Annotated in this window: 51 protein-coding genes (2 of these 51 cut by a window edge); 21 read left to right on the top strand and 30 right to left on the bottom strand. The window is 59.5% G+C overall.

Features of this window, described 5'->3' with window-relative positions:
* Positions 1-725, top strand: the 3' portion of a protein-coding gene (locus B3229_RS13985; RefSeq protein ID WP_286871600.1) for a cystathionine gamma-synthase family protein. Its footprint begins 559 nt before the window's first position; only the last 725 of its 1,284 coding nucleotides appear in the window; the start codon falls outside the window, past its left edge; its stop codon occupies positions 723-725.
* On the opposite strand, the gene cueO is transcribed toward B3229_RS13985, so the two are convergent.
* A complete protein-coding gene (gene cueO / locus B3229_RS13980) occupies positions 726-2,312 on the bottom strand; it encodes a multicopper oxidase CueO (RefSeq protein ID WP_286871598.1) in 1,587 nt (528 codons plus the stop codon).
* A gap of 181 nt (positions 2,313-2,493) precedes the next feature.
* Here cueO and B3229_RS13975 point away from each other — a divergent pair, with 181 nt between their 5' ends.
* From B3229_RS13975 to speD, 3 genes are all read left to right on the top strand, one after another.
* Positions 2,494-2,841 carry a YacC family pilotin-like protein gene (locus tag B3229_RS13975; protein WP_033749537.1) on the top strand — a complete coding sequence of 116 codons (348 nt, stop codon included), beginning with the start codon at positions 2,494-2,496 and terminating at the stop codon, positions 2,839-2,841.
* A 106-nt stretch (positions 2,842-2,947) separates the two neighbouring features.
* A complete protein-coding gene (gene speE, locus B3229_RS13970; RefSeq protein ID WP_048783844.1) occupies positions 2,948-3,829 on the top strand; it encodes a polyamine aminopropyltransferase in 882 nt (293 codons plus the stop codon).
* Positions 3,816-4,625, top strand: a complete 810-nt coding sequence (speD, locus tag B3229_RS13965) for an adenosylmethionine decarboxylase (protein WP_033749534.1) — start codon at positions 3,816-3,818, stop codon at positions 4,623-4,625. Before speE ends, speD begins: the two co-directional genes overlap by 14 nt.
* Before the next feature lie 500 nt (positions 4,626-5,125).
* Here the strand turns inward: speD and B3229_RS13960 are convergent, their stop codons facing one another.
* The 3 genes from B3229_RS13960 to dtnK are packed head-to-tail and all read right to left on the bottom strand — an operon-like array spanning position 5,126 to position 8,126.
* Positions 5,126-5,887: a DeoR/GlpR family DNA-binding transcription regulator gene (locus B3229_RS13960; protein ID WP_033749533.1), complete on the bottom strand. Its 762-nt coding sequence runs from the start codon at positions 5,885-5,887 to the stop codon at positions 5,126-5,128.
* 6 nt (positions 5,888-5,893) lie between these two features.
* Positions 5,894-6,874: a D-threonate 4-phosphate dehydrogenase gene (locus B3229_RS13955; RefSeq protein ID WP_286871593.1), complete on the bottom strand. Its 981-nt coding sequence runs from the start codon at positions 6,872-6,874 to the stop codon at positions 5,894-5,896.
* Complete coding sequence (gene dtnK, locus B3229_RS13950) at positions 6,867-8,126, bottom strand: D-threonate kinase (RefSeq protein WP_286871590.1); 1,260 nt, start codon at positions 8,124-8,126, stop codon at positions 6,867-6,869. The genes B3229_RS13955 and dtnK overlap by 8 nt, the downstream gene beginning before the upstream one ends.
* A 189-nt stretch (positions 8,127-8,315) precedes the next feature.
* On the opposite strand from dtnK, the gene B3229_RS13945 reads away from it, so the two are divergent.
* From B3229_RS13945 to B3229_RS13930, 4 genes are all read left to right on the top strand, one after another.
* Positions 8,316-9,464, top strand: a complete 1,149-nt coding sequence (locus B3229_RS13945; protein ID WP_033749529.1) for an iron-containing alcohol dehydrogenase — start codon at positions 8,316-8,318, stop codon at positions 9,462-9,464.
* A gap of 10 nt (positions 9,465-9,474) precedes the next feature.
* Positions 9,475-10,359, top strand: a complete 885-nt coding sequence (locus B3229_RS13940) for a dihydrodipicolinate synthase family protein (protein ID WP_286871586.1) — start codon at positions 9,475-9,477, stop codon at positions 10,357-10,359.
* A gap of 63 nt (positions 10,360-10,422) precedes the next feature.
* The gene (locus B3229_RS13935) at positions 10,423-11,376 is read left to right on the top strand and encodes a phosphoglycerate dehydrogenase (RefSeq protein ID WP_286871583.1); all 954 of its coding nucleotides are present in this window, start codon (positions 10,423-10,425) and stop codon (positions 11,374-11,376) included.
* A gap of 42 nt (positions 11,377-11,418) precedes the next feature.
* A complete protein-coding gene (locus tag B3229_RS13930) occupies positions 11,419-12,738 on the top strand; it encodes an MFS transporter (protein ID WP_286871639.1) in 1,320 nt (439 codons plus the stop codon).
* A gap of 47 nt (positions 12,739-12,785) precedes the next feature.
* Here B3229_RS13930 and bla read toward each other — a convergent pair whose 3' ends face one another.
* On the bottom strand, positions 12,786-13,661 hold the full coding sequence (gene bla / locus B3229_RS13925) for a class A beta-lactamase (RefSeq protein WP_286871636.1): 876 nt from the start codon (positions 13,659-13,661) through the stop codon (positions 12,786-12,788).
* 180 nt (positions 13,662-13,841) lie between these two features.
* On the opposite strand from bla, the gene B3229_RS13920 reads away from it, so the two are divergent.
* Together B3229_RS13920 and B3229_RS13915 are read left to right on the top strand one after the other, a co-directional pair.
* Positions 13,842-14,096: a type II toxin-antitoxin system Phd/YefM family antitoxin gene (locus B3229_RS13920; RefSeq protein ID WP_048783833.1), complete on the top strand. Its 255-nt coding sequence runs from the start codon at positions 13,842-13,844 to the stop codon at positions 14,094-14,096.
* Entirely contained in the window at positions 14,093-14,521 is a 429-nt protein-coding gene (locus B3229_RS13915) for a type II toxin-antitoxin system VapC family toxin (protein WP_286871580.1), read from the top strand. Before B3229_RS13920 ends, B3229_RS13915 begins: the two co-directional genes overlap by 4 nt.
* A 1-nt stretch (position 14,522) precedes the next feature.
* Here the strand turns inward: B3229_RS13915 and yacL are convergent, their stop codons facing one another.
* On the bottom strand, positions 14,523-14,885 hold the full coding sequence (yacL, locus tag B3229_RS13910; RefSeq protein ID WP_033749520.1) for a protein YacL: 363 nt from the start codon (positions 14,883-14,885) through the stop codon (positions 14,523-14,525).
* 153 nt (positions 14,886-15,038) lie between these two features.
* A complete protein-coding gene (gene acnB, locus B3229_RS13905) occupies positions 15,039-17,636 on the bottom strand; it encodes a bifunctional aconitate hydratase 2/2-methylisocitrate dehydratase (RefSeq protein ID WP_096073871.1) in 2,598 nt (865 codons plus the stop codon).
* Between the two features lie 908 nt (positions 17,637-18,544).
* On the opposite strand from acnB, the gene B3229_RS13900 reads away from it, so the two are divergent.
* Positions 18,545-19,000 (top strand): NUDIX hydrolase, encoded by a 456-nt coding sequence (locus tag B3229_RS13900; RefSeq protein WP_286871574.1) that lies wholly within the window; start codon positions 18,545-18,547, stop codon positions 18,998-19,000.
* A 42-nt stretch (positions 19,001-19,042) separates the two neighbouring features.
* Here the strand turns inward: B3229_RS13900 and lpdA are convergent, their stop codons facing one another.
* The 4 genes from lpdA to pdhR all read right to left on the bottom strand — a co-directional run bounded on the left by lpdA (position 19,043) and on the right by pdhR (position 26,239).
* Entirely contained in the window at positions 19,043-20,467 is a 1,425-nt protein-coding gene (gene lpdA, locus B3229_RS13895; RefSeq protein WP_033749657.1) for a dihydrolipoyl dehydrogenase, read from the bottom strand.
* Positions 20,468-20,765: 298 nt separating this feature from the next.
* Positions 20,766-22,661: a pyruvate dehydrogenase complex dihydrolipoyllysine-residue acetyltransferase gene (aceF, locus tag B3229_RS13890; protein ID WP_286871571.1), complete on the bottom strand. Its 1,896-nt coding sequence runs from the start codon at positions 22,659-22,661 to the stop codon at positions 20,766-20,768.
* Between the two features lie 14 nt (positions 22,662-22,675).
* Complete coding sequence (gene aceE, locus B3229_RS13885; RefSeq protein WP_048783825.1) at positions 22,676-25,342, bottom strand: pyruvate dehydrogenase (acetyl-transferring), homodimeric type; 2,667 nt, start codon at positions 25,340-25,342, stop codon at positions 22,676-22,678.
* A gap of 132 nt (positions 25,343-25,474) precedes the next feature.
* Positions 25,475-26,239, bottom strand: coding sequence for a pyruvate dehydrogenase complex transcriptional repressor PdhR (gene pdhR, locus B3229_RS13880; RefSeq protein ID WP_033749516.1), 765 nt, complete (start codon positions 26,237-26,239; stop codon positions 25,475-25,477).
* 515 nt (positions 26,240-26,754) lie between these two features.
* Between pdhR and aroP the strand changes: the two genes are divergently transcribed.
* From aroP to B3229_RS13865, 3 genes are all read left to right on the top strand, one after another.
* On the top strand, positions 26,755-28,110 hold the full coding sequence (gene aroP / locus B3229_RS13875; RefSeq protein WP_286871567.1) for an aromatic amino acid transporter AroP: 1,356 nt from the start codon (positions 26,755-26,757) through the stop codon (positions 28,108-28,110).
* 167 nt (positions 28,111-28,277) lie between these two features.
* A complete protein-coding gene (locus B3229_RS13870; protein ID WP_286871564.1) occupies positions 28,278-29,690 on the top strand; it encodes a glycoside-pentoside-hexuronide (GPH):cation symporter in 1,413 nt (470 codons plus the stop codon).
* Positions 29,687-30,646 carry a family 43 glycosylhydrolase gene (locus tag B3229_RS13865; RefSeq protein WP_286871562.1) on the top strand — a complete coding sequence of 320 codons (960 nt, stop codon included), beginning with the start codon at positions 29,687-29,689 and terminating at the stop codon, positions 30,644-30,646. Before B3229_RS13870 ends, B3229_RS13865 begins: the two co-directional genes overlap by 4 nt.
* On the opposite strand, the gene ampE is transcribed toward B3229_RS13865, so the two are convergent.
* Together ampE and ampD are read right to left on the bottom strand one after the other, a co-directional pair.
* Entirely contained in the window at positions 30,628-31,482 is an 855-nt protein-coding gene (ampE, locus tag B3229_RS13860) for a beta-lactamase regulator AmpE (RefSeq protein ID WP_033749511.1), read from the bottom strand. The genes B3229_RS13865 and ampE overlap by 19 nt on opposite strands.
* Positions 31,483-31,498: 16 nt before the next feature.
* Positions 31,499-32,050, bottom strand: a complete 552-nt coding sequence (gene ampD / locus B3229_RS13855) for a 1,6-anhydro-N-acetylmuramyl-L-alanine amidase AmpD (protein ID WP_048783817.1) — start codon at positions 32,048-32,050, stop codon at positions 31,499-31,501.
* Positions 32,051-32,245: 195 nt separating this feature from the next.
* Between ampD and nadC the strand changes: the two genes are divergently transcribed.
* The 4 genes from nadC to hofC all read left to right on the top strand — a co-directional run bounded on the left by nadC (position 32,246) and on the right by hofC (position 36,342).
* Positions 32,246-33,142: a carboxylating nicotinate-nucleotide diphosphorylase gene (gene nadC / locus B3229_RS13850; RefSeq protein WP_048783815.1), complete on the top strand. Its 897-nt coding sequence runs from the start codon at positions 32,246-32,248 to the stop codon at positions 33,140-33,142.
* A 180-nt stretch (positions 33,143-33,322) separates the two neighbouring features.
* Positions 33,323-33,778, top strand: a complete 456-nt coding sequence (gene ppdD / locus B3229_RS13845) for a prepilin peptidase-dependent pilin (RefSeq protein ID WP_048783813.1) — start codon at positions 33,323-33,325, stop codon at positions 33,776-33,778.
* Positions 33,765-35,156: a type II secretion system protein GspE gene (gene gspE, locus B3229_RS13840; protein ID WP_286871557.1), complete on the top strand. Its 1,392-nt coding sequence runs from the start codon at positions 33,765-33,767 to the stop codon at positions 35,154-35,156. The genes ppdD and gspE overlap by 14 nt, the downstream gene beginning before the upstream one ends.
* The gene (gene hofC / locus B3229_RS13835) at positions 35,143-36,342 is read left to right on the top strand and encodes a protein transport protein HofC (protein ID WP_286871555.1); all 1,200 of its coding nucleotides are present in this window, start codon (positions 35,143-35,145) and stop codon (positions 36,340-36,342) included. Before gspE ends, hofC begins: the two co-directional genes overlap by 14 nt.
* Before the next feature lie 32 nt (positions 36,343-36,374).
* Here hofC and B3229_RS13830 read toward each other — a convergent pair whose 3' ends face one another.
* Positions 36,375-37,415, bottom strand: coding sequence for a GMP reductase (locus tag B3229_RS13830; RefSeq protein WP_048783808.1), 1,041 nt, complete (start codon positions 37,413-37,415; stop codon positions 36,375-36,377).
* A gap of 216 nt (positions 37,416-37,631) precedes the next feature.
* Between B3229_RS13830 and coaE the strand changes: the two genes are divergently transcribed.
* The 3 genes from coaE to yacG are packed head-to-tail and all read left to right on the top strand — an operon-like array spanning position 37,632 to position 39,194.
* Complete coding sequence (coaE, locus tag B3229_RS13825) at positions 37,632-38,240, top strand: dephospho-CoA kinase (RefSeq protein ID WP_286871552.1); 609 nt, start codon at positions 37,632-37,634, stop codon at positions 38,238-38,240.
* Positions 38,241-38,244: 4 nt separating this feature from the next.
* Positions 38,245-38,988 carry a cell division protein ZapD gene (zapD, locus tag B3229_RS13820; protein ID WP_048783804.1) on the top strand — a complete coding sequence of 248 codons (744 nt, stop codon included), beginning with the start codon at positions 38,245-38,247 and terminating at the stop codon, positions 38,986-38,988.
* Between the two features lie 8 nt (positions 38,989-38,996).
* The gene (yacG, locus tag B3229_RS13815) at positions 38,997-39,194 is read left to right on the top strand and encodes a DNA gyrase inhibitor YacG (protein ID WP_286871550.1); all 198 of its coding nucleotides are present in this window, start codon (positions 38,997-38,999) and stop codon (positions 39,192-39,194) included.
* Positions 39,195-39,218: 24 nt separating this feature from the next.
* On the opposite strand, the gene mutT is transcribed toward yacG, so the two are convergent.
* From mutT to B3229_RS13735, 16 genes are all read right to left on the bottom strand, one after another.
* Positions 39,219-39,614, bottom strand: a complete 396-nt coding sequence (gene mutT / locus B3229_RS13810; RefSeq protein ID WP_286871549.1) for an 8-oxo-dGTP diphosphatase MutT — start codon at positions 39,612-39,614, stop codon at positions 39,219-39,221.
* Between the two features lie 117 nt (positions 39,615-39,731).
* Entirely contained in the window at positions 39,732-42,437 is a 2,706-nt protein-coding gene (gene secA, locus B3229_RS13805; protein ID WP_033749498.1) for a preprotein translocase subunit SecA, read from the bottom strand.
* A 70-nt stretch (positions 42,438-42,507) separates the two neighbouring features.
* Positions 42,508-43,014 carry a secA translation cis-regulator SecM gene (secM, locus tag B3229_RS13800; protein WP_200879026.1) on the bottom strand — a complete coding sequence of 169 codons (507 nt, stop codon included), beginning with the start codon at positions 43,012-43,014 and terminating at the stop codon, positions 42,508-42,510.
* Between the two features lie 302 nt (positions 43,015-43,316).
* A complete protein-coding gene (gene lpxC / locus B3229_RS13795; protein ID WP_033749496.1) occupies positions 43,317-44,234 on the bottom strand; it encodes a UDP-3-O-acyl-N-acetylglucosamine deacetylase in 918 nt (305 codons plus the stop codon).
* A 101-nt stretch (positions 44,235-44,335) separates the two neighbouring features.
* Positions 44,336-45,490 (bottom strand): cell division protein FtsZ, encoded by a 1,155-nt coding sequence (ftsZ, locus tag B3229_RS13790; protein ID WP_033749494.1) that lies wholly within the window; start codon positions 45,488-45,490, stop codon positions 44,336-44,338.
* A 70-nt stretch (positions 45,491-45,560) separates the two neighbouring features.
* A complete protein-coding gene (ftsA, locus tag B3229_RS13785; protein WP_033749492.1) occupies positions 45,561-46,817 on the bottom strand; it encodes a cell division protein FtsA in 1,257 nt (418 codons plus the stop codon).
* Positions 46,814-47,650 carry a cell division protein FtsQ gene (ftsQ, locus tag B3229_RS13780; RefSeq protein WP_048783799.1) on the bottom strand — a complete coding sequence of 279 codons (837 nt, stop codon included), beginning with the start codon at positions 47,648-47,650 and terminating at the stop codon, positions 46,814-46,816. Before ftsQ ends, ftsA begins: the two co-directional genes overlap by 4 nt.
* A 1-nt stretch (position 47,651) precedes the next feature.
* A complete protein-coding gene (locus B3229_RS13775; protein WP_286871541.1) occupies positions 47,652-48,572 on the bottom strand; it encodes a D-alanine--D-alanine ligase in 921 nt (306 codons plus the stop codon).
* A complete protein-coding gene (murC, locus tag B3229_RS13770) occupies positions 48,565-50,040 on the bottom strand; it encodes a UDP-N-acetylmuramate--L-alanine ligase (protein WP_286871538.1) in 1,476 nt (491 codons plus the stop codon). Before murC ends, B3229_RS13775 begins: the two co-directional genes overlap by 8 nt.
* A gap of 69 nt (positions 50,041-50,109) precedes the next feature.
* Positions 50,110-51,168, bottom strand: a complete 1,059-nt coding sequence (murG, locus tag B3229_RS13765; protein WP_286871535.1) for an undecaprenyldiphospho-muramoylpentapeptide beta-N-acetylglucosaminyltransferase — start codon at positions 51,166-51,168, stop codon at positions 50,110-50,112.
* Positions 51,165-52,391, bottom strand: a complete 1,227-nt coding sequence (gene ftsW, locus B3229_RS13760) for a cell division protein FtsW (RefSeq protein WP_048785365.1) — start codon at positions 52,389-52,391, stop codon at positions 51,165-51,167. Before ftsW ends, murG begins: the two co-directional genes overlap by 4 nt.
* Positions 52,391-53,707 (bottom strand): UDP-N-acetylmuramoyl-L-alanine--D-glutamate ligase, encoded by a 1,317-nt coding sequence (gene murD, locus B3229_RS13755; RefSeq protein WP_286871530.1) that lies wholly within the window; start codon positions 53,705-53,707, stop codon positions 52,391-52,393. Before murD ends, ftsW begins: the two co-directional genes overlap by 1 nt.
* Positions 53,708-53,709: 2 nt before the next feature.
* Positions 53,710-54,792, bottom strand: coding sequence for a phospho-N-acetylmuramoyl-pentapeptide-transferase (mraY, locus tag B3229_RS13750; protein ID WP_033749483.1), 1,083 nt, complete (start codon positions 54,790-54,792; stop codon positions 53,710-53,712).
* Positions 54,786-56,144, bottom strand: a complete 1,359-nt coding sequence (murF, locus tag B3229_RS13745; RefSeq protein WP_286871526.1) for a UDP-N-acetylmuramoyl-tripeptide--D-alanyl-D-alanine ligase — start codon at positions 56,142-56,144, stop codon at positions 54,786-54,788. The genes mraY and murF overlap by 7 nt, the downstream gene beginning before the upstream one ends.
* Positions 56,141-57,628 carry a UDP-N-acetylmuramoyl-L-alanyl-D-glutamate--2,6-diaminopimelate ligase gene (murE, locus tag B3229_RS13740; RefSeq protein ID WP_286871524.1) on the bottom strand — a complete coding sequence of 496 codons (1,488 nt, stop codon included), beginning with the start codon at positions 57,626-57,628 and terminating at the stop codon, positions 56,141-56,143. The genes murF and murE overlap by 4 nt, the downstream gene beginning before the upstream one ends.
* A protein-coding gene (locus B3229_RS13735) for a peptidoglycan glycosyltransferase FtsI (protein WP_048781301.1) crosses the window boundary here: on the bottom strand, positions 57,615-57,671 show its 3' end. It continues 1,710 nt past the right edge of the window; 57 of the gene's 1,767 nt are visible here — the last part of the coding sequence; its start codon lies beyond the right edge, outside the window — the gene reads right to left on this strand; it ends in the stop codon at positions 57,615-57,617. The genes murE and B3229_RS13735 overlap by 14 nt, the downstream gene beginning before the upstream one ends.

Below are 57,671 nucleotides of genomic sequence, written 5' to 3'. Positions count from 1 at the left end.
CCAACAGCCTGGTAGATATCGCGCTGATCGCGCGCATCGCCGATGAGATCGGCCAGCAGCAGGGATCGCGTCCGGTCGTCGCCTGCGACAATACGCTGCTCGGCCCGCTGTTTCAGCGTCCGCTGAACTTCGGCGCCGATATCTCGCTCTACTCGCTGACCAAATATGTCGGCGGCCATTCCGATCTGATTGCCGGCGCGGCGATGGGCAGCAAAGCGCTGATTACTCAGATACGCTCGCTGCGCAGCGCCATCGGTACTCAGCTCGATCCGCACTCCAGCTGGATGATTGGCCGTTCGCTGGAAACGCTGTCGCTGCGTATGGAGAAGGCCTGGCAGAACGCCGAGGCGGTGGCCGCCTTTTTGCGCGACCATGAGAAGGTGGCGAAGCTGCAGTGGCTGCCCTACCTCGACGAGAACAGCGCCGAAGGCCGCACCTTCCGCCAGCAGTGTAGCGGCGCCGGTTCGACCTTTTCGTTCGATATCGTCGGCGGACAGCCCGCCGCGTTCCGCTTCCTCAACGCGCTGGCGCTGTTTAAACAGGCGGTGAGCCTGGGCGGCACCGAGTCGCTTGCCAGCCATCCCGGCAGCACCACCCATTCCGGCGTGCCGGAGGCGGTCAGGCAGCGCATCGGCATCAGCGACGCCACTATCCGCCTCTCGATAGGCATCGAGAACGCCGGCGATCTGGTAGAAGATATTCGCCTGGCGCTCGAGAAAGCCTGATTAGCCGACGCTGAAGCCCAGCATCATGCCGGTGTCTTCATGCTCCAGCAAATGGCAGTGCGCCATATAGGCGTGTTCGGCGGCGGCGCGGTGGTCAAAGCGCACCAGCACTTCGCTGCGCCAGCCGTCGACATTGACCATATCTTTCCAGCCCTGGCGGTGCGGCGCAGGCGGCTTGCCGTTTTCTGAGAGAATGCGGAACTGTGTGCCGTGAATATGGAAAGGATGCAGCATCTTGTCGCCTTCGCCGGAGATGGTCCATTTTTCCAGCTGGCCGGGCGTAACGTTAAACATCGGCTTCGCCATATTAAAGGCCTGGCCGTTGATCTTGTTGCCGCTATGGAAGTCGTAGCCCTGGGCTGCGCCGCCGTGGGCGTTATGCATCGACATATCATGGCCGTCCATCGCCTCGCCGCCGCTCTCTGCCGGCATGGCGTGATGGCCGCCCGCCTTGCCCATCGCTTTATCGCCGTAGCGCTGCATCAGCGCCGCCATGCCTTGCTGGTCGAGCTGCGGATCCATCATCAGCTGTAGCCAGCGCGCGTTGGCGCCTTCCGCCGAGGGCACCGGCGGCAGCTGCACCAGGCTATCCGGCAGCGTCGCGCTCGCCATCACGCGCAGCGGCAGGATCTGCACCAGCGGCAGCGGCTGGTCGAACGGCGCCAGCGTCATGCCCATCTGCTCAACCGGCAGGGTGACGATATCGAAGCTTTTGCCGTCGGAGGTATCGACCATCACCTCAAAGCGCTCGCCCGGCAGCAGCGGCAGTGATGCCACCTTCACCGGCTCCGCCAGCAGGCCGCCGTCGCTGCCAATAACATAGAGCGGTCGGTTGTCGCTGGCGGCGATATGCAGCGAGCGCGCGTTGCAGCCGTTCAGCAGGCGCAGGCGCAGCCAGCCGCGCGGCACCGCCTGCTGCGGATACTGAACGCCGTTGGTCAGCATCATATCGCCGAACCAGCCTACCGCGGCGCTCATGATGTCGAGCTGGTAGTCGATGCGGCTGCCGTCCTGGGAGAGCCGCTTGTCCTGGAAAATCAGCGGCACATCGTCCGAGCCCCACTGCGACGGCAGACGCAGCTTGTCGGTCTCATCGTCCTGCAGCAGGATCAGACCCGCCAGTCCTTGCGCCACCTGATGGCCGGTTTTGCCATGCAGGTGCGGATGGAACCAGCAGGTGGCGGCGGGCTGATCCGGCGTAAAGGTGACCTGCCGCGTCGCGCCAGGTTCGATGCGCGCCATCGGCCCGCCGTCGACGTCGCCAGGGATCGCCAGCCCGTGCCAGTGCAGCGTGGTCGCTTCCGGCAGCCGGTTAAGGATATTGACCGTGGCCGGTTTGCCGCGGCGCAGCACGATGGCCGGTCCCAGCAGCGCGCCGTTGTAGCCCCATGTCGGCACATCCTTGCCCTGCCACTGGCTGGTGCCGGTCATGGCGGTGATCTGGATCTGGCCGCGCGGATCGGGCTCCAGCCTTGAAGGAACCGGCAGCAGCGGACGGCTGGCCGCCATCAGGGATCGACTCCAGAGCGGCAGCGCTCCGGCTGCACTCAGCGCGGCGGTCAGCTTGAGAAAGTGGCGACGATGCATAGCTTATTCATCCGTGTGATAAGGGAACCACAGCCTAAACCCTTCCCCTGCGGGAGGGTCAAGCTCTTGATAGCGGAAACGCCTGAAAAAAGTGCGCAAGCCGGCGTCCAGCGGCAAAATAATCGGAATCCTGCCAGGCACTGTGCTATCGTCACATGATGATTAATGAATGAGAACCACTATGAAGAAAAGCATCAAGATCCTGTTACTGTCAGGACTCCTTGGCTTCTCCTCCACCAGTTTCGCGCTGAGCGAATCCGAAGCAGAAGATCTGGCCGATCTCACCGCGGTATTCGTTTATCTGAAAAATGATTGCGGCTATCAGGATCTGCCTGATGCGCAAATCCGCAAAGCTCTGGTGTTTTTCGCCCAGCAGAACCGCTGGGATTTGAGTAATTACGCTGCCTACAATATGAAGGCGCTTGGCGAAGCGAGCTACAAAGATCTGAGCGGCATCGCCATTACCAACGACAAGAAGTGCAAGTCGCTGGCGCGCGATTCCCTCAGCCTGCTCGCCTACGTTAAATAAGCCCAAGCCCGCTTCTTCGCCGATCATTCGACCGTGCATGCACGGTCACTCCTGGTTATGATGTGTCGCTCTTTTTCATGGCGAAGTCATCAGAGAGGAGCCCACCATGGCGCAAAAAGAAATGTGGTATGAAACCCTTCATGCCGGTTTCGGACAATATTTCACGGTCGACAAAGAGCTGTACCGGGAAAAGACCGCGCATCAGGATTTGATCATCTTCGAAAACGCGCAGATGGGCCGCGTAATGGCGCTGGACGGCGTGGTGCAGACCACCGAGCGCGACGAATTCATCTATCACGAAATGATGACGCACGTGCCGCTGCTGGCGCACGGCGCGGCGAAGCGCGTGCTGATTATCGGCGGCGGCGACGGCGCGATGCTGCGCGAGGTGGCGCGTCATCAGCAGCTGGAAAGCATCACAATGGTGGAGATTGACGCCGGCGTCGTAACCTTCTGCCAGCAATATCTCCCCAACCATAGCCAGGGTGCGTATAACGATCCGCGTCTCAATCTGGTGATCGACGACGGCGTAAACTTCGTCAACCAGACGCAGGAAAAATTCGACGTGATCATCTCCGACTGCACCGATCCTGTCGGTCCCGGCGAGAGCCTGTTCACCTCGGAATTTTACGCGGGCTGTAAAAACGCTCTCAATCCCGGCGGGATTTTTGTGGCGCAGAACGGCGTCTGCTTTCTGCAGCAGGAAGAGGCGATCAACAGCCATCGTAAACTGAGCCACTATTTCGCCGACGTCAGTTTTTATCAGGCGGCGATACCGACCTACTACGGCGGCATTATGACCTTCGCCTGGGCGAGCGATAATCCGGCGCTGCGTCAGCTCGATCTCGCCACGCTGCAGGCGCGTTTCGCTGAGGCTGGCCTGCCGTGCCGCTACTACAATCCAGCGATCCATGTCGGTAGTTTCGCGCTGCCGCAGTACCTGCTGAACGCCCTTTATAAGGAGGTGAACCAAATTGCAAAAGCTTAAACTGCATGGCTTCAACAACCTGACCAAAAGCCTGAGTTTTTGTATTTACGATATTTGTTATGCGAATACTGAAGCCGAACGCGATGGCTATATCGCCTATATCGATGAGCAGTACAACGCCACTCGTCTGACCGAGATCCTGACGGAAACCTGCTCGATCATCGGTGCCAACGTGCTGAATATCGCGCGCCAGGATTATGAACCACAGGGCGCCAGCGTCACCATTCTGGTGAGCGAAGAGCCGATCGATCCAAAAGACATCGACAATTCGGAACATCCCGGTCCGCTGCCTAACTCCGTGGTGGCGCACCTGGATAAGAGCCATATCTGCGTGCACACCTATCCGGAAAGCCATCCTGAAGGCGGTCTTTGCACCTTCCGCGCGGATATCGAAGTGTCAACCTGCGGCGTGATTTCCCCGCTGAAGGCGCTGAATTACCTGATCCACCAGCTGGAGTCCGATATCGTAACCGTCGACTATCGCGTGCGCGGCTTTACCCGCGACGTAAACGGCGTGAAGCACTTTATCGATCATGAGATCAATTCCATCCAGAACTTTATGTCGGAAGATATGAAAGCGATGTATGACATGGTGGATGTGAACGTTTATCAGGAAAATATCTTTCACACCAAGATGTTGCTGAAAGAGTTCGACCTGAAGCACTACCTGTTCAATACTCGTCCTGAAGATCTCAGCCCGGCGGAACATAAGCGCATTACCGACCTGCTGTGGAAAGAGATGCGCGAGATTTACTACGGTCGCAATATTCCGGCGGTGGGATTGAAAACGTTTTAATGATTAGGCGCGCGATGCCTGAAAATGACGGCAGGCGCGCGCTTTTTTGGCTTTGGGGTTTTAGTTTTATGGGTGCTGCGGGCAGGATTGAGGCTGCCTGTACGGCAGTGCACTTGTTGTCTTAGATTTTTGCTAATGTGCTCATTTTCTAAGCTGCCTGTACGGCAGTGAACCTGTTACCTTATCAAACTAAGCTACTCATATCCCAGCAAAAAACCGCATTTACGCGGCTTTAACCCTTTTATTTAGCATGCAAAAAATCACCTTATTTTTCAATGAGTTATAAAACATTGCAAAAAAAGGGTTTAAAGAAGCACTCAAAAATCAAGCCTGAGGTAGGAAATGCTCATTACTCTCGCAACAAACAGCAGTAGCGCACTTATCCTCACAGCGCTTAATAACGCTCATCCCTAATAAGCGCGCAGTGTCCCCCGCCCTTCACTCTTATTTCAGCAAGTAAAGAGCGGATACGGCGCGTGCCAGTTAAATTGCCAGCAATATTAATCCGTCAGCGCCAGCGCAATCCCGCGCTCGCGCAGCGTGCGGCAGACGTCATCGTCTAACCGGCTGTCGGTCACCACATCGGTCAGCTCATCCACCGGCGCGGCGCAGAACAGCGACCAGGAGCCATATTTGCTGCTGTCCGCCAGCAGGATGCGGCGGCGCGCATTCGCCAGCAGATCGCGCTTCAGCCCGGCCTTCTCTTCCGTTGGCGTGGTGATGCCGCGCTCCAGACTCCAGGAGTTGCAGCTGACGAAAGCGATATCGGGATTGATGCTGCGCAGCAGACGTCGCCCGTGCTCGCCGACGCACGACTGGCTCGAGTCGTCGATGCGGCCGCCGATAATGGTTACTTCAATCTGTTTGAATTCCGAGAGAAACAGTGCGATATGCAGATCGGCGGTAATGACGCGCAGCGGCAAGTGGGTCAGCTGACGCGCCAGCTCCAGCATGGTGGTGCCGGCGTCCAGCACAACCGCATCGCCCGACTGTACAAAGGTGGCGGCGTGGTGGGCGATAGCCTGCTTCTCCGCCAGGTTACGCTGCATCTTCTCCAGCGTGGTGGGCTGCGCCGGAATAAAACGGTTCAGCGTGACGCCGCCGTGGCTGCGGCTAATCACCCCTTCTTTATCCAGCTTAATCAAATCACGTCGAATGGTTGCTGGCGAGGCGGAAATGGCACTCACCAGCTGATCAACAGTCACCAGATTATGGCTTTTCAGATAGTCCATAATCTGGTCAAGGCGACTTTGTCCCTTCATATTTCCCTATGCTAGCTGCATCGCGAGTTTAATGGAGATCGCCATGCTCTCAGACTTCGCTTTACCTGTCCATGCGATATCAAAAGCGGTGCCGTGGTCCGCAGAGGTGCGGATAAACGGCAGGCCGGCAGTGATATTGACGCCGTCGTAAAAGCCAAGCAGTTTCAGCGGGATATGTCCCTGATCGTGATACATCGCCACCACGATGTCATACTGTCCTTCTTGGCACTGCAGGAACACCGTATCCGGCGGACAGGGGCCAAAAACCTCAATGCCCTGCGCCTGCATCGCCTTCACCGCGGGCGCGACGGTGGTGATCTCCTCGTCGCCGAACAGGCCATTTTCACCAGCGTGCGGATTAACGCCCGCTACCGCAATACGCGGCTTCTCAAAGCCGACGCGGCGCAGGAAGGTGTCCGCCATGCCAATTACTGTCTCAATGCGCGAGCGGTTCAGCGTGTCGAGGAACTTGCGCAGCGCGATATGCGTCGTGACGTGAATCACTTTCAGCTTATCGGTGTAGAGCACCATCGCGTAATCTTTGGTGTTGGTCAGGTGCGCCAGCAGCTCGGTATGGCCAGGATAGAGATGGCCCGCCGAGTGCAGCGCCTCTTTGTTCAGCGGCGCGGTGGCGATGGCCTGAACTTCGCCCGCCAGCGCCAGCTCGGTGGCACGCTTCACGCAGCGCCAGGCGAGATCGCCCGCCTGCTTCTGCACCACACCTGGCTTGAGCGCTTCCGGATCGGCCAGCGGCTCATCGATAACGTTGACGATGCCTGGCGCGAAGTGCGCCTCTTTTACGCTATCCAGCACGCGCAGCTCAACCTGCGGCGTAATATTCAGGGCAAGGATGCGGCGCAGCGTCGCCGCGCATCCCACCACCACCGCCGGCGCGCCGTTAAGGTCGCCTTCCGCCAGCGCTTTGATGATGATCTCCGGGCTGATGCCCGCCGGATCGCCCATGGTCACCGCAATAATTTTACTCACTCGACTTCTCCTCAATAAAACGAATGGCTGCTACCAGGGTGTTTTCGTCGCCAAAACCGCCCGCTTTGGTCATCACCGGCAGGGTAAATTCACTGTTAAGCAGGACGCCGTGCGGCACGCAGCCCGCCACGATGCCCTGAATCTGAAAGCCGCTGGCGCCCAGCGCCTGCGCTACCGCAATCGCCACGTCGCCGCCGGAGAGATAGAGTCCGGCCGGGCGCTGCGCGCGGCAGAGCCTCAGGGTCAGTTCGCCCAGAAACTGGCAAATCGCTTCGCCAAGCTGCTGACGCGTGATCTGCTGCTGTTGACACAGCGCGTCGATCTCATGGCGCTGATCGGCCCGCTGGCAGGTGCGGATCACCGTATGCTGGCCATTGCGCAGCGCGGCGAGCGCCTGCTCCGTCCACTGCGCGCTATTCGGCCAGCAAGGGCGTTCAAACAGCTGGCGGATATCGATATCCACCAGCGCGATATCTCGCTGCGCCGCCAGCCGCGCGATCTGCTGCTGGGCGCTGGCGCTCATCGAGCCGATAACGGCCAGCACCGGCGCGGGGTTGCGTGCCGCCAGCTGTGCGCCAAGCGCGTCGCTCAGTCCGGCCGCGCCGACCAGCAGCGGCGTTTCGTCAAGCTGCGCCGCGGCGGCCAAGATGCGCGCGATGTCGCTTTCGCTTTCCGCATCGATCACCACCGCGCCCTGCTGCTCCGCCAGCAGCGCGGCAAAACGATCGCTGCGCAGCGTGGCGAGATCGATCTCGGCGCCCGCGATCCCGAGCTGCGTTAATACCCGCGCGCTGATCACCGGCGTTTTTGGATCGCTGGCGTATTCGGTCTCGGTCAGCGACACGCCGTTCACCAGCACCTCGCCGCGGCGCGTGACGCGGCCCAGCCGAGGGACGGCGGGCACGATCAGCGCCCGCTTTTTGCCGCTGGCGGCCAGCGCGGCGCGCACTTCGGCGCCGATATTGCCACGCAGCGTGGAGTCGATCTTTTTAAACAGCCAGCCCCGGGCAATAAAAGCCTGATGTTGACGCACCACCGCTTCGGTACGCGCCATCGCCTCTGCGGCGCTGACGGCGCGACTGTCGGTGCTGATCACCCAGACGTCGGCGGAGGCGGCATCCAGCGGCGTCTCGCTGCTGAACAGGACATGCACGCGAGCGCCCGCCTGCGCCAGACCGCTGCCTGCGTCGTTCGCACCGGTAAAGTCATCGGCGATCACCAGCACTGGCGTTTTCCATGACCTCTGCGTCATCTTCTCTCCTGATTCGGCGGTATGCCGCTGTGAATGATTATATTCAATCATGATTGATTATATGTGAGCAAGATCAAATTAATCGAAATCGATATGTCCTATAAATTGACCCACAGTAAGTGACAGATATCGCACTAACATGAGCAAACCTAATCATTCGCTTCAGCTTCGTAGTAATAAGGGTATGAGATGAATATCAACAGCACGGTAATTAGCGGCTTCCAGGCGCTAAACGACATTAGCTATCTGCTGAAAGGAAAAGCCAGCGCGCTGCTGGTAACGGACAAGAATATTGAAACCATTCCAGCGGTGCAGGCGCTTATCGCTCAGCTGAAACAGCATATCGCCAGCGTTAGCGTGATTAACAGCGTGCCTCCGGAGCCGAGCCAGCACGACGTCGCCGCGGTGCTGGCGGCGCTGCCTACGCGCGACGTGGATCTGGTGATCGGCGTCGGCGGCGGCAGCGTGCTGGATGTCGCCAAGCTGCTGTCGGTGCTGTGCGTCGATAACGCGCCGTCGCTGGAGGCGCTGCTGGCAGGCGAAAAGCCGACCGCGCGCACTACCTCGCTGCTGATCCCGACCACCGCAGGCACCGGCTCGGAAGCGACGCCGAACGCCATTCTGGCGATCCCGGAGCGCGAAACCAAAGTTGGCATTATCTCGCCGGTGATGCTGCCCGATTTTGTGGCGCTGGTGCCGGAACTGACCACCAGCATGCCGCCGCATATCGCCTCTTCGACCGGCATCGACGCGCTCTGTCATCTGATTGAATGCTTCACCGCCACGGTGTCGAATCCGGTAAGCGACAACTACGCGCTGATCGGCATGAAAAAACTGTTCGCCAGCCTCGAAACCGCCGTTGCCGAGCCGCATAACCTGCAGGCGCGGCTGGACATGCTGTGGGCCTCTTATTACGGCGGCGCGGCGATTGCCCATGCGGGCACGCATCTGGTGCACGCCATGTCCTATCCGCTGGGCGGCAAATATCATCTGCCGCACGGCGTCGCCAACGCCATTTTGCTGGCGCCCTGCATGGCCTTTGTGCGACCGGCCGCAGTGAACAAATTCGCTCAGGCCTACGATCTGCTGCCGGATGCGGATACCTCGCTGGATAACGAGAGCAAATCGCACGCGCTGGTGGCTTATTTCACCGCGCTGGTTAAACGTTTGCAGCTGCCCGCCAGCCTTGAAGAGCTTGGCATCGGCCCGGATCACCTGCCCTATTTAGTGGAAGCGGCGCTCGACGTGCAACGTCTGATGAAGAACGTGCCCGCTGCCGTCAGCGCGCATGACGTTCGCGACGTCTACCTGACGCTGTTCCCTTCACATCAGGAATAAAGAGGATTGTATGAGACAGAAAATTACCGGCGTATTGACCGCTATCGTCACCTGTTTCGATCGGGAAGGCGCCTATAACCCTGGAGCCCAGCGCGAGCAGGTAAAACGCCAGCTGGATGCGGGCAACGGCATCTTCTGCGGCGGCACCAACGGCGAGTTCTTTGTGCTTAACGAGCAGGAGAAGATTGCCGTTACCGAAACCTGCGTCGATGAAGTGAACGGCCGCGCGCCGGTGGTGGCGCATATCGGCGAGATCTCGACGCGCGAGACTATCCGTCTCGGCAGGCAGATCGCGAAGCTGGGCGTGGATGCGGTTTCAGTGATTACCCCCTATTTCGTGCCGCTGCGGCAGGAAGAGCTGATCTATCACTACCAGACGGTGGCTGACGCGCTGGATGTGCCGCTGTTTCTCTATAACATTCCGGCGCGCACCGGCAACACGCTGCAGCCGGAAACCGTACGTACTCTGGCGTCTCATCCCAACATTATCGGCATCAAAGATTCGGCGGGCAGCTATGAAAGCCTGAGCGGCTTTATTAAGGCGGCGGAAGGCATCGATAACTTCGACGTGCTCAACGGGCCGGACTCGCTGATCCACCAGGGCTTCGTCGACGGCTGCTCCGCCTGTATCTCCGGCCTGGCCAACGCCGCGCCAAAAGAGATCAACGCCATCTGGACGCGCTTCAACGCAGGCGATATCGAGGGGTCGCGCGCGGCGCAGGAGAACGTCACTGGCCTGCGCACCGATCTCTACAGCATCGGCTTCTCGCCGGCGGCGGTGAAGAAGGCGGTTGCGCTGCTGGGCTACGACGTCGGCGACAGCCGCTATGCGGTGCGATTCAGCGCCGACGAAGAGCAAAAAATCCGTCAGGTCGTCAATCAGTACCTGAAGTAACAACGGCCGTCAGGGCAGCCATTGCTGCCCTTGCCTCTTCTTTTTTAAGCACCGGGAAACGCGATGAAAATAATCTGCACCTCGCCGTCGTTCGCTAAATATGACACGACGCCGATCGATACCCTGAAACAGCACGGCTTTGAGCTGGTGACCCTGCCCGCCGACGCGACGCCTGAAGCGCTGGCGCCGCATCTGCCGGAGACCGTGGCGATGATTGTCGCCTTTACCGAGGTAAACGAGGCGCTGCTGGTGCAGGCTTCCCAGCTGAAGATCGTCTGCAAGCACGGCGTCGGCGTCGATAATATCGATCTCGACGCCACGCGCGCGCGCGGCATCTACGTCACCAACGTACCGGACGCCAACAAGCACGCCGTCGCCGACTTCGCCTTTGCGCTGATCCTCAACGCCGCGCGAGAGCTGACGCAGGCGGTCACGGAAACGCGCGCGGGCGGCTGGCCGCGTATCTTCGCCACTGATGTCTACGGCAAAACGTTGGGTATTGTCGGCCTGGGCAATATTGGCAAGCAGGTGGCGCTGCGCGCGAAAGGCTTCAACATGCGCGTTATCGCCTTTGATTTCTATCCTGACGAGGCCTTTGCCGCCGAGCACGGGGTTACCTTTGTCAGTCTCGACCAGCTCACTGAAGAGAGCGATTTCATTACGCTGCACACGCCGCTGACCGACGAGACGCGCAACCTGGTCGACGGCGCGCGCCTGCGCCGCATGAAGAAGCGCGCCTTCCTGATCAACGTCTCGCGCGGCGGCGTCGTGAATGAAGAGGATCTCTTCCAGGCGCTACAGGACAACGTGATTGCCGGCGCGGCAGCCGACGTCTTTGTTCAGGAACCGCTGACCTCGCATCCGCTGTTTAGCCTGCCGAATTTTATCCCGACGTCGCATATCGCCGGCTACACCGACGGCGCCATCAGCGCCATTGGCGAACGCTGCGTGGCGCAGATTGTGCAGTGCGTCCGTCAGGGCGAGCGGCCGGTAAACGTCATGAACGGGCTGGCATAAACGCCGCCCTCGCCTGCAACCTGATTCGAGTGAAAAACAATGATGAACCCTACGCTGCGCTCGACCAAAATTCGCTGGTGGATCGCCGGCCTGATGTGGCTGGCAGTCGCTATCAACTATATTGACCGGACGGTGCTCTCCGCCGCCGCGCCGCATCTGATCACCGAGCTGGAGATCAATCCGGAGATGATGGGCCTGATTATGGCCGCCTTCTTCTGGTCCTATGCGCTGCTGCAAATCCCGGCAGGCTGGTTCGCCGATCGCTTCGGCCAGAAAAAAGGGCTCGGCATCGCGGTCGGCTGGTGGTCTGTCGCTACCATGGCGATGGGACTGGCGACCGGCTTTAAATCGCTGCTGGCGCTGCGCCTGGCGCTGGGCGTCGGCGAAGCGGCCGCCTACCCCAGCAACGCGGGCATTGCCGCGCGCTGGTTCCCGGATCGCGAACGCGCCACCGTATCGGGGCTGTTCGACAGCGCCTCGAAGTTTGGCGGCGCGGTGGCGATGCCGCTGATCGTCTGGATGATCGCTATGGTGGACTGGCGCATCACTTTTCTGGTTATCGGCGCCATCGGCCTGTTCTGGGTGATCGCCTGGTATTTTATCTACGCCGAGAACCCGGAAGATCATAAAAAGATCGATCAGAACGAAGTGCGGCTGATCCGCGACGGCCAGGCGCAGAAGCACGGCGAGAAAGGCGTACGTCCGATGAAGTGGTACAGGCTGCTGCGCTACCGCAATATCTGGGCGATGTGCATCGGCTTTTTCACCATCAACTACACCTCCTACTTTTTTATTACCTGGCTGCCGACCTACCTGGTAAAAGACAAGGGCATGGACTTTCTAAAGATGGGCTTCGTCGCCGCGCTGCCGCTGATCTGCGGCATGGTGATCGAGGTGCTGGCGGGCTGGGCGTCGGATCGCATGGTGCATAAAAAGGTGCTGTCGCTGACCGCCACGCGCAAGCTGTTTCTGACCATTGGCCTGCTGATGGCGCTCTGTATCGGTTTCGCGCCCTTTACCGAGTCGGTATTTATGACCGTGCTGCTGCTCTGTATCGCCAAATCGGGCACCACCGTCGCCGCCTCGCAGGTCTGGGCGCTGCCGGGCGATGTCGCGCCGAAGAACAGCGTCTCTATCGTTGCTGGACTACAGAACACGGTGTCGAATATGGGCGGCGCGGTCGGCCCGATTATTACCGGCGCCATTGTCGGCGCCACCGGCAACTTTACCTGGGCGCTGGTCTTCTCCGCCGTGCTGGTGGTGATCGGCATCCTCAACTATCTGTTCCTGATGGGCAAGGTTGAGCCGATTGTCGATGAAGAGAAGGCGCAGGAGCCGCAGGCGGTCGCCAGCGGCGTCTGACAGGCGCGAGTAAAAAGGCTCTGATAGCGATCGGAGCCTTTTTGCGTTTATCGCGGCACGCGCAACGTAGCGAAAACCGCCTTGCCGATGCGGGCGATTGCCGCATTACTCTGCGCAAGCGTCGCCTCTGTTTGCGTAATATAGATAACGATAATCAGCGGCTTGCCGTTTTCCGGCCATACCACGCTGATAATCGACCGCGAACCATACTCTCCTGCGCCGGTTTTATCAGCGATGCTCCAGCCTGTCGGCAACACTGAACGCAGCAGCGCATTCGCCACTTTGTCGTCGCGCATCCATTGCAGCAGCTGCGCCCGGGAAGCGGGCGTCAGCGCCGGTCCCAGCGTCAGCTTTTGCAGCGTCTCGCTGACGGCCAGCGGCGTAGTGGTATCGCGCATATCGCCCGGTACCGCGCTGTTTAGCTCAGGCTCGAAGCGGTCGAGCCGTGTGACCTTGTCGCCCAGCTCGGCAAAAAAACGCGTCACCGCAACCGGGCCGCCCAGCTTGTGCGCCAGCAGATTCGCCGCCGTGTTATCGCTGTAGGCGATAGCCGCCTCGCAGAGCTGCCCCCAGCTCATCTCGGCGGGCGCGATAAACTTTTCGGTTACCGGCGAATAGGTGACCAGCGCAGTACGATCGAACTGCGTGCGCTCCGTAAGCCGCAGTTTGCCTTTATCCTGCGCGCTGAGCAGCGCGCCGCACAGCAGCGCCTTATGCGTGCTGTTAAGGGGAAAGCGCTCGCTGCCGCGATAGCTGGCGACGCTTTCCGCGTCGGTATCGATGACGGCGATGCCGATGCGCGCCTTCAGCGCCTGCTCTTCCTGTTGCGCCACGGCCGCCAGCCCCTCATCGTTTATCGAAGCCTGAGCGAGCGCGGCGCTAAGCAGAAGGGAAGCGGCAAGAAGTTTTGTCACTGAAAACATCATGATTGTCCTTAATGTAGGGTTCGCACAGAGCTTGCCTTTTTGCGCATCACTACGCAAAGCCTAAATCCTGAGGTCGTTAACTGAGCCTGTAGGCGGTATATTCGCTCAGCTGGTAGTTGAAAAAACGATCACCTCGGTTAAAATGTAGCAACGTCACTACAAAACAGGAGGCTCGCGATGAAAATCTTCACGCTGTCGAGCAGAGAGTTTAACCAGCAGGTGTCGAACGCGAAAAAAGCGGCGGAGGAAGGTCCGGTCTACATTACCGATCGCGGCAAACCCGCGCACGTTTTACTCACTTTCGAGGCATATAAAAAACTGACCGGCACGCGTCGCAATATTCAGGACGCGCTGGCGATGCCCGATGTGGCGGCGATCGACTTTGCGCCGGAACGCGGCGACATCGATTTCAGGGACGTCGATTTTTCATGAGATATTTGCTGGATACCAACGTGATTTCCGAGCTGCGCAAGGCGCGCACGCGCGCTATCGATCCTGCCGTCTCTGCGTGGACCGATAGTGTCGATGCGGGCGATCTGTTTATCTCGGCGATCACCATTATGGAGATAGAGAGAGGCATTGCTCAGGTGGCGCGCCGCGATCTTGCTCAGGCAGACCGACTAAGGGAGTGGTTTGAAGCGGCAGTGCTGACAGAGTTCAGCGATCGCATTCTGCCTTTTGAAACAGAAGCGGCGCGCTATTGCGCCCGGCTGCACGTGCCGGATAAGCGTGCCGCGAACGACGCCATTATTGCCGCCATCGCCTGGCAGCACGATATGGTGCTGGTCACGCGCAACGTGAAGGACTTTACCGGCATGGGCGCGCAGCTGCTTAATCCCTGGGAATGGCCGAGCTGACTCAGCGTCCCTGTAAAAACTGACGGTAGGCGTTCATCACAGCAAGAAAATCCTCCACGCCGCAGAACGACAGGCTCTCTTCGTCGTAGTAGTTCATGCCCTCTTCCAGCCCGTCATCCTCTAAGGCGAGATGGTTGGCGCGGATCATGATCTCTTCATCGTCCATCCACAGCGTATATTCGTGGCCGATGCGCTGCCACTGGCGCTCGCTGCCCTTGATGCCGCGCATTGCGGCTTCAACCTCGTCCAGCAGCGCCAGGTTTTCCTTCACTTCCTCGTTGAACCAGTGGCCCACCGCTTCGTGATCCATCGACATGCGTACTTTCACCTGCCCGGTGAGATCGCGTAAAAATTCGTATTCCATGGGCTAACCCTTTGGTTAATGACGCGAGTGAATCCGCACCAAAATAGTGTGTGCGCATCATCAACGCTAAAGTGAGATCGGGGCGACATTATTGCGGGGAAAAGCCAAAAGAAAAAGGGGCGATTATCGCCCCTTTGGTTTTTAGTCAGTCACTCAGACCGCAGTCTGGAAAATCACGTTGTCCGCTTTATCGGTGTACTGATCCAGCTGGTCAAAGTTGAGGTAGCGGTAGGTGTCGCTGGCGGTTTTATCCACCTGTGCCATGAACTGCTGGTACTCATCCGGCGTCGGCAGTTTGCCGAGCAGCGAAGAGACCGCGGCCAGTTCAGCCGATGCCAGGTAGACGTTAGCGCCGGTGCCAAGACGGTTCGGGAAGTTACGCGTCGAGGTAGAGACCACCGTCGCGCCGTCCTGCACGCGCGCCTGGTTACCCATGCAGAGCGAGCAGCCCGGGATCTCGATACGTGCGCCGCTCTTGCCGAAGACGCTGTAGTAGCCCTCTTCGGTCAGCTGAGCCGCATCCATCTTGGTCGGCGGCGCCACCCACAGGCGGGTCGGCAGCTGGCCTTTATGGCTGTCGAGCAGTTTACCTGCCGCGCGGAAGTGGCCGATGTTGGTCATGCACGAGCCGATAAATACTTCGTCGATCTTCTCGCCCTGCACGTCAGAGAGCAGACGCGCGTCGTCCGGATCGTTCGGCGCGCACAGGATCGGCTCTTTGATATCGGCCAGATCGATCTCGATCACTGCCGCGTATTCGGCGTCGGCGTCCGCTTCCAGCAGTTGCGGATCCGCCAGCCATTTTTCCATGCCCTGGATACGGCGCTCCAGCGTACGACGATCGCCGTAACCTTCCGCGATCATCCACTTCAGCAGCACGATGTTGGAGCTGAGGTATTCGATGATCGGCGCTTTATCCAGCTTGATGGTACAGCCCGCCGCCGAACGCTCGGCCGAGGCGTCGGTCAGTTCGAACGCCTGCTCGACTTTCAGATCCGGCAGACCTTCGATCTCCAGGATGCGGCCAGAGAAGATGTTCTTTTTGCCTTTCTTCTCAACGGTCAGCAGACCCTGTTTGATGGCGTACAGCGGAATAGCGTGCACCAGATCGCGTAGAGTGATACCCGGCTGCATTTTGCCTTTAAAGCGCACCAGCACGGATTCAGGCATATCGAGCGGCATCACGCCGGTCGCGGCGGCAAAGGCCACCAGGCCAGAACCGGCCGGGAAGGAGATACCGATCGGGAAGCGGGTATGCGAGTCGCCGCCGGTGCCGACGGTGTCCGGCAGCAGCATGCGGTTCAGCCATGAGTGGATCACGCCGTCGCCCGGACGCAGCGAGACGCCGCCGCGGTTCATAATGAAGTCCGGCAGCGTATGGTGCGTATTGACGTCGACCGGCTTCGGATAGGCGGCGGTGTGGCAGAACGACTGCATCACCAGGTCGGCAGAGAAGCCGAGGCATGCCAGATCTTTCAGCTCGTCGCGCGTCATCGGGCCAGTGGTGTCCTGAGAACCTACCGAGGTCATCTTCGGTTCGCAGTAAGCGCCGGGACGAACGCCATCAACGCCGCAGGCGCGGCCGACCATTTTCTGCGCCAGCGAGTAGCCGCGCGTACTTTCCGCCACGTCTTTCGCCTGACGGAAGACGTCGCTGTGCGGCAGGCCCAGCGATTCGCGCGCTTTGCTGGTGAGGCCGCGGCCGATAATCAGCGGAATACGGCCGCCGGCGCGTACTTCGTCGATCAGCACGTCGGTTTTCAGCGTAAAGCTGGCCAGCAGCTCGCCGGTTTCGTGGTTGCGCACTTCGCCTTTATACGGGTAGACGTCAATCACGTCGCCCATATTCAGCTCGCCTACGTCAACTTCGATGGGCAGCGCGCCCGCATCTTCCATCGTGTTGAAGAAGATTGGCGCGATTTTGCTGCCCAGCACCAGACCGCCGCCCTTTTTGTTCGGGACGTTCGGAATATCGTCGCCCATGAACCAGAGTACGGAGTTGGTCGCTGATTTACGGGAAGAGCCGGTGCCGACAACGTCGCCGACGTAAGCCAGCGGATAGCCTTTGGCCTGCAGCGCTTCAATCTGTTTGATCGGGCCGACGTTGCCCGGCTCATCCGGATTGATGCCTTCGCGGGCGTTTTTCAGCATCGCCAGCGCGTGCAGTGGAATATCCGGACGAGACCATGCATCCGGCGCCGGAGAGAGGTCGTCGGTGTTGGTTTCGCCGGTCACTTTGAACACGGTGACGGTAATTTTTTCTGCCAGCTCGGGACGTGACAGATACCACTCGGCATTCGCCCAGGACTGCATGACCTGTTGCGCATGGGTATTGCCCGCTTTCGCTTTTTCTTCGACGTCGTAGAAGTTGTCGAACATCAGCAGCGTGTGCGACAGCGCTTTGGCGGCAATCGGCGCCAGCTTCGCGTCGTCCAGCGCATCAATCAGCGGATGAATGTTGTAACCGCCTTGCATGGTGCCCAGCAGTTCAATCGCTTTTTCGGGGGATACCAGAGGAGAGGTCGTTTCGCCTTTAGCCACCGCGGCAAGGAAACCCGCTTTAACGTAGGCGGCTTCATCAACGCCGGGTGGGACACGGTTGACCAACAGATCGGTCAGGAATTCTTCTTCACCCGCTGGCGGGTTTTTCAGCAGTTCAACCAGCGCGGCCATCTGGGAAGCATCTAACGGCTTAGGTACGATCCCCTGGGCGGCACGCTCGGCAACGTGCTTACGGTATTCTACTAGCACGACGTTCTCCTCGCTCACATTGTATGGGTTTCCGGTGCACCCTGGTGACAAAGCATTCCATGAGTAGGGTAAGGTGCCCGGTTCCGCGTGGGGCAGCATAGCAGGGTTCAGGCTCTTTGTTAATCTGTTTACAAAAACACAACATAATTAACAGGGTAAAAAAGTGCGGTTTTGGGGTTTATGGGCTAGCTGGGGCGTGAGGCCTGGTTTGAGAAAGATTTGGTTAGTGCACTTTGGGTTTACGTCGCTATATAAAGACATTGCCCAGGAGTGATTGTGTAACGTGTGGGTATAACTTTTTGACTTATTTATATTGAGAACAGGAAGGTAAAGGTTATGGGTTTTATTATTGGGAGAGAGTGAACATGAGGTTAGAGGTGAGGCGTATGTGATTGCGACTGCCTGTACGGCAGTGAACTTAATATTACGGTGCCGTTATCAGCGTTATACTTTCTAAGCTGCCTGTACGGCAGTGAACATTTATCGCAACAGCGACGGAACATTCGCTGATTTCTAAGCTGCCTGTACGGCAGTGAACTTCCAGGGGAACGGAAAATCCCCGGCGGGTTCTTTTCTAAGCTGCCTGTACGGCAGTGAACTATCAGGATCAAATATGACAATAGCGCCTTCATTTCTAAGCTGCCTGTACGGCAGTGAACTGTTGCTAATAGACTCTAACCCACTCAAAAGAAGTCATTTTTGACCAAACCCTACTAAAAACCTTTTTTTACAAGCGCCATATAAATCATTCAAAATCAATAAAATAAAAAATAAGCAAAAAATAGGGTATTAGCCGCGCTAGTTATCATTCATCCTTTTCCTTTATCTGCACTCGGCAGCCCCCAGCCCTAAGCGCTTATAGACTAAAGTGACCCCAAACAAAACCCAGCCAAATCCAGAGAGCGATTATGCGTACGCGTCCGTCATCAAGACTGATTGTTCTGTCACCTGAAAATCGTATTCTTCTTTTTCATTTTCATCATCAAAATGATGCGCTTGCAGGTGAATCATACTGGGCAACGCCAGGTGGCGGACTTAAAAAAGATGAATCTTTCGAAGAGGCGGCCTCGCGAGAGCTGTACGAGGAGACAGGCTTTATCTGTAAAACAGTCGGCCCGCAGTTAGCGAAAAGAAGCTTTACGATGATGCTGCCAGGTGGAGAAGCCGTTCTCGCCGACGAGCGTTTCTTTATGGTGTGGGTGAAGAGTCAGGAGATCAACGTTACCGGCTGGAGTCATAATGAACAGCGTGTCATTCAGAGACATCACTGGTGGACAATAGATGAGATTGAGCGTTCGGACGAAACTATTTTTCCTCGCGATCTCATCATCGATTTAGTGCAATCAAAATCAAACCGACAATAAAAAAGCCCCCTTTCGGAGGCTTTCTCTGAACCAGCGAAAAACTTACTTCTTCTTCGCTTTCGGGTTCGGCAGGTCGGTGATGCTGCCTTCGAAGATCTCAGCCGCCAGGCCAACCGATTCGTGCAGCGTCGGGTGCGCGTGGATAGTCAGCGCCATATCTTCCGCATCGCAGCCCATCTCGATCGCCAGACCGATTTCGCCCAGCAGCTCGCCGCCGTTAGTGCCGACAACCGCGCCGCCGATAACGCGATGCGTCTCTTTGTCGAAAATCAGCTTGGTCATGCCGTCAGCGCAGTCAGAGGCGATAGCACGGCCAGAGGCCGCCCACGGGAAGGTCGCCGTCTCATAGCTGATGCCCTTCTCTTTCGCTTCTTTCTCGGTCAGGCCAACCCATGCCACTTCCGGCTCGGTGTAGGCGATTGACGGAATCACTTTCGGATCGAAGTAGTGCTTCATGCCGGCGATAACTTCTGCCGCCACGTGGCCTTCGTGCACGCCTTTATGCGCCAGCATCGGCTGACCGACGATATCGCCGATAGCGTAGATGTGCGGCACGTTGGTGCGCATCTGCTTGTCGACGCGGATAAAGCCGCGATCGTCCACTTCCACGCCCGCTTTACCGGCATCCAGACCTTTACCGTTCGGCACGCGGCCGATCGCCACCAGCACCGCGTCGTAACGCTGCGGTTCGGCCGGCGCTTTTTTGCCTTCCATGGTGACGTAGATGCCGTCTTCTTTCGCTTCAACCGCGGTAACTTTGGTTTCCAGCATCAGATTGAACTGCTTCGCGATACGCTTGGTGAAGACCTTGACCACGTCTTTGTCAGCGGCCGGGATAACCTGATCGAACATCTCGACCACGTCAATCTGCGAACCCAGCGCATGGTAAACGGTACCCATTTCGAGACCGATAATACCGCCGCCCATCACCAGCATGCGCTCCGGCACTTCTTTCAGCTCCAGCGCATCGGTAGAGTCCCATACGCGCGGGTCGTCGTGCGGAATAAACGGCAGCGTGATCGGACGAGAACCGGCCGCGATAATAGCGTTGTCGAAGTTGATGGTGGTCGCGCCGCCTTCTCCTTCCACAACCAGAGTATTTGCACCGGTGAATTTGCCCAGGCCGTTAACCACTTTGACTTTACGACCTTTCGCCATGCCAGCAAGACCGCCGGTCAGCTGGTTGATCACCTTTTCTTTCCAGGTGCGGACTTTGTTGATGTCCGTAGAGGGCTGACCAAACACGATGCCGTGCTCTTCCAGGGCTTTCGCCTCTTCGATCACTTTGGCAACGTGCAGCAGCGCTTTTGACGGGATACAGCCCACGTTCAGACAGACACCGCCGAGGGTGCTGTAACGCTCTACCAGTACGGTTTCCAGACCTAAATCAGCGCAACGGAAGGCTGCAGAGTAACCTGCAGGACCAGCCCCAAGTACCACGACCTGGGTTTTAATCTCTGTACTCATCATGACCTCTTAGTTGTGATCCGGCGGGTCAGACGTAGAGCGCTTCTCATCAGGCTGGTCGGCCACTTGCATCCGGGCAGTGCGCGGCGCCTTGCGTATCTTGAGTACGCTGCGGGTTCTGCGCGCTGGGCGTCAACAACTGACTGCGCCAGGTACGCCTGACGAAACAGGCTCACGATGTCCTTTGCTCCACCGGGACATTTATCACCGCAAGAGTTTACAGAATTGTTAACAAACTGCAAACCGCGATGCCACGAATCTTTACAACAAGGCCGGCGATTGCCGGCCTTGAGTGTGCTTACATCACCAGACGGCGAATGTCAGACAACATATTGCCGATGATGGTGATGAAACGCGCACCATCAGCTCCGTCGATCACGCGGTGGTCGAAGGACAACGAGATCGGCATCATCAGGCGCGGCACAAACTCGTTGCCGTTCCAGACCGGCTCCATCGCCGATTTGGAGACGCCGAGAATAGCCACTTCCGGCGCGTTGACGATCGGCGCGAAGTGCGTCGTACCGAGGCCGCCAAGGCTGGAGATGGTGAAGCAGCCGCCCTGCATGTCGCTGGCGGTTAGCTTGCCGTCGCGCGCTTTCTTCGAGGTCGCCATCAGCTCGCGAGAGAGCTCGGTGATGCCTTTCTTGTTCACGTCTTTAAAGACCGGAACCACCAGGCCGTTCGGCGTATCAACCGCCACGCCGATGTTGATGTACTTCTTCAGCGTCAGGCGCTGCGCATCTTCAGACAGCGAGCTGTTGAAGCGCGGCATCTGTTCCAGCGCGGCAGCGACCGCTTTCATGATGAACACGACCGGGGTGAACTTCACGTCCAGCTTGCGCTTCTCGGCTTCGGCGTTCTGCTGCTTGCGGAACGCTTCCAGGTCGGTGATATCGGTTTTGTCGAAGTGCGTAACGTGCGGGATAACCACCCAGTTACGGCTCAGGTTAGCGCCAGAGATTTTCTGGATGCGGCCCAGCTCCACTTCTTCCACTTCGCCGAACTTGCTGAAGTCCACTTTCGGCCACGGCAGCAGACCAGGCAGGCTTCCGCCGCTGGCAGCGGCAGCCGGCGCCGCTTCAGCGCGTTTCACCGCGTCCTTCACGTAGCTCTGCACGTCTTCTTTCAGGATGCGGCCTTTACGGCCGGTGCCTTTAACCTTCGCCAGGTTAACGCCAAATTCGCGCGCCAGACGACGGATAACCGGCGTCGCATGCACGTAGGCGTCGTTCTCGGCGAAGTCGCCTTTCGCGTCAGCTTTCGGCGCTGCCGGTGCAGCAGGCGCTTCAGCTTTGGCCGGAGCCTGAGCGGGCGCGGCTTCCTGCTTCGGCGCTTCGGCTTTCGCCGCGCCTTCCACTTCGAAGACCATGATCAGCGAGCCGGTGCTGACTTTATCGCCGGTAGAGACTTTCAGCTCTTTGACGGTGCCGGCAAACGGCGCGGGCACTTCCATTGACGCTTTATCGCCTTCAACGACGATCAGTGACTGCTCGGCTTCAACTTTGTCGCCGACTTTCACCAGCACTTCGGTGACTTCGACTTCGTCGCCGCCGATATCCGGCACGTTCACCTCTTTCGCGCCAGCGGTCGCCGCCGGTGCTGAGGTCGCCTCTTCTTTCAGCTCTGGCTTCGGTGCCGCGGCAGGCGCTGCGCCTTCCGCTTCGAAGACCATGATCAGCGAGCCGGTGCTCACTTTCGCGCCGGTTTCGATTTTGATCTCTTTCACCGTGCCGGCGAACGGCGCAGGCACTTCCATCGAAGCTTTATCGCCTTCGACGACGATCAGCGACTGCTCAGCTTCGATTTTGTCGCCGACTTTCACCAGGATCTCGGTGACTTCAACTTCGTCGCCGCCGATATCCGGGACGTTGACATCTTTGGCTGCGGTAGAGGCGGCCGCCGGCGCCGGAGCGGCTTCGGCCTTCTTCTCTTCCGCCGCTGGCGCAGCGTCTGCCGCCGCGCCCTCTGCGTCAAAAATCATAATCAGGGAGCCGGTTTCGACTTTGTCGCCGGTCGCGATTTTGATCTCTTTCACTACGCCTGCCTGCGGCGAGGGAACTTCCATAGAGGCTTTGTCGCCTTCTACGGTGATCAGCGACTGCTCGGCTTCCACCTTGTCGCCAACCTTCACCAGAATTTCGGTGACTTCAACTTCATCAGACCCGATATCCGGTACCTTAATTTCAGTAGCCATTACTCTCTTACCTCTTAAGCCAGACGCGGGTTAACTTTATCGGCATCGATGTCGAACTTAGCGATCGCGTCCGCCACCACTTTCTTGTCGATTTCGCCACGTTTAGCCAGTTCGCCCAGCGCAGCCACGACCACGTAGGAGGCGTCCACTTCGAAGTGGTGACGCAGATTTTCGCGGCTGTCGGAGCGGCCGAAGCCGTCGGTGCCCAGCACGCGGTAATCGCTGGCTGGAACATAGCTGCGAACCTGTTCAGCGAACAGCTTCATGTAGTCGGTCGATGCCACCGCCGGCGCGTCGTTCATCACCTGAGCGATGTACGGCACGCGCGCTTCTTCGGTCGGATGCAGCATGTTCCAGCGCTCGCAGTCCTGGCCATCGCGCGCCAGTTCGGTGAACGAGGTGACGCTGTAGACGTCTGAGCCGATGCCGTAATCTTTCGCCAGGATCTGCGCCGCTTCACGCACGTGACGCAGGATAGAGCCTGAGCCCAGCAGCTGCACTTTGCCTTTGCTACCTTCCACGGTTTCCAGCTTGTAGATACCTTTACGGATCCCCTCTTCGGCGCCTTCCGGCATCGCTGGCATGTGGTAGTTTTCGTTCAGCGTGGTGATGTAATAGTAAACGTTCTCTTGCGCTTCGCCGTACATACGCACCAGACCGTCATGCATGATGACGGCAACTTCATAGGCGTAAGCCGGATCGTAAGAGATACAGTTCGGGATAGTCAGCGACTGAATATGGCTGTGGCCATCTTCATGCTGCAGACCTTCGCCGTTCAGGGTGGTACGCCCGGAGGTGCCGCCAACCAGGAAGCCGCGCGCCTGCTGGTCGCCCGCCAGCCACATCAGGTCGCCGATACGCTGGAAACCGAACATGGAGTAGTAGATGTAGAACGGGATCATCGGCAGGTTGTTGGTGCTGTAAGAGGTCGCCGCCGCCAGCCAGGATGAACCTGCGCCCAGCTCGTTGATCCCTTCCTGCAGAATCTGGCCTTTCTCGTCTTCTTTATAGTAAGCAACCTGCTCGCGGTCCTGCGGGGTGTACTGCTGACCGTTCGGGCTGTAGATACCAATCTGACGGAACAGACCTTCCATACCGAAGGTACGGGCTTCGTCCGCGAGGATCGGCACCAGACGATCTTTGATCGACTTGTTCTTCAGCATCACGTTCAGGGCGCGCACGAAAGCGATAGTGGTCGAGATCTCTTTGCTCTGCTCTTCCAGCAGCGCTTTGAACTCTTCCAGCTTCGGCATATCCAGTTTTTCAGTGAACTGCGCCTGACGGGTCGGCAGGTAGCCGCCCAGCTTCTCGCGCTGACCGTGCAGGTAGTTGTACTCTTCCGAGCCTTTTTCGAAAGTGACGTACGGCAGCTCTTCGATTTTGTCGTCGGCAACCGGCACATTGAAGCGATCGCGGATGTAGCGAACGCCATCCATGTTCATCTTCTTAACCTGGTGCGCGATGTTCTTACCTTCCGCGGTGTCGCCCATACCATAGCCTTTAATGGTATGCGCCAGAATCAGCGTTGGCTGACCTTTGGTCTCCTGCGCTTTCTTCAGTGCCGCGTAGATTTTCTTCGGATCGTGGCCGCCGCGGTTCAGGGCGAAGATCTCTTCGTCTGACCAGTCTTTAACCAGCTCCGCCGTCTCCGGGTATTTACCGAAGAAGTGTTCGCGCACGTAGGCGCCGTCACGGGATTTAAAGGTCTGATAGTCGCCGTCGACGGTTTCGTTCATCAGCTGAATCAGCTTGCCGCTGGTGTCTTTCTTCAGCAGCTCGTCCCAGCGACCGCCCCAGATCACTTTGATGACGTTCCAGCCGGCGCCCGCAAAGATGCCTTCCAGTTCGTTGATGATCTTGCCGTTGCCGGTAACCGGACCGTCCAGACGCTGCAGGTTACAGTTGATGATGAACACCAGGTTGTCCAGCTTCTCGCGGGTCGCGATGGTGATCGCGCCTTTGGATTCCGGCTCGTCCATCTCGCCGTCGCCGAGGAAGGCGTAAACGGTCTGGTTAGAGGTGTCCTTCAGGCCACGGTGCTCCAGATATTTCAGGAACTTCGCCTGGTAGATAGCGTTCAACGGACCCAGACCCATGGAAACGGTCGGGAACTGCCAGAAGTCCGGCATCAGTTTCGGGTGCGGATAAGATGAGAGGCCGTTGCCATGCACTTCCTGACGGAAGTTGTTCATCTGTTCTTCGGTCAGACGACCTTCAAGGAAGGCGCGTGAGTAGATGCCCGGCGAGATATGACCCTGGAAGTAAACCAGATCGCCGCCGTCTTTGTCGCTGCGCGCGCGGAAGAAGTGGTTAAAACACACTTCATAGATGGTCGCGGAAGACTGGAATGAGGAGAGATGGCCGCCCAGCTCCAGATCTTTCTTCGAGGCGCGCAGCACCGATACGATGGCGTTCCAGCGAATTGCGGAACGGATACGACGCTCCAGAGACGTGTTGCCCGGATACTCCGGCTCGTCTTCAACGGCGATAGAGTTGATATAGTTGCTGACGGCGTTACCGCCTGCCGCCACTTTAACGCCGCCTTTGCGGGCTGCGCTCAATACCTGATCGATCAGATACTGCGCACGCTCAACACCTTCTTCACGGATGACCGATTCGATCGCCTGTAGCCAGTCACGAGTTTCGATCGGATCCACGTCATTCTGTAAACGTTCTGACATGGGGGGTATTCCTTATCTGTGTCTAATACGTTGAATTGTCAGGAGCCTGTCTCCATGTGTTCTGCTTGTGTGGCTCGCCAAAGCACAAGGAGACAGGCCCGTCGTTGATATCCGCGCGTTCTTTGTCGCGCGTTATTCCTTACGTTGCTGTAAACGACGCAGGGAGCGTTCACGACGAGTCTGCTCCCGACTTCTGTCCAGCAAGATTTCCTCTATGAACGCCAGGTGACGATGCGAGGCTTCGCGCGCCTGTTCCGGCTCGCGAGCCACAATCGCCTCGAAAATACTGGCGCGGTGACCGCTCACTTTCGCCAGCATTTCCCGGCGCGAGTAGAGCAATTCAAAATTCTGTCGAACGTTTTGTTCCAGCATAGGGCCCATCGAACGCAGCAAATGCAGCAGCACCACATTATGGGCGGCTTCTGTGACAGCGATCTGATACTGCATCACCGCATCCGCCTCGGCGTCGAGATCGCCACTATCCTGAGCCTGCTGTATCTGCACGTGGCAGTGGCGGATACGCTCAATATCCTCTTCCGTGCCGCGCAGCGCCGCGTAGTACGCCGCAATCCCTTCCAGCGCATGGCGCGTTTCCAGTAAATCGAACTGAGATTCCGGATGCTTAGTAAGCAGGCTAACGAGCGGATCGCTCAGGCTTTGCCAGAGATTCTGCTGGACGAAAGTGCCGCCGCCCTGACGGCGCAGCAGCAGACCTTTCGCTTCCAGACGCTGTATGGCTTCGCGAAGGGATGGACGTGAGACATCAAATTGTTTGGCGAGTTCGCGCTCAGGCAATAGCTTCTCACCAGGACGCAGCGTCCCTTCCATAATCAGCGATTCCAGCTGCTGCTCAATGGCATCTGAGAGCTTGGGTTGGCGAATCTTACTGTAAGCCATCTTCCCTTCTTATCAAGCCGTCGTCCGGAGTAAATTGGTAATACCAATTCCAAAAAGTTGGCCGTAAAGTAACAAAGTATTCACCTTGTGTCTATATGACGCCGGTCACATTCCGTGTGCTGGAGGGCGCTGCGCAGCCTTAAGTCGCCGCGGGAAAAACGGAAATGGCGCGGCGCGGGAAATGTTAAATCTCGCTACTTTTACCAAACCTTACACTGCGTTAAGGGCGATTTTCTCGCTCACCATAAGACAACCTTATTCGTCTTTGAGAACAATTCATGGCAGAACAGGCGCAGGCGGCAGTGTGATGGCGACGATGCTTTTTCAGTCAAGTCTCAGCACGAAAAGAGAAAGCAGGTGCAAAGCGCATCGCATATCACTATTCTTGTCGCCAGGGTAGCATCCGCTTACAGAGAAGGCGCCTGATACCGTAAATAAATCAGTACGTTATTGTAACCACTTCCTGACAGCCATCGCGCGCTGCAAAAGAAGAATTAAAACAACATGAGGTTCGTATGGAACAACAGCATGGCGACACGCTGAAGCGCGGGCTGAAAAACCGTCATATTCAGCTTATCGCGCTGGGCGGCGCGGTGGGCACCGGCCTGTTTCTGGGCAGCGCATCGGTGATCCAGGCGGCCGGCCCAGGCGTTATTCTGGGCTACGCCATCGCCGGCTTTATCGCCTTTTTGATTATGCGTCAGCTGGGAGAGATGGTGGTCGAGGAGCCGGTCGCCGGCAGCTTCAGCCACTTCGCCTACAAATACTGGGGCAACTTCGCCGGCTTCGCGTCGGGCTGGAACTACTGGGTGCTCTATGTGCTGGTGGCCATGGCCGAGCTGACCGCCGTCGGCAAATACGTTCAGTTCTGGTGGCCCGATATTCCGACCTGGATTACCGCCGCCGTCTTCTTCGTGTTGATCAACGCCATTAACCTGACCAACGTAAAAGTCTATGGCGAGATGGAGTTCTGGTTCTCTATCGTTAAAGTGGTCGCGGTGATCGGCATGATCCTGTTCGGCGGCTGGCTGCTGCTCAGCGGCACCGGCGGCCCGCAGGCCAGCGTCAGCAACCTCTGGGCGCAGGGCGGCTTCCTGCCGCACGGCTTCAGCGGGCTGGTGATGATGATGGCGATCATTATGTTCTCCTTCGGCGGCCTGGAGCTGGTCGGCATCACCGCCGCAGAAGCAGATAATCCCGAGCAGAGCATTCCTAAAGCCACCAATCAGGTTATCTATCGCATCCTGATTTTCTATATCGGCTCGCTGGCGGTGTTGCTGTCGCTGATGCCCTGGACGCGCGTCACCGCAGACACCAGCCCTTTCGTGCTGATCTTCCATGAGCTGGGCGACGCGCTGGTGGCGAACGCGCTGAACGTGGTGATCCTGACCGCCGCGCTGTCGGTCTATAACAGCTGCGTCTACTGCAACAGCCGCATGCTGTTCGGCCTGGCCCAGCAGGGCAACGCACCGAAAGCGCTGCTGAAAGTCGACCGTCGCGGCGTGCCGGTGGCCACTATTCTGGTCTCGGCCGTAGCTACCGCGCTCTGCGTGCTGATCAACTATCTGATGCCGGGCGAAGCCTTCGGCCTGCTGATGTCGCTGGTGGTCTCTGCGCTGGTGATCAACTGGGCAATGATTAGCCTTGCTCACCTGAAGTTCCGCCGTAAGAAAGATCAGCAGGGCGTGACGACGCGCTTTAAGGCGCTGCTCTATCCGTTCGGCAACTGGCTCTGCCTGGCGTTTCTGGCCGGCATTCTGGTGATTATGCTGATGACGCCGGGCATGGCGATATCGGTCTGGCTGATCCCGGTCTGGCTGGTGATCCTGGCCATCGGCTACGCTATCAAAAACAAGGTGCAGCGCGCCTGATGTTTAAGCCCGCCGACCTGCGTCGGCGGGCCTTTTCCCTCTCGATCCAGTTCACACTTTTCCCGCCGCGCCTGATTTGTCCATCTTACTGACTATTTGTTGCCAGCCATCCCGCTGATATAGCAACGATAATTCACTGCTCATACCCAATGCGCAGGATAACTACCATGAAGGATTCCGCCCTCTCTTTTCGCGAAAAGCTGGGTTACGGCATGGGCGATGCCGGCTGTAATATGATTGGCGGCGCCATCATGCTGTTTCTCAACTATTTCTACACCGATGTTTTTGGCCTGGCGCCTGCGCTGGTAGGAACGCTGCTGCTCTCGGTGCGCGTGCTGGATGCGATTACCGACCCGATTATGGGCGCCATTGCCGATCGCACCCAGAGCCGCTGGGGCCGCTTCCGTCCCTGGCTGCTGTGGATCTCGGTGCCCTATGTGCTCTTTAGCGTGCTGATGTTCACCACGCCGGACTGGAGCTACGAAAACAAGGTGATCTGGGCCTTCGTCACCTACTTCCTGATGTCCCTGACCTACACCGCCATCAACATCCCCTACTGCTCACTGGGCGGCGTGATCACCAGCGATCCCGGCGAGCGCGTCTCCTGCCAGTCCTACCGTTTCGTCATGGTTGGTATTGCGACGCTGATCCTCTCGCTGTCGCTGCTGCCGATGGCCGAGTGGTTCGGTGGCGACGACAAGGCGCGCGGCTATCAGCTGGCGATGAGCGTGCTGGCGCTGATTGGGCTGGGAATGTTCCTGTTCTGCTTCGCCACGGTGCGCGAGCGTATTCGTCCGGCGGTGCCCACCCATGACGCGCTGAAAAGCGATCTGCGCGACGTATGGAAAAATGACCAGTGGGTGCGCATTCTGCTGCTCACCTTCTGCAACGTCTGCCCCGGCTTTATCCGTATGGCCGCCACCATGTACTACGTGACCTGGGTAATGGGCCAGACGACCCATTTCGCCACGCTGTTTATCAGCCTTGGCGTCATAGGCATGATGATCGGCAGCACCCTGGCGAAGCTGCTCACCGACCGCTGGTGTAAGCTGAAAGTCTTTTTCTGGACCAATATCGCGCTGGCCTTCTTCTCCTGCGGCTTTTACTGGATCGATCCGCACGCCACCGTCGCGGTAGTGGTAGCCTATTTCCTGCTGAACGTGCTGCATCAAATCCCGTCGCCGCTGCACTGGTCGCTGATGGCCGACGTCGACGATTACGGCGAGTGGAAAACCGGCAAGCGCATCACCGGCATCAGCTTCTCCGGCAACCTGTTTTTCCTCAAGGTCGGCCTGGCGGTCGCGGGCGCGATGGTCGGCTTTTTACTCTCAATTTACGGCTACGACGCGGGCGCGAAACAGCAGTCTTCGCAGGCGGTAAACGGCATTATGCTGCTGTTCACCGTCATCCCGGGCGTAGGCTACCTGATTACCGCAGGCGTCGTGCGCCTGCTGAAGGTCGACCGCGCGCTAATGCGCACGATTCAGAACGATCTCGCGCTGCGCCGCGCCAACTTCCGCGAACTGCATGACATTCGTCAGCGCGACGGCGCCGTCACCCAAACCGGAGAAGCGAAATGAGCACACCCTGGCCGAATCCCTTTATTGAACAGCGGGCCGATCCCTTTATCCTGCGCCATGAGCAGTACTACTACTTTATCGCCTCCGTACCCGCCTATGATCGGCTGGAGCTGCGTCGCGCCAGCACGCTGCTCGATCTGCGCCATGCCGAACCGGTCGTCATCTGGCGCAAGCCAGAGAGCGGCCCCTGCAGCGAGCTGATCTGGGCGCCGGAGCTGCATCGCATCGACGAACAGTGGGTGATCTATTTCGCCGCCGCGCCGACGCGCGACATTAAAGACGGGCTGTTTCAGCATCGCATGTACGCGCTGGTATGCGACGAAGCCGATCCGCTCAGCGGACGCTGGCAGGCGCCGCGCCGGGTGTTTAGCCAGTTCGACACCTTTGCGCTGGACGCCACCCACTTCGTGCATCAGGGCAAAAACTGGTATCTGTGGGCGCAGAAGGATCCGGCGATTCCGGGCAACTCCAACCTCTATCTGGCGGAGCTGCTTAACCCCTGGACACTGAAAGGCGCGCCGACGATGCTGAGCCGACCAGAATATGAGTGGGAGTGCGCTGGGTTTAGCGTCAATGAAGGACCGGCGGTGATCCAGCACGGCGATCGGCTATTCGTTACCTATTCCGCGAGCGCCACCGACGAGAATTACTGCATGGGGCTGCTGTCGATCGGCATTGAGCAGGATCTGCTGGATGCCGCTAACTGGCGCAAGTCGGCGCGGCCGGTCTTTACCTCTAACTGGGATAACCACCAGTACGGTCCGGGCCACAACTGCTTTACTCAGGATGAGAACGGCGAGGATGTGCTGGTCTATCACGCCCGCAACTACACGGAAATCGAAGGGGATCCGCTGTGGGATCCCAATCGTCATACGCGGCTGAAAAGTTTTGTCTGGCGCGACGACGGCACGCCCGATTTCGGCGTGCCGCCTGCGGATTATACCAGCGTGCCGTAGATGGTGAGCAGCGCGACCACTACCACCAGCACCAGCGAGATGCGCTTCGCCAGCGCCACCGCAATGCGTGGGGTTTCGACCTTGTCCAGGTGCGGATCGCGCTCCAGCGAAAACTGCGCCAGGCTGGTCAGCACCTGATATTGCGAACGGTGACGGTCAGTCAGCGCAGCGAACCAGGCGGGCAATGCCTTTTCGCCGTGACCCAGCAGCGCATAGGCAACGCCAGCCAGCCGCGCCGGGATCCAGTCAATCACGTGCAGCAGGCCGTCAACGCCTGACTGCGCGCGCTCCAGCGGCGACTGATGTTTCGCCAGCCAGCTCTGCCAGGCGCGCAGGAAGGCGTAGCCCACCAGCAGCACCGGCCCGTAGGGGCCGCCCGCCACAAACCAGAACATCGGCGCCAGGTAGAAGCGGAAGTTAATCCAGATCAGCGCGTTTTGCAGCTCGCGCAGGAACTCTCGCTCGCTGCACTCCACCGGCACGCCGTGGATCAGCGTCAGCTCGGCCGCCATCGCCTGATGCGCCGCGACATCGTCATGGCTCGCCGCTTTTAAATAGGCGTGATAGTGCAGGCGCGCCGATCCGGCGCCGATGCAGAGCAGGCCGATCAGGATCCAGAACAGCAGCTGCGCGATGCCGAACAGCAGCCCTTTTACGCTCCAGATCGCCAGCGCCGTCAGCGCCATTGCCAGCAGCGTCATGCCAAGCGTGCGCAGCAGCGAAAAACGGCGGCGACGGCGAAAGATCGGCTCCAGACGGTGATCGAGCTGCCAGTGCTCGCCCAGCTTAAACAGGCGTTCCCAACCTAAAACCAGTAACAAGGAAAACAACGTCATACCCACTCCGCGAAAATCAAAAAGAAGTCTGCGCCAACAGCTGCTGATACTGCTCCCAGTCAAAAGCCGGCCCCGGATCGGTCTTGCGCGTCGGGGCGATATCGCTGTGTCCGGTAATGCGCGAGGGCGTCAAAGGATAGTGCTGCAGCAGGAGCTGCGTAACGGCGGCCAGCGCCTGATACTGCGCATCGGTGTAAGGCAGATCGTCGGTGCCTTCCAGCTCGATGCCGATGGAAAAGTCGTTGCAGTTTTCGCGGCCCTGATAGCAGGAAACCCCGGCGTGCCAGGCGCGATGATCGAAAGAGACATACTGCACGATTTCGCCGTCGCGGCGAATCAGGCAGTGCGCGGCGACCTGCAGGTGGGCGATGTCGGCAAAATAGGGATGGGCGTCCGGCGGCAAGGTGCCGGTAAACAGCCGATCGATCCACGGCCCGCCGAATTCGCCCGGCGGCAGGCTGATATTGTGGATCACCAACAGCGAGGGGGTCTCGTCGTTAGGACGTTGATTAAAATGCGGCGACGGCACCTGACGAATGTCGGTCAGCCAGCCCTGTTCCAGTTTCATGCTGGTTTTTCCTTAGCAGAGTCCGGCTGAGAATAGCATGATTTACGATAACTTTTTGCAGCCTAAAGGTGCGGCGCGGCCTCACCGCGTTCAAGTTAAGTATACTAAACAAAACTTCGACTTCGGCTGGTGAAAAGCGTCGTTTCGATCTATTGTGGCTTCCTCTTTGTACAGGTCATCAGGAGCGAAACCGCTATGCCAACCCGCCGTTACAATGCCGATAGCCGTCGCCAGGCGCTGATCGCCCGCATCGAGCAGGACATTCCTGCCACGGTCGCACGCGCTTTGCAGGAGGATTTAGGCGGCGAAATCGACGCCGATCGTGATATCACCGCCCAGTTGCTTCCCGAAGAGAGCCTGGCGCAGGCGCGGGTCATCACGCGCGAGGCGGGAGTTTTCTGTGGTAAACGCTGGGTGGAAGAGGTGTTTAATCAGCTTGGCGGCCATGCGACGCTGAGCTGGCAGGTCGAAGATGGCGACAGCCTGGCGCCCGATCAGACGCTGTTTACCCTGAGCGGCCCTTCTCGACTGCTGCTGACCGCCGAACGCACCGCCCTGAACTTCGTCCAGACGCTGTCTGGCGTGGCAACCGAAACCCGACGCTATGTGCAGCTGCTGGAAGGCAGCGACACGCAGCTGCTGGACACGCGCAAAACCCTGCCGGGCCTGCGCACCGCGCTGAAATATGCGGTGCTGTGCGGCGGCGGCGCGAACCATCGCCTCGGTCTCTCGGACGCCTTTCTCATCAAGGAAAACCATATTATCGCCAGCGGGTCGATTCGGCAGGCGGTAGAGAAAGCGTTCTGGCTGCACCCGGACGTGCCGGTGGAGGTGGAAGTAGAGTCGCTGGAGGAGCTGGATCAGGCGCTGGCGGCGGGTGCCGACATCATTATGCTGGATAACTTCACCCTCGACGCGATGCGCGATGCCGTGGCGCGCGCGCAGGGACGCGCGCAGCTTGAGGTTTCCGGCAACGTGACGGAAGCGACGCTGCCGCAGATCGCTCAGACCGGCGTCGACTACGTCTCCGTCGGCGCGCTCACCAAGCACGTGCGCGCACTCGATCTCTCGATGCGCTTCACCAGCCTGTAACCGCCCTGCGCCGTGCCGCCGCGCACGGCTTTTTTGCGCGCCCGCTTCCGCTTCGTTGTTCTCCGAACTGCAACCCAGCTCTTTTACTGCGCGCCTTTTTCCGGCCTGAAAATTCGCCGCTGGGTTTAGCGCCCGCGCTTTTCTACGCTGCCCTCTCTTATCCATGAGAGAGGCGATGCAATGACCAATCAACAGGGCTTTACCCTGGTCGAACTGATGATTGTGGTGGGGATCGTCGCGATCCTCAGCGCTATCGGCTTACCGGCCTATCAAAACTACCTGCAGCGCGCGGCGCTCACCGACATGCTGCAAACCATGGTGCCTTATAAAACGGCCGTCGAGCTGTGCGCCCTTGAGCGAGGCGGCCCTGCGCAGTGCCAGGCTGGCGAGAAGGGCATTCCGGCGGCGAAAGGCTCGCGTTACGTCTCCACGCTCAGCGTGGTAAACGGCGTGATTACCTTAACCGGTCAGGAGAGCCTGAACGGCCTGAGCGTCGAAATGACGCCGCTATGGGACAGCGCGGATGGCAGCCTGAAATGGCAGCGCAGCTGTACCAGCAGCAGCGACAGCCTGCGCGATAACTGCCTGGAGCAGTTCCGCTTCGATGATAAAGGAGCTAACGATGGCGATGCCTGATTCCGCTATACGTGCGCTGTGCCAGCGCTATCGAGCCGTGTTGCTGCATCATGATGCGACGCTGCTGCGCGTCGCCGTGGCGGAACAGGTGCCGGAGGGTCTCAGCGAGGCGCTGCACTTCGCCAGCCAGTGTCAGATCGAGATCGAATGCTGGCCGCAGGCGCGGCTCGATCTTCACCAGCACGGCAGCGCCTCAGCGGATGCGCCGCGTGAGGCGCTACCGGAATCGGCGGTCGACGCCGTCAACCAGATGCTGCAGCAGGCGCTGCGGCGGCGGGCGTCCGATATTCATATCGAACCGCAGCGCGACGGCGTACGCATCCGGCTGCGCATCGACGGCGTGCTACAGCCGCTGACGCCTCTGAGCGAGGCGCCGCCCGCTGCGCTGATCGCCAGGCTGAAAATCCTCGGCGGGCTGGATATTGCCGAGCGACGGCTGCCGCAGGATGGACAGTTTACTCTGACGCTGGAGGGCAAACCCGCCGCCTTTCGTCTGGCGACGCTCCCGGTGCAGTACGGCGAAAAAGCGGTGATCCGTCTGCTGCAGAGCGAAAGCAGCACCCTGTCGCTGGATAAGCTGGGCCTGCCCGCCGCGCAGCGCCGTCTGCTGAGCGCCGCGCTGGCGCAGCCGCAGGGACTCATCCTGGTGACCGGCCCGACCGGCAGCGGGAAAACCTTTACGCTCTACAGCTGCCTGAGCACGCTGAACCGGCCGGAGATGAACGTCAGCAGCGTCGAAGATCCGGTGGAAATTCCGCTGGCCGGCATTAACCAGACGCAGATCAACCCTAAATGCGGACTCGACTTCAATCGGGTGCTGCGCGCCCTGCTGCGCCAGGATCCCGACGTCATTATGGTAGGCGAGATCCGCGATGCGGAAACGGCGGAGATTGCGGTCAAAGCGGCGCAGACCGGCCACCTGGTATTATCGACGCTGCACACCAACTCAACGGCGGAAACCCTGACGCGGCTGCGTCAGATGGGCATTCCCGGCTATCTGCTCGGTCCGGCGCTGCGGCTGATCGTGGCGCAGCGACTGGTGCGGCGGCTCTGCCCGCACTGTCGTCAGCCAGCGCAGGCGCTGGCGCATTTTCCGTCCGACATCTGGCCCGGCACGCTGCAAACCTGGCGCGCCCCCGGCTGCGACCACTGCTTTTCCGGCTATTTCGGACGGCTGGCGCTGTTTGAGATATTGCCGGTCGGCGGCAAGCTGCAAAACGCCATCGCCGCCGAGATGCCGCTCGACAGCGTACTGGCGCTGGCGAAAAAGCAGGGTATGCGCCCCCTGTTCAGCAGCGGGCTGGAGGCGGTCAGCCGCGGCGAAACCTCGCTGGAGGAGATGCAGCGCGTGACCGGCCTGGAAGATGTCCCGGCTTAGCCTCTACCGCTGGCAGGCGGTCAACGGCCAGCAGCAGCTGCATGAAGGCCAGCTGCTGGCGGCTGATGAAGAGAGTCTGCTGCGCCAGCTGGCTGAACAGGACCTGCTGCCGATTAGCTGGCAGCGCCGCAAGACGTGGCGCGCGCGCGACTGGAAGTGGCAGCAGAAAATCGATCTTGTCAGGCAGCTTGCCACGCTGCTCAAAGCGGGCCTGCCGCTGGCGCAGGGGCTGGCGCTGCTGTCGGAAGGTCATCCTCATCCCGGCTGGCAATTGCTGCTGCATGCGCTGCGGCTACGGATATTGCGCGGCGAGCCCTTTTCGCAGGCGTTAAGCCAGTGGCCGCAGATTTTTCCGCCCCTGTTCGCCGCGCTGATGCAGGTGGGCGAACTGACCGGCCAGCTTGACGTCTGCTGCGCGCAGCTGGCCGATCAGCAGGCGCGTCAGCAGCATCTGTGGAATAAAGTGATCAAGGCGCTGCGCTATCCGCTGTTTATTTTACTGGTGGCCGTGGCGGTAAGCGTCGGCATGCTGCTGTTCGTACTGCCGGAATTCGTCTCGGTCTACGCCTCGTTTAACGCCCCCCTCCCCGCCTTTACCGCGGCGGTAATGGCGCTCTCCGTCGGTCTGCAGCGCTGGGGCGGCTGGCTCGCAGTCGCGCTGCTGCTGGCCGCAGCCGGCTGGCGCGCGCTGCGACGTCGCTCGCCAGCGTGGCAGCTGTGGGAGCAGCGTCTGATGCTGCGTCTGCCGCTGCTCTCGGAGCTGTGGCGCGGCAGCCAGCTGAGCCAGATCTATGCGGTGTTGCAACTTACGCAGCGGGCGGGCATTACTCTGCTGCAGGGGCTACAGGCGGCAGAGGCGACGCTGACCACGCGGCTGTGGCGCGACGCCGTCGTGGCGCTTCAGCACCATATTGCGCAGGGCGCGCCGCTGCACCAGGCGATGCAGGATCATCCGCTGTTTACGCCGCTCTGTATGCAGCTGGTGCATGTGGGGGAAGAGGCTGGCGCGCTGGACACCATGCTGGCGCGGCTGGCGGAGTGGCATGAGGCGCAAACCCTGGCGCTGGCCGATACGCTCGCCGCCTCGCTTGAACCCGCAATGATGGCGATCGTCGGCGCCATCGTCGGCACGCTGGTGATCGCGATGTATCTGCCGGTGTTTGGGCTGGGAAATGTGATTCATTAGGGTGCGCAAGGCACCCTAATGACAGAGAGAGGTTAACGGTTAAAAACGCGGTTTTCCTGTTCGGCGACGCGAATAAAGGTGGTTCGCTTGGTTAGCTCCTTCAGCCGCTCGGCGCCGACATAGGTACAGGCTGAGCGCAGGCCGCCGAGGATGTCGCGCGCCGTCTCGGCAACCGGGCCGCGCAGCGGCAGCTTCACCGTTTTGCCTTCCGCCGCGCGATACTGCGCAACGCCGCCAACGTGACGCTTCATCGCCGATTCAGAGCTCATGCCGTAAAACAGCATAAACTGCTCGCCGTTCTCCTCGACTACGGTTCCCTCGCACTCGTCATGTGCGGCAAGCATGCCGCCCAGCATCACGAAATCGGCGCCGCCGCCGAACGCTTTGGCGATATCGCCCGGCACCGCGCAGCCGCCGTCGCTGACTATCTGGCCGCCCAGGCCGTGCGCCGCATCCGCGCACTCGATAACCGCAGAGAGCTGAGGATAGCCGACGCCGGTTTTCACGCGGGTGGTACAGACCGAACCCGGGCCAATGCCGACCTTAACGATATCTGCGCCGGAGAGGATCAGCTCCTCCACCATTTCCCCGGTGACCACGTTGCCTGCGCAAATGGTGCGGTCCGGAAAGCGTTCGCGCGCGCGCTGCAGGAAGGTGACAAAGTGCTCGGAATAGCCGTTCGCTACGTCAATACAGATGAATCTAAGATCGGCGGAAAGCGCCAGAATCGCCGTCAGCTTCTGCAAGTCGGCCTCGGATGTGCCGGTCGACACCATAATGTGATTCAGCACCGCCACCGGCGAACGCTCGATAAAGGCGCGCCATTCGTCGACGCCGTAGTGCTTATGCACGGCCGTAAGAATATCAAAGCTGGCCAGCGCTTCCGCCATGCTGAAGGTGCCGACGGTGTCCATATTCGCGGCGATCACCGGCACGCCGCTCCAGCTCAGGCCGGAATGCTTAAAGGTAAAGTGACGCTCCAGTTCGACCTCAGAGCGGCTTTTCAGCGTGGAGCGTTTAGGACGGATCAGCACGTCTTTAAAACCCAGCTTTAAATCTTCTTCAATACGCATAAAAATTGTCCTGGTAAGTGGCAGCGAATCACAGTTCGGGTAGCTCACACGGCTCCAGTGGCATAATCATACGCGCCCTACGTCTGCCGACAAGACTGCGAATTTCACTTTATTTAAGCTACAATCCGATAAATTTAGCTGAGAATTTTCATTGTGATCGCGCACACAGTTTTGCGCTTCGGCTTGCCCGCTGCGTAGCGCGCCTGAGAGAGTAATATGCCTTATACCGTGGCGCTGACCGGAGGAATCGGCAGTGGAAAGAGCACCATCGCCAATGCTTTTGCAGCGCTTGGCGTGCCCATTATCGACGCGGACGTTATCGCGCGTGAAGTGGTCGAGCCGGGAACGGCGGCGCTGCGGCAAATAGCGGAGCGGCACGGCGAAAGCATCCTGACGGAGCAAGGCGTGCTGAATCGCGCCCGACTGAGAGAGATTATTTTCCAGTCCCCCGATGAAAAAAACTGGCTGAATAATCTGCTTCATCCCCTGATTAACGCCCGCACGCAGCAGTTGAAAGCGCTGTCGACCGCGCCCTATGTGCTGTGGGTCGTGCCGCTGCTGGTCGAGAACGGCCTGCAGCGTCAGGCGGATCGCGTTCTGGTGGTCGACGTCGATGAAGCGACGCAGCTCAGGCGCACCATCCAGCGCGACGGCATCGATCGCCAGCAGGCGCAAAATATTCTGTCCGCTCAGGCGTCGCGCAGCGCGCGCCTCGCCGTAGCCGACGACGTCATTAATAACAGCGGCACGCCCGATGAGGCGCTGCCGCAGGTTGCCGCTCTGCACCAGCGCTATCTGGCGCTGGCGGCAACGCAACAGGATTAACGCCATGAGTACAGTCGTTCTGTTTGAACATCCCCTGAATGAAAAAATGCGCACCTGGCTGCGCGTGGAATTCTTAATCCAGCAGCTGCATGAAACCGTGCCGGTTACCCGTACCGCTTCGGCACTGACCTTTTTCCGCATCATCGGCGAGCTGCTGGATATTTTCGAGCGCGGCGATATGCGTACCGAACTGCTGAAGGAGCTGGAGCGTCAGCAGCAAAAACTGCGCGCCTGGGCAGACGTGCCGGGCGTTGATATGGCCGTGGTCGATGCGCTGCGCGACAAGCTCAAAGCGCAGGCGGTTCAGCTCAACAGCGCGCCGCGTATGGGACAGCAGCTGCGTGAAGATCGGCTTATCGGGCTGGTGCGCCAGCGGCTCAGCATTCCGGGCGGCTGCTGCAGCTTCGATCTGCCAGGACTGCATATCTGGCTACATCAGCCGCAGGAGGTGCGCGACAGCCACGTCGCCGCCTGGCTGGAGACGCTGGCGCCGCTGCATCAGAGCCTGGCGATGATTCTGGATCTTATTCGTCAGTCAGGCGCGTTTCGCCATCAGACCAGCCTGAACGGTTTCTATCAGGACAATGCCGAGGGCGCGGATCTGCTGCGCCTGCAGCTCCAGCTGGAAGATGCGCTTTATCCCCAGGTTTCCGGCCACAAAAGTCGTTACGCCATCCGCTTTCTACCGCTGGACAGCGAACGCGGCGAAGTGCCCGCACGACTCAACTTTGAACTGGCCTGTTGTTAGAGGTAGCTATGCAAAATGAAGTGATTACCGTTCAGTGTCCGCACTGCGGGAGAGATGTAATCTGGGATGAGCTCAGCCCGTGGCGCCCGTTCTGCAGCAAACGCTGCCAGCTGATCGATTTAGGCGAATGGGCGGACGAAGAGAAGCGGATCCCCAGCGAAGGCGATCTGAACGACAGCGACGACTGGAGCGAAGAACAGCACTGACAGCAGGGGCTCGCGCCCCTGATATTAAAGCTCGCCGGCGACCAGACGCGCAACCAGCGAATGGTTAGCCGGCGGGAACTCTTCCGCGACCAGCTCGCGTTGCGCGACCCAGCGCTGCGGTTGCCCTTCTCGTCCCCACGGCTCGCCTTCCCAGCCTTCCACCAGAAAGAAGTTCAGCGTTACGCGCAGCGCGTCATAGGTATGATCCGCCGCGCCAATCGCCGTCGCCTGCGTCACTCCGATGCCCGTCTCTTCCAGCAGTTCGCGCTTCAGCGCCTCTTCCGCGCTCTCGCCAGCCTCGATTTTACCGCCGGGAAACTCCCACATATTCGCCATATGGGACGACGCCGGGCGCTGAGCCAGAAAGATCTCTTTATCGGCGTTACGGATGATGCCAACGGCAACCTGCAGGTGCTTCATAAAATTTTCCACGTCGGGTAAGTGAATGTGCGCTGATTTTAAAGCATGGATGGCGCAAAGTTAACCGCGCCGCGTCGACAAGAAAAAAGGCGCCTGAGCGCCTTTTTTTCGCGACTGTCAGGCCAGTCGGCCGTGACACTGCTTATATTTTTTACCGGAGCCACACGGGCAAAGATCGTTACGTCCGACTTTGCGCTCGCCGCTCTGCGCGGCCAGCGATGCGGCTGCGGCCGCTTCATCGTCAACATGGCTAAGCTGCTGCTGCTGCGCCAGACGTTCCGCCTCTTCGCGACGCTGCTGCTCCATCGCTTCCACCTCTTCCGGCATGCGCACCTGCACCTTGCTCAGCGTGCTGACCACTTCATACTTCAGCGACTCGAGCATGGCGGCGAACATCGCGAAGGATTCGCGCTTGTACTCCTGCTTGGGATCTTTCTGCGCATAGCCGCGCAGATGAATGCCCTGACGCAGGTAGTCCATCGCCGCCAGATGCTCTTTCCACAGCGAATCGAGCGTCTGCAGCATCACGCCTTTTTCGAAGTTGCGCATCATCTCGACGCCGACAATCTCTTCCTTGCTGGCGTAGCTCTCGCGGGCGCGCGTCATGATGCGCTCGCGCAGCGTCTCTTCATGCAGATCCGGCTCTTTATCCAGCCACTCGGCGATCGGCAGGTCGAGGTCGAAGTCAGCGCGCAGGCGCTCTTCCAGGCCTGGCACGTCCCACATCTCTTCCAGCGACTGCGGCGGAATGTAGGTGTCGATAGTGGTTTTAAATACGTCTTCGCGAATGCTGTTGATGGTTTCGCTGACGTCGGAAACGTCCAGCAGCTCGTTACGCTGGCTGTAGATGGCGCGACGCTGGTCATTCGCCACATCGTCATACTCCAGCAGCTGCTTACGAATATCGAAGTTGCGGCTCTCGACTTTACGCTGCGCGTTGGCGATGGCTTTGGTCACCCACGGGTGCTCGATCGCTTCGCCAGGCTTCATGCCCAGTTTACGCATCATGTTAGAGACGCGATCCGAGGCGAAAATACGCATCAGCGCATCTTCCATCGACAGATAGAAGCGGGAAGAGCCGGCGTCGCCCTGACGACCGGCGCGGCCGCGCAGCTGGTTATCGATACGACGCGACTCGTGACGCTCGGTGCCGATAATATGCAGGCCGCCTGACGCCAGCACCGCATCGTGGCGCTGCTGCCAGGCCGCTTTGATCGCTTCAATCTGCGCTTCGGTCGGCTCGACCAGCTCGGCGACCTCGGCATGCCAGCTGCCGCCCAGCATAATGTCGGTACCACGACCCGCCATGTTGGTGGCGATGGTGACTGCGCCCGGCTGGCCCGCCTGGGCGACGATGTCCGCTTCGCGGGCGTGGAACTTAGCGTTCAGCACGTTGTGCTTGATGCCTGCGCGCGTCAGCTCGTTAGAGACCACTTCCGATTTTTCGATAGAAATCGTACCCACCAGCACCGGCTGGCCATTAGCGGTACGCTCGCGGATATCTTCGATGATTGCGTCGATCTTCTCTTTTTCGGTCATATAGACCAGATCGGGCAGATCTTTACGCACCATCGGGCGGTTGGTCGGCACGACGATGGTGTCGAGTTTATAAATAGAGCTGAACTCGAAGGCCTCGGTGTCCGCCGTACCTGTCATACCGGCCAGCTTATCGTAGAGACGGAAGTAGTTCTGGAAGGTGATGGAAGCCAGCGTCTGGTTCTCGTTCTGGATCTCCACGCCCTCTTTGGCTTCAATCGCCTGGTGCAGACCATCCGACCAGCGGCGGCCCTGCATGGTACGGCCGGTGTGCTCGTCGACGATAACCACTTCGCCGTCCTTCACGATGTAATCTACGTCGCGCGTAAACAGCGCATGGGCGCGCAGAGCCGCGGTGACGTGATGCATCAGCATAATGTTGGTCGGCGAATAGAGTGATTCGCCCTCTTCCATAATGCCCTGGCTCACCAGCAGCTCTTCCACCTTAACCAGGCCGCGCTCGGTCATGTGCGCCTGACGCGCTTTCTCATCGACCCAGAAATCGCCTTCGCCCTGGAAATTGTCAGAGTCTTCTTTCTCCTGACGCACCAGGCTAGGAATGATTTTATTAACTTTGGTGTACATTTCCGAGCTGTCTTCCGCCGGACCGGAGATAATCAGCGGCGTACGCGCTTCGTCGATCAGAATGGAGTCGACCTCATCCACCAGCGCATAGTTCAGCTTGCGCTGCACGCGCTCTTCCGGGCTGAACGCCATGTTGTCGCGCAGATAGTCGAAGCCATATTCGTTGTTGGTGCCGTAGGTAATATCCGCCGCGTAGGCTTCACGCTTGGCCACCGAAGGCATGCCCGGCAGGTTAATGCCGACGCTCAGGCCCAGGAACTCGAACAGCGGACGGTTATTTTCCGCATCGCGCTGCGCCAGGTAGTCGTTGACGGTCACGACGTGCACGCCTTTACCGCTCAGCGCATTAAGGTATGCCGGCAGGGTCGCAGTCAGCGTTTTACCTTCACCGGTACGCATCTCTGCGATACAGCGATCGTTCAGCACCATACCGCCGATCAGCTGCACGTCAAAGTGACGCATGCCGAAGACGCGCTTACTTGCTTCACGCACCGTGGCGAACGCTTCCGGGATCAGGCTTTCCAGCGTCTCGCCCTTTTTCAGGCGCTCGCGGAACTCGTCGGTTTTCGCTTTCAGCTCATCGTCAGAAAGTTTTTCGAAATCCGGCTCCATCTTGTTGATGACGTCTACGACTTTGCGCATGCGGCGCAGGGTACGATCGTTGCTGCTGCCAAACATTTTGGTTAAAAGCTTGATTAACATATTAAAAACTTCTCAATTCAGCCGCGTAATGCGGACTGCGATAATGAATAAAGGTATTTTGAAAGGCGTTTCAGACAAGCAGCGTAGACGGTCCGGCGCGAATTGCATGGGTTTTACTGCGCCAGTCGGCCAGAGAAGTGGCAGGTGCGAGCGCATCGCGCGGCGCGTTGGCGACCGGCTGCGACGGCTGGCGTAAAGAAGTATGGGTGGTCAGCAACGCCTGAAGCGAATCGATCAACGCCAGCTTGTGCGCAGCCAGCGGCAGGTTGTCGGGCGTTTCCGCCTGCGGCGTCAGGGTAAAGGAAAGATGGCGAATAACGGTGCGGATGGCGTGCTGATGCCAGTAATCTATCGTAAAGCTGGGACGGCGCGCCGTTTCCTGCAGCCGGATCAGATGATCGAAGCGCGCGGCATTGCCGACGAAAAGGCTGCTGGAAGAAGATTCGGATGAGGTGTTGAATTCGGCGCTCTGGGCGCAGACAGGCAAGCCAAAGCTGGCCGCCACCATCCCCAACAGGAGATGAGGCCAGAAATAGCGTCTGCCTAAATGTCGCCAGCGTAGAAAAATTCCGATCACAACTCTTCCATTGCGCATCAACGATCGCGTCGTTGTCAGGGGTTTGCCGCTCTCTTTGAACAGCGGCGCTCAGCTTCTCAGAGCGCCTGATAGTACCATTAATGTGGGGCGCCCACATCAGTGTTTAAAGTCGCTCTGGAAGAAAAGCCGCCTGTTTGTTCAGCGTTTCAGCAACGTTACGCGCTTTGCTGCGAAGCATGTCGACAATTTCAGGGGACCATAAAAAGCGCAATAAAAAAGGCTGGCGCTGCTGACCGGAGAGGGTTGTCAGCAGATACCAGCCTTTAAAGATTCCGGGGTAATTAAGCCAGAACCAGATTCGGTGCCTTGAACGCCAGCGGCAGTTCCGCTTCGTCTTCGAAGGTAGCCCATTCCCAGGCTTCTTGTTTCGCCAGGACGGCCTGCAGCAGCTTGTTGTTCAGAGCGTGGCCTGATTTGAACGCGGTAAACGCGCCGATAATATTGTGGCCGCACATAAACAGGTCGCCGATCGCATCCAGCATTTTGTGACGAACGAATTCATCTTCAAAACGCAGGCCTTCTTCATTCAGCACGCGGAAATCGTCGAGGCCGATCGCGCAATCCAGACTACCGCCCAGGCACAGGCCTTTGGATTGCAGATACTCGATTTCACGCATAAAGCCGAAAGTACGCGCGCGGCTGATCTGACGAACAAAAGAGTCGGCAGAGAAGTTCAGCTGATAGCGCTGAGAGCTGGAGTCGATCGCCGGATGGTTGAAGTCGATGGTGAAGTCGAGAGAGAAACCGTTGTACGGCTTGATCTCGGCCCACTTGTCGCCATCTTCCACGCGAACAGTCTGCTTAACGCGCACGAATTTTTTCGCGCTGTTCAGCTGTTCGATGCCCGCATCCATCAACAGATAGATAAAGGGCGCGGCGCTGCCGTCCATAATCGGGATTTCCGGCGCATCCACTTCAACGATAATGTTGTCGATACCCAGACCAGCCAGCGCGGCGTTCAAATGCTCAACCGTCGAAATACGTACGCCTTCATCATTCACCAGGCAGGTACTCAGCATGGTGTCGCGCACGTATTTTGCATCAGCCGGGAAATCAACCGGTGGATTCAAGTCAGTGCGACGATAGATGACCCCGGTATTAGCCGGCGCAGGGCGTAGTGTCAGCGTGACTTTCTTGCCGGTATGCAAACCGACGCCAGTCGCCTGAACAATACGTTTTAATGTCCTTTGTTTGATCATCGTATTATCTCGCAATATTACCCATCCGACCGCTAGTATACTTTACCAGCGGGCGAACACTTTAGCACAAAGAGCGGAGAATCCCAATTCTCAGCTTATTCCTAATCGGCCTGCTTACGCAGAAACGCTGGAATATCAAGGTAATCGGGCTCTTTGTTTGACTGCGCGGTCTGGTCGTTGACCACTTTGGCCGCCGGCTTTTGCTCCTGCGGCAGCGGCGACATGCCGTGCTGCTGGTAGCGATGATCCATCACAGGCTGGCTGGCTGGCTTGTTGGTCACCAGGGTGATTTCCGGACGCTTGTCCATGCCGATGCCGGTCGCCACCACGGTAACGCGCAGTTCGTCGTTCATCTCCGGATCCAGCGAGGTGCCGATAACCACGGTCGCGTTGTCGGAGGCGAAGGCGCGGATAGTGTTACCCACGGTTTCGAACTCATCCAGACGCAGGTCGAAGCCCGCCGTGATGTTGACCAGCACGCCGCGCGCGCCAGACAGATCGATATCTTCCAGCAGCGGGCTGGAGATCGCCATTTCCGCCGCCTCTTCCGCGCGGTCTTCGCCGCAGGCGACGCCGGAGCCCATCATCGCGTAGCCCATTTCGGACATCACGGTGCGCACGTCAGCAAAGTCGACGTTCATCAGGCCCGGACGTGTAATCAGTTCGGCGATGCCCTGTACCGCGCCTTTCAGCACGTCGTTTGCCGCGCCGAAGGCGTCGAGCAGAGAGATGCCGCGACCCAGCACTTTCAGCAGCTTGTCGTTCGGAATGGTAATCAGTGAATCGACATGCTTAGAGAGCTCGGCGATGCCCTGCTCAGCAAAGGCCATGCGCTTTTTGCCTTCGAAGTTGAACGGCTTGGTCACGACCGCAACGGTCAGAATGCCCAGGTCTTTGGCCACTTCCGCCACCACCGGCGCAGCGCCGGTGCCGGTACCGCCGCCCATACCGGCAGCGATAAAGACCATGTCTGCTCCCTCCAGCGCAGAACGCAGAGCTTCGCGATCTTCTTCCGCAGAGGTACGACCAACTTCCGGATTCGCTCCGGCACCCAGACCTTTGGTGATATTGGTGCCGATCTGGATAGTCTGGCCAACCGCTGTTTTACGCAACGCCTGGGCGTCGGTGTTCACAGCGAAGAATTCCACACCTTCGATACGCTCGCGCACCATGTGCTCTACGGCGTTGCCGCCGCCCCCGCCGACGCCGATGACTTTAATCACCGCGTCATTGGTTAATTCCATCGGTTCAAACATGATTTCTCTCCGTTATGTGCCTGTCGCCTGGAGACCATAAACAGTGCCAGCATGGTCTCCTTTTCTAAAATCAAAATTCTTTCTTCAACCAGCTATTGATGCGCTTGAACCAGTTGCCCACCGATGCGCGTTTTTCCGTCTCTGCATCGCCGTTCATATGGGACTCTTTGCCATAGTGCAGCAGTCCCACTGCGGTCGAGTAATAAGGTTCCTGCGCGTAATCCGTCAATCCTGTGATATTGAGCGGCTGCCCGATGCGCACCTGCGTATGGAAAACGCGTTGCGCGCAGGCGGCCAGCCCTTCAATTTGCGCCGCGCCACCGGTCAGCACGATCCCGGCTGCCAGATGGTGCTTAACGCCCTGCTGACGCAGTTGTTCCTGTAGCTGCAAAATCTCGTCATTGACCAGATTCAGCAATTCGGTGTATCGCGGCTCGATCACTTCGGCCAGCGTCTGCCGTTGCAGACTGCGCGGCGGACGTCCGCCCACGCTCGGCACTTCGACGTTTTCGTCTTTGCCGACAATCGATCCCAGCGCGCAGCCGTGGCGAACCTTGATCGCTTCGGCGTCTGTCGGCGGTGTGCCGAACGCGTAGGCGATATCGCTGGTGACCACGTTACCCGCATAGGGGATCACTTTAGTGTGACGCAGCGCGCCGCCTGTATAAACAGCAATATCCATTGTACCGCCGCCGACGTCGACAACACAGACGCCAAGCTCACGTTCGTCTTCGGTCAGCACCGCGAAACTGGACGCCAGACCGGCAAAAATCAGTTGGTCAACTTTCAGGCCGCAACGTTCAACGGCCTTGACGATATTTTTCGCCATATCGTTGTGACATGTGATCAGGTGCACTTTTGCCTGCATGCGCACGCCCGACAAACCAACCGGGTTTTTGATGCCTTCCTGATAATCGATAGCGTATTCCTGAGGAATAACATGCAGGATGCGGTGCTCATCGCGCACGCGCACTGACTTCGCAGTGTGTACGACGTTTTCCACATCATCCTGAGTCACTTCCTCTTCGGAAATCGGAACCATCCCGATTTCGTTCTGGCAGCTGATATGTTTGCCCGATAAAGCGAGATAGACGGAAGAGATCTGGCAATCCGCCATCAGCTCGGCCTGATCGATGGCGCGCTGTACGCATTTCACCACCGACTCAAGGTCGTTTACGCCGCCTTTATCCATACCGCGAGACGGGCAGCTGCCCACCCCGATAATGTTGACCATACCATCGGGCAGAATTTCCCCAACCAGGGCGGCGACCTTCGCGGTGCCAATTTCGAGTCCAACTACCAGTTTTCTGTCCGTTGCCTTGATCATTGTTTAGCCTGTGCCTGGTTCTGTTGCTGATTACTGTCCTGGAGCTCTACGGGCTCCGGCGTCCAGCCCACGGCTGCACCCGAGTCGTACCGCAAATCCACATAGCTGATGCGCTTGTGCTCGTTCTGCCCTTGCTGCTGCAACGCCGGATAGAGCTCGATAAATCGGTTAAGACGCTTCATAGGCTCGCCGCGCCCCAGTTCGATGCGCACATCGTCGCTGGTGACCAGCTGCCATGACCGCCGCGCCGTCATCGACGCGACCTTCAGGGTAAATTTGTTGGCCTTAAGCACGTCGCTCATGCTGTGGTAACCCGCCAACACCTCTTTTTCGCTGCCTTCCGGTCCGTACAGCATCGGCATCGTTTCTTTGCCGATGTGGCTGGCCGGCACGCTGAAGGAGACGCCGTCCGCATCCACCATATGCAGATCGTTCCAGCGCGCCACCGGCACATACTCCACCAGATGGATCTTCAGCTCGTCAGGCCACTGCTTGCGCACGCTGACCTGTTTAATCCACGGCAGCCGCTCAATCTGCTGCTGAAGGATGTTGACATCCTGCGACATAAAGGTGCCCGGCGCGCCCAGCGACAAAATCGCCTGGCGAATATCATCGTGCGTGGTGTAGTGGGTTTCGCCCGTCACCACCAGCCGTGAAAGCGGCAGGCGCGACGCGTCGTTCATCCACTTCAGTACCACCAGCCCGCCGAAAATCATAATGCCAATAACCATCAGCAGAAAAACGATGCCGAACAGTCTGGCCCCGTTGCTGCGTCCCGTGCGCACGCGCTCCTGGGGTTCGCGGTTCCGTGCGTTAAGTGCCGCCTGTGACATATCAGTCAGCCAGTTCCAGAATGCGCGCCACCAGCTGCGAGAAGCTCATGCCCGCAACGCTTGCCGCCATCGGCACCAGACTGTGGCTGGTCATGCCCGGCGAGGTGTTCGCCTCCAGCAGCTGGAAGTTGCCTTCGCCGTCCGCCATCACGTCTACTCGTCCCCAGCCGCTACAGCCCAGCGCGCGCCATGCGTTCCAGACCAGCGTCTGCAGTTCCGCCTCCCGCTCCGCGCTCAATCCTGCAGGGCAGAAGTATTGAGTATCGTCAGAAATGTATTTTGCTTCATAGTCATAAAATTCGCTGGCGGTCTGAATGCGTATCGCCGGCAGGATCTGGTCGCCAATAATGCCGACCGTATACTCCGCACCGCTGAGAAACGCTTCGATCAGCACGTTGTCATCATGGCGGAACGCTTCATCCAGCGCGGCAGGCAGCGTCGCCAGCGTATTGACGCGGCTGATACCCACGCTGGAGCCTTCGCTGCTCGGCTTGACGAACAGCGGCAGGCCTAGCGCTTCGACGGCGTCGCGCGTTTCCGCGTTTAGTCCCGCCTGATACTGCTCGCGCGTCAGCCAGACAAAACGGCCAGAGGGCAACCCGCGCCCCTGCCAGAGCAGCTTGGTGCGCAGCTTATCCATGGTAATGGCCGACGCCATCACGCCGCTGCCGGTATAGGGCAGCTGTAAAAATTCCAGCACCGCCTGCAGCGTGCCGTCTTCGCCGCCGCGGCCGTGCAGCGCGATAAAGGCGGCGTCGAAGCCCTGCTCTTTCAGCGTCAGCACCGAAACGTCGCGCGTGTCGACCGCGTGCGCGTCAACGCCCGCCTCGCGCAGGCCCGCCAGCACCGCGCTGCCCGACATCAGCGACACGTCGCGCTCCGCCGAGGTGCCGCCCATCAGGACGGCGACTTTATCAGCCATGACGCTCCTCCGCTTTGCGCTCAGGCTGCAGCTTGCAATCCGCCAGCTTGCGCGCCACTTTGCCTACGTTACCGGCGCCCTGCACCAGAATCAGATCTTTGCCCGACAGCAGCGGCGCCAGCATTTCCGGCAGCGCGTCGTGATCCGGCACCAGCACAGGGTCGACCTTGCCGCGCCCGCGAATAGAGCGGCACAGCGCGCGGCTGTCCGCGCCCGGGATCGGCGTTTCGCCCGCCGAATAGACATCCAGCATCAGCAGCACGTCAACCTGCGACAGCACGTTGGCGAAGTCGTCGAACAGGTCGCGGGTGCGCGTATAGCGGTGCGGCTGAAACACCATCACCAGTTTTTTATCCGGCCAGCCGGCGCGCGCCGCCTTAATGGTGGCGTCGACTTCAGTCGGATGATGGCCGTAATCGTCGACCAGCATCGCCGTGCCCGAATTGCCGTTTACCGGCTCCGTCGGGAATTCGCCCAGCAGATCGAAGCGACGGCCGGTCCCCTGGAAGCTTTCCAGCGCGGCCAGGATAGCGTTGTCGTCAATGCCCTCTTCGCTCGCCACCGCAACGGCGGCGGCCGCGTTGAGCGCGTTATGACGGCCTGGCGCATTCAGCGTCACCTGCAGAAGCGGCTTGTCATGGCGCACCAGGGTAAAGTGCCCCTGCGCGCCGCGCTGCTCGTAGTGTTCGATGCGCACGTCGGCGTCATCGCTGAAGCCGTAGGTGGTGATGTGACGCCCTACGCGCGGGATCAAATCGCGGATCACCGCATCATCGATGCACATTACCGCACGGCCGTAAAACGGCAGATTGTGCAGAAAGTTGATAAACGTCTGCTTCAGGTTTTCGAAGTCGCCCTGGTAGGTGTCCATATGGTCAGCTTCAATATTGGTCACTACCGCCACCATCGGCTGCAGATGCAGGAAAGAGGCGTCGCTCTCGTCCGCTTCCGCAATCAGGTAACGACTGCTGCCGAGCCGCGCATGCGTGCCCGCCGCCTTTACCAGGCCGCCGTTGACGAAGGTCGGATCCAGACCGCCCTCTGCATAGATGCTCGACACCATCGCCGTGGTGGTGGTTTTGCCGTGCGTGCCGGCGATAGCGATGCCGTGGCGAAAACGCATTAGCTCCGCCAGCATCTCGGCGCGGCGGATCACGGGAATACGCTGCTCGCGCGCCGCGACCAGTTCCGGGTTGTCCTGCGCCACCGCGCTGGAGACCACCACCACGCTGGCGTCGGTGACGTTTTCCGGGCGATGGTTGAAATAGATGGTGGCGCCCAGCGCCGCCAGATGCTGCGTCACCGCGTTCGGCGCCAGATCGGAGCCGCTAATATGGTAACCCTCGTTCGCCAACACTTCGGCAATACCGCCCATGCCGGCACCGCCGATGCCGACAAAGTGAATGTGCCGGACGCGACGCATCTCGGGCACAATGGAGCGCAGTTTTGCCAGTTGTTGTGTATTCATCGTTCTCAGTTACCTGTCATCTTTATCCGTGCCTGTTGCGGCACCGGCCAGCTACGCTGGCCCGATTATTCACTTCGCGGCGCGCGCCACTTCACGCGCGACCCTGTCGGTCGCATCGGGGATCGCCACCTGGCGGGCTTTTTCCGCCATGCTCAACAGCGTTGGGCGATCCCAGCGGCGCAGCGTCTCCGCCACGGCATCCGCGGTAAACCGCGGCTGCTCAAAAATTTTGGCCGCGCCCGCTTTTTCCAGCGGCAGCGCATTCCAGTACTGCTGACGATCTTTATGCTGAAAAGGCACGAAAATCGCCGGTAAACCCGCCGCGGCGATCTCGCTGACGGTGAGCGCGCCGGAGCGGCAAACCACCACATCCGCCCAGGCGTAGGCGGCCGCCATATCGTCAATAAATTCCGTGACCTTGTGCTGCGTCTGGCCGACCTGCTGGTACGCCTTAAGCACATCCTGCAGCGCGCCTTTGCCGGTCTGATGCCACAGCGTCACGCTGTCGCCCAGCGCGGCCGCGACCTGCGGCAGCGTCTGGTTCAGCACGCGCGCGCCCTGGCTTCCGCCGACCACCAGCACACGGATCGGACCGCTGCGGTTGGCCAGACGCGCGTCCGGCAGCGGCAGCGCCAGCACGTCGGTGCGCACCGGATTGCCGACGACGTCCGCATGCGGAAAGGCGCCGGGAAAGGCCTGCATCACTTTGCTGGCGATCTTCGCCAGCCACTTATTGGTCAGCCCGGCAATGCCGTTCTGCTCGTGCAGCACCACCGGAATGCCGCAGCTCCAGGCCGCGAGGCCGCCAGGGCCTGAAACGTAACCGCCCATGCCCAGCACCACGTCCGGCTGCCACGCCCGCATAATGGCGCGCGCCTGACGCCAGGCGTTGAAAATACGCATCGGCGCCAGCAGCAGCGCTTTCAAACCTTTGCCGCGCAGACCGCTGATGCGGATAAACTCAATCTCAATACCGTGTTTCGGCACCAAATCCGCTTCCATTCTGTCGGCCGTGCCGAGCCAGCGAACCTGCCACCCCTGTTCCATCAGATGATGGGCGACGGCCAGACCGGGGAAAACATGTCCGCCGGTTCCGCCCGCCATCACCATCAAACGCTTCCCACTCATCGGGCACCTCGGGTAAACGCCTGCGCTTTGGTCAGGCGCGTTTCATAATCAATACGCAGCAAAAACACGATCGCCGTCGACATAATTAGCAGGCTGGAGCCGCCGTAGCTGATCAGCGGCAGCGTCAGCCCTTTCGTCGGCAGCATGCCCGCTGCCGCGCCGACGTTAACCAGCGCCTGGAAACTGAACCACACGCCGATAGAACAGGCGAGAAAGCCGGAAAAACGTTGATCGATCTCCAGCGCGCGGCGGCCGATCGACATCGCACGAAAAGCGACGAAGAATACCATCAACAAGGCTAAAACCACACCGATATAACCCAGTTCTTCGCCGATGATAGAGAAGATAAAGTCGGTATGCGCCTCCGGCAGATACTCCAGTTTTTGCACCGAGTTGCCGAGCCCCTGCCCCCAGAATTCGCCGCGGCCGAACGCCATCAGCGACTGCGTCAGCTGATAGCCGCTGCCGAAAGGATCTTCCCAGGGATTCCAGAACGAGGTCACGCGGCGCATACGATAAGGTTCCGCGATAATCAGCAGCACCACGGCGAACATGCCGGAGCCGATAATCGCCAGGAACTGCCACAGCTTCGCGCCCGCCAGGAAGAGCATCGCCAGCGTAGTGACGAACAGCACCACCACGGTGCCGAGGTCAGGCTGCGCCAGCAGCAGCACCGCCAGCACCACCATCACGCCCATCGGTTTGCAGAAGCCCCAGAAGTTATTGCGCACCTCTTCCACCTTGCGCACCAGATAGCTGGCGAGATAGCAGAAGAGCGACAGCTTCGACAGTTCCGCCGGCTGGATACGCAGCGGGCCGAGGGCGATCCAGCGCGAGGCGCCGTTCACCGAGCTGCCCACCACCAGTACGATTAGCAGCATCACCACCGTGGCCAGCAGCATCGCGTTGCTGTAGCGCTGCCAGAAATCCATCGGCACGCGCAGCGTGACCAGCGCGATGCCGAGTCCCAGCACGATATAGAAGGCGTCGCGCTTGGCGAAGTAAAAGGGATCGTCGTTGAGACGCTGACCCACCGGCATCGAGGCCGAGGTCACCATCACGAAGCCGACGATCGCCAGGCCGAAGGTGAGCCACAGCAGCGTGCGGTCGTAAAGCACCAGGGCGGAATCGTCGCTTTCGCGCGCGCCCATTACCCAGTCTTTCAGCCGGCTGCCGATAAAGGCGAAGAGTCCAATTATCATTCCGCCGCCAGGAATACGCATCAGCCTAACTCCTTCGCCAGCTGCGCGAAGCAATCGCCGCGCTGTTCAAAATTACGGAACTGGTCGAGGCTGGCGCAGGCGGGCGACAGCAGCACCATATCGCCAGGCTGAACCTGCGGCGCAATCAGCGCCATCGCCTGCTGCATCGTCTCGGTGCGCACGGCATTGTCGGGGCGCAGCGCTGCCAGCGCATCGCCATCGCGGCCGAAGCAGTAGAGGCGAACCTTCTCGTCCTGCACATAGCGCGCCAGCGGAGTGAAATCCGCCGATTTGCCGTCGCCGCCCAGCAGCAGCCAGAGACGGCCGTTGACCTGCAGGCCGTTAAGCGCCGCTTCGGTGCTGCCGACGTTGGTGGCTTTCGAGTCGTTGATCCAGCGCACGCCGTTGGCCTCATGCGCCAGCTGAAAGCGATGCGCCAGCCCGCCAAAGCTGGTCAGCGCCGCCAGACTGGAGGCGCGCGGCAGACCCACGGCGTCGGCCAGCGCCAGCGCCGCCAGCGCATTGGTATAGTTGTGCTGGCCCACCAGCCTCATCTCATCGGTGTTCAGCACTTTTTCGCCCTTCACGCGCAGCCAGATGGCGCCCTGCTGACGATTAAGGTGATAGTCGCCGAAATCGATGCCAAAGCTGACGCAGCGCGCATCGGCGCCGCGCACCGGCAGGGTCAGCGCATCGTCGGCGTTCACCACGCAGACCCGCGCGTTTTCATAGATGCGCAGCTTCGCGGCGCGATACTGCTGCATGCCGAGCGGATAGCGATCCATATGATCTTCGCTGACATTGAGAATGGTCGCCGCCGCGGCTTTCAGGCTGTAAGTGGTTTCGAGCTGGAAGCTGGAGAGCTCGAGCACGTAAAGCTGCGCGGGCGATTTCAGCAGCGACAGCGCCGGCAGGCCGATATTGCCGCCGACGCCGACCTGCCAGCCCGCGGCTCGCGCCATCTCGCCAACCAGGGTAGTGACCGTGCTTTTGCCGTTGGAGCCGGTGATCGCCACGATCGGCGCCTGCGCCTCGCGGCAGAACAGCTCGATATCGCCGACGATTTCCACGCCCGCCTCGGCCGCTTCAGTTAATGCCGGATGCGCCAGCGCCATGCCCGGACTGGCGACGATCAGATCCGCCGCCAGCAGCCAGTCGCTGTTAAGCCCGCCGGTATAGCGATCTACCTGCTCAGGCAGCTTGTCGAGTCCCGGCGGCGACACACGGGTATCCATCACGCGCGGCGTTACGCCTTGCGCTAAAAAGAAATCAACACAGGAGAGGCCCGTCAGGCCCAGCCCGATAATGACGACTTTTCTGCCCCGATAGTCAGCCATAATTAACGTACCTTCAGCGTGGCCAGGCCAATAAGCACCAGCATCAGCGAAATGATCCAGAAGCGCACGATGACGCGCGGTTCCGGCCAGCCTTTCAGTTCATAGTGATGATGAATCGGCGCCATGCGGAAAATGCGCTGTCCGCGTAGCTTGAACGATCCTACCTGCAGGATCACTGACAGCGTCTCAACCACAAACACGCCGCCCATGATCACCAGTAAAAATTCCTGACGCAGCAGCACGGCGAGCGTGCCGAGCGCGCCGCCCAGCGCCAGCGATCCCACGTCGCCCATAAAAACCTGCGCCGGATAGGTGTTGAACCACAGAAAGCCCAGCCCTGCCCCGACGATGGCGGTACAGACGATCACCAGCTCGCCCGCATGGCGTAAATAGGGAATATGCAGATACTCGGCAAACTTGACATTGCCGGTCGCCCAGGCCACCAGCGCGAACCCGGCCGCGACAAACACGGTCGGCATAATCGCCAGGCCGTCCAGACCGTCGGTGAGGTTAACGGCGTTGCCGGTGCCAACAATAACGAAGTAGGCCAGCACTACGTAGAACAGGCCAAGCTGAGGCATGATGTCTTTGAAAAACGGCACCACCAGCTGCGTGGCGGGCGTCCCTTTGCCGGCGGCGTAGAGCGCGAACGCCACGCCGAGCGAAATCACCGACATCCAGAAATATTTCCAGCGCGCGATCAGTCCTTTGGTGTCTTTGCGCACCACTTTGCGATAGTCATCGACAAAGCCGATGATGCCAAAGCCTACCAGTACTACCAGCACGCACCAGACATAGGGATTAGAAGGATAAGCCCACATCAGCACCGAAACGGTAATCGACGTGAGGATCATAATCCCGCCCATGGTCGGCGTGCCGCGCTTGCTGAAGTGCGACTCCGGACCGTCGTTGCGCACCACCTGGCCGATTTGCAGCTTTTGCAGCCAGGCGATCAGGCGCGGCCCCATCCATAAAGAGATAAATAAAGCGGTCAGCAGGCTGACAATGGCGCGAAACGTCAGATACGAAAAGACGTTGAAGCCGGAATAAAAAGCGACCAGATGCTCGGCCAGCCAGACTAACATGTTCCCATCTCCTGTAGGTTCTGCACGACCTGCTCCATGGCAGCACTCCGCGAACCCTTAATCAAAACGGTTAATTCCCGATGTTCGGACAACAACGTCCGTAAACGTTCCGTCAGCGCGGTTTTAGTGGCGAAATGTTCGCCAACCCCGCTGCTTTCACTAATGTTGGCGCTCAACGCGCCGACGCTCAGCACGCGATCGACGCCCGCGGCTTTCGCCGCCAGCCCGACTTCGCGATGACACTGTTCCGCCTCTTCGCCCAGCTCGGCCATATCGCCGACCACCATCACGCGATAGCCGGGCATCTCGCCCAGCACCTGCGCGGCGGCCGTCATGGAGCCGACGTTGGCGTTATAACTGTCGTCGAGCAGCAGCTGATGCTCGCCGAGGCGAATGGGAAACAGGCGGCCAGGCACGGCCTGCAGGTTTTTTAACCCGCTCTGAATGGCGCTAAGCGGCGCGTCGACCGACAGCGCCAGCGCGGCCGCGGCCAGCGCGTTGGCGATATTATGGCGGCCAGGCAGCGGCAGCGTGACGTCGATGTCGCCGCGCGGCGTCTGCAGGATAAAGTGGGTGCCGTCTACGCCCAGGCGGATATCGCGCGCGGTAAAATCGCTGTCGGCAGCCTGCGGCGAAAAGCGCCAGACGCGCTTGCCGTGCAGGTTGGTCTGCCAGTGTGGCCAGTCGTTGCTGTCAGCGTTGAGAATGGCGGTGCCGTTCGCCGGCAGACCGTTGAAGATCTCCCCTTTCGCCTTCGCCACGCCCGCCAGCGAGCCGAAGCCTTCCAGATGCGCCGCCGCCAGGTTATTCACCAGCGCGCTCTCTGGACGCGTCAGCTCGGTGGTATAGGCGATCTCGCCCTGATGATTGGCGCCCAGTTCGATCACCGCGTACTGATGCTGTTCGGTGAGACGCAGCAGCGTCATCGGCACGCCGAAATCGTTATTCAGATTCCCGGCGGTATAGAGGGTTTCGCCGCACTCACGCAGGATGGCGGCGGTCATCTCTTTCACCGAGGTTTTGCCGGAGGAGCCGGTAAGCGCCACGACGCGCGCCTTCGACTGCTGGCGTACCCAGGCGGCCAGCTTGCCGAACGCGATACGCGTGTCGGCAACCACCACCTGCGGGACAGAAAGAGGTAAATGCTTACTCACTAATAACGCCTGCGCGCCGCTGGCGATAGCGTCAGCGGCAAAGTCATGGGCGTCGAAGCGTTCGCCGACCAGCGCGACAAACAGGCTGCCGGGCGTCACTTTGCGCGTATCGGTAGTGACGTCGTTCAGAACAAGATCGCTGCCGTGAAGCGTGCCGCCGCTAATGTCGGCCAGCGTGGTAAGGGAAACCGGGATCATGCCGTCACTCCTAAAAACGCGGCAACCGTGGCGCGGTCGGAGTAATCCAGACGACGATTTCCCACGATTTGATAATCTTCGTGACCTTTGCCCGCCACCAGCACGATATCATCAGGCTGCGCCTGCAGAACGGCGTTAGTGACCGCTTGCGCACGACCCGCGACGACGCGCGCGCGGTGCGGCTCAAGCAGGCCGGTCAAAATGTCGTTAACGATAGCCTGCGGATCTTCGCTGCGCGGATTATCGTCGGTAATCACCACGACGTCCGCGAACTGCTCGGCGATAGCGCCCATCAGCGGACGCTTGCCTTTGTCGCGATCGCCACCGCAGCCAAACACGCACCACAGCTTGCCTTTGCAGTGCAGGCGCGCTGCTTCCAGCGCCTTTTCCAGCGCGTCCGGCGTATGGGCGTAATCCACCACTACGGTCGGCTTGCCCGGCGCGCTGAAGACTTCCATGCGCCCGCATACCGGCTGCAGCTGCGGCGCCGTCCGCACCAGATCGGCGAGCGGATAATCGAGCGCCAGCAGCGTGGCAAAGGCCAGCAGCAGGTTGCTGACGTTGAAGGCGCCCATCAGGCGGCTGTCGAATTCACCTTCGCCCCAGCTTGAGCTGAAGCGGATATGCGCGCCGTTGTCCTGATAGGTGACCTCTTCGGCTTTTACCCACCGGCCGTGACAGCCCGGCTGGAGATTGTTCTCCATGGTGACGGCGACGGCGTCAGGCAGCGTCGCCAGCCAGCGGCGCCCTGCTTCGTCGTCGGCGTTAAGGATCATTTCGCCGACCTGATGGTCGGTAAACAGCAGCTTTTTAGCCGATTCGTAGCTCTGCATATCGCCGTGATAATCGAGATGATCGCGGCTCAGATTGGTAAAGACCGCGGCGGCGAACGGCAGCGCCGCAACGCGATGCTGCACCAGACCGTGCGATGAGACCTCCATCGCGGTCAGCGTCGCGCCCTGCTGCGCCAGCTCCTGCAGCAGATGCTGAACCTCCACGGCTGAGCCGGTGGTGTTCTCTGCGGCGGTCAGCTGTCCGAGCAGGCCGTTGCCGACCGTGCCCATCACCGCGCCGGTTTCGCCCAGACGCTGCGCCCACTGCGCCAGCAGCTGAGTGGTCGTGGTTTTGCCATTGGTGCCGGTCACGCCGATCAGCTTCTGCTTTTCGCCAGGCTGACCATAAAAACGGCCTGCCAGCGCAGAGAGCCGCTGCGGCAGCTGCGCCAGGTAAATCACCGGCACGCCGTGCATTTCTTTGATATCGCCATCGCTGGCTTCGCCTTCGGCCTCGGCGATCACGGCGGAAACCCCTTGCGCGATCGCCTGCGGAATAAAACGCCGTCCATCGGCGTGGTGGCCTGCAACGGCCACAAACAGATCGCCGGACGCCGCTTTGCGGCTATCCAGTGTCATGTCACCCAGGGGACGCGCCGGCGCGTCTGGCACCCACGGGCCCAGCAAGTCGCGCAGGTTACGATCTGTCACTTTTTTCCTCACTTCTGTTTGTCACCAGCTCGTTTTTGTCATT

The sequence above is a fragment of the Pantoea sp. UBA5035 genome (assembly GCF_002415245.1).
Classification (GTDB): Bacteria; Pseudomonadota; Gammaproteobacteria; order Enterobacterales; family Enterobacteriaceae; genus Pantoea; species Pantoea septica.
Note: the sequence above shows the minus strand (reverse complement) of the source record. Positions and strands in the feature narration are given on the sequence as shown.

Excerpts from the sequence above, each read along its gene's own strand:
- ftsA (WP_033749492.1), bottom strand. The coding sequence starts at position 46,817 with ATGATCAAGGCAACGGACAGAAAACTGGTAGTTGGACTCGAAATTGGC.
- murF (WP_286871526.1), bottom strand. The coding sequence starts at position 56,144 with ATGATCCCGGTTTCCCTTACCACGCTGGCCGACATTAGCGGCGGCACG.
- B3229_RS13930 (WP_286871639.1), top strand. The coding sequence starts at position 11,419 with ATGAACCCTACGCTGCGCTCGACCAAAATTCGCTGGTGGATCGCCGGC.
- B3229_RS13975 (WP_033749537.1), top strand. The coding sequence starts at position 2,494 with ATGAAGAAAAGCATCAAGATCCTGTTACTGTCAGGACTCCTTGGCTTC.
- aceF (WP_286871571.1), bottom strand. The coding sequence starts at position 22,661 with ATGGCTACTGAAATTAAGGTACCGGATATCGGGTCTGATGAAGTTGAA.
- murC (WP_286871538.1), bottom strand. The coding sequence starts at position 50,040 with ATGAATACACAACAACTGGCAAAACTGCGCTCCATTGTGCCCGAGATG.
- ppdD (WP_048783813.1), top strand. The coding sequence starts at position 33,323 with ATGACCAATCAACAGGGCTTTACCCTGGTCGAACTGATGATTGTGGTG.
- B3229_RS13915 (WP_286871580.1), top strand. The coding sequence starts at position 14,093 with ATGAGATATTTGCTGGATACCAACGTGATTTCCGAGCTGCGCAAGGCG.
- yacG (WP_286871550.1), top strand. The coding sequence starts at position 38,997 with ATGCAAAATGAAGTGATTACCGTTCAGTGTCCGCACTGCGGGAGAGAT.
- murG (WP_286871535.1), bottom strand. The coding sequence starts at position 51,168 with ATGAGTGGGAAGCGTTTGATGGTGATGGCGGGCGGAACCGGCGGACAT.
- B3229_RS13945 (WP_033749529.1), top strand. The coding sequence starts at position 8,316 with ATGAATATCAACAGCACGGTAATTAGCGGCTTCCAGGCGCTAAACGAC.
- ftsQ (WP_048783799.1), bottom strand. The coding sequence starts at position 47,650 with ATGTCACAGGCGGCACTTAACGCACGGAACCGCGAACCCCAGGAGCGC.
- bla (WP_286871636.1), bottom strand. The coding sequence starts at position 13,661 with ATGTTTTCAGTGACAAAACTTCTTGCCGCTTCCCTTCTGCTTAGCGCC.
- B3229_RS13775 (WP_286871541.1), bottom strand. The coding sequence starts at position 48,572 with ATGGCTGATAAAGTCGCCGTCCTGATGGGCGGCACCTCGGCGGAGCGC.
- aroP (WP_286871567.1), top strand. The coding sequence starts at position 26,755 with ATGGAACAACAGCATGGCGACACGCTGAAGCGCGGGCTGAAAAACCGT.
- B3229_RS13935 (WP_286871583.1), top strand. The coding sequence starts at position 10,423 with ATGAAAATAATCTGCACCTCGCCGTCGTTCGCTAAATATGACACGACG.
- B3229_RS13940 (WP_286871586.1), top strand. The coding sequence starts at position 9,475 with ATGAGACAGAAAATTACCGGCGTATTGACCGCTATCGTCACCTGTTTC.
- murD (WP_286871530.1), bottom strand. The coding sequence starts at position 53,707 with ATGGCTGACTATCGGGGCAGAAAAGTCGTCATTATCGGGCTGGGCCTG.
- mutT (WP_286871549.1), bottom strand. The coding sequence starts at position 39,614 with ATGAAGCACCTGCAGGTTGCCGTTGGCATCATCCGTAACGCCGATAAA.
- mraY (WP_033749483.1), bottom strand. The coding sequence starts at position 54,792 with ATGTTAGTCTGGCTGGCCGAGCATCTGGTCGCTTTTTATTCCGGCTTC.
- speE (WP_048783844.1), top strand. The coding sequence starts at position 2,948 with ATGGCGCAAAAAGAAATGTGGTATGAAACCCTTCATGCCGGTTTCGGA.
- ampE (WP_033749511.1), bottom strand. The coding sequence starts at position 31,482 with ATGACGTTGTTTTCCTTGTTACTGGTTTTAGGTTGGGAACGCCTGTTT.
- yacL (WP_033749520.1), bottom strand. The coding sequence starts at position 14,885 with ATGGAATACGAATTTTTACGCGATCTCACCGGGCAGGTGAAAGTACGC.
- lpxC (WP_033749496.1), bottom strand. The coding sequence starts at position 44,234 with ATGATCAAACAAAGGACATTAAAACGTATTGTTCAGGCGACTGGCGTC.
- B3229_RS13960 (WP_033749533.1), bottom strand. The coding sequence starts at position 5,887 with ATGAAGGGACAAAGTCGCCTTGACCAGATTATGGACTATCTGAAAAGC.
- B3229_RS13865 (WP_286871562.1), top strand. The coding sequence starts at position 29,687 with ATGAGCACACCCTGGCCGAATCCCTTTATTGAACAGCGGGCCGATCCC.
- cueO (WP_286871598.1), bottom strand. The coding sequence starts at position 2,312 with ATGCATCGTCGCCACTTTCTCAAGCTGACCGCCGCGCTGAGTGCAGCC.
- gspE (WP_286871557.1), top strand. The coding sequence starts at position 33,765 with ATGGCGATGCCTGATTCCGCTATACGTGCGCTGTGCCAGCGCTATCGA.
- hofC (WP_286871555.1), top strand. The coding sequence starts at position 35,143 with ATGTCCCGGCTTAGCCTCTACCGCTGGCAGGCGGTCAACGGCCAGCAG.
- ftsZ (WP_033749494.1), bottom strand. The coding sequence starts at position 45,490 with ATGTTTGAACCGATGGAATTAACCAATGACGCGGTGATTAAAGTCATC.
- B3229_RS13830 (WP_048783808.1), bottom strand. The coding sequence starts at position 37,415 with ATGCGTATTGAAGAAGATTTAAAGCTGGGTTTTAAAGACGTGCTGATC.
- B3229_RS13900 (WP_286871574.1), top strand. The coding sequence starts at position 18,545 with ATGCGTACGCGTCCGTCATCAAGACTGATTGTTCTGTCACCTGAAAAT.
- aceE (WP_048783825.1), bottom strand. The coding sequence starts at position 25,342 with ATGTCAGAACGTTTACAGAATGACGTGGATCCGATCGAAACTCGTGAC.
- zapD (WP_048783804.1), top strand. The coding sequence starts at position 38,245 with ATGAGTACAGTCGTTCTGTTTGAACATCCCCTGAATGAAAAAATGCGC.
- ampD (WP_048783817.1), bottom strand. The coding sequence starts at position 32,050 with ATGAAACTGGAACAGGGCTGGCTGACCGACATTCGTCAGGTGCCGTCG.
- nadC (WP_048783815.1), top strand. The coding sequence starts at position 32,246 with ATGCCAACCCGCCGTTACAATGCCGATAGCCGTCGCCAGGCGCTGATC.
- ftsW (WP_048785365.1), bottom strand. The coding sequence starts at position 52,391 with ATGCGTATTCCTGGCGGCGGAATGATAATTGGACTCTTCGCCTTTATC.
- dtnK (WP_286871590.1), bottom strand. The coding sequence starts at position 8,126 with ATGACGCAGAGGTCATGGAAAACGCCAGTGCTGGTGATCGCCGATGAC.
- B3229_RS13920 (WP_048783833.1), top strand. The coding sequence starts at position 13,842 with ATGAAAATCTTCACGCTGTCGAGCAGAGAGTTTAACCAGCAGGTGTCG.
- secA (WP_033749498.1), bottom strand. The coding sequence starts at position 42,437 with ATGTTAATCAAGCTTTTAACCAAAATGTTTGGCAGCAGCAACGATCGT.
- B3229_RS13870 (WP_286871564.1), top strand. The coding sequence starts at position 28,278 with ATGAAGGATTCCGCCCTCTCTTTTCGCGAAAAGCTGGGTTACGGCATG.
- coaE (WP_286871552.1), top strand. The coding sequence starts at position 37,632 with ATGCCTTATACCGTGGCGCTGACCGGAGGAATCGGCAGTGGAAAGAGC.
- lpdA (WP_033749657.1), bottom strand. The coding sequence starts at position 20,467 with ATGAGTACAGAGATTAAAACCCAGGTCGTGGTACTTGGGGCTGGTCCT.
- pdhR (WP_033749516.1), bottom strand. The coding sequence starts at position 26,239 with ATGGCTTACAGTAAGATTCGCCAACCCAAGCTCTCAGATGCCATTGAG.